This window comes from Providencia alcalifaciens (genome assembly GCF_915403165.1).
GTDB classification, from domain to species: Bacteria; Pseudomonadota; Gammaproteobacteria; order Enterobacterales; family Enterobacteriaceae; genus Providencia; species Providencia alcalifaciens_C.
The window spans coordinates 3,514,328-3,571,998 of record NZ_OU659204.1; the positions used below are offsets into that span (position 1 = coordinate 3,514,328).

37 protein-coding genes, 1 tRNA gene and 2 pseudogenes (1 of these 40 cut by a window edge) are annotated in these 57,671 nt (G+C 44.2%); 17 read left to right on the forward strand and 23 right to left on the reverse strand.

Annotated features, from left to right (window positions below; all coding sequences use genetic code 11):
* The 14 genes and pseudogenes from LDO73_RS15995 to LDO73_RS16060 all read right to left on the reverse strand — a co-directional run.
* Positions 1-10,390 carry the 5' portion of a hemagglutinin repeat-containing protein gene (locus LDO73_RS15995; protein ID WP_224059340.1) on the reverse strand. The gene continues 524 nt to the left of window position 1, outside the view, so the window shows 10,390 of its 10,914 coding nt (coding positions 1-10,390); its start codon is at positions 10,388-10,390; its stop codon lies beyond the left edge, outside the window.
* A 68-nt stretch (positions 10,391-10,458) separates the two neighbouring features.
* Positions 10,459-12,081: a ShlB/FhaC/HecB family hemolysin secretion/activation protein gene (locus tag LDO73_RS16000; protein WP_224059342.1), complete on the reverse strand. Its 1,623-nt coding sequence runs from the start codon at positions 12,079-12,081 to the stop codon at positions 10,459-10,461.
* A gap of 551 nt (positions 12,082-12,632) precedes the next feature.
* Positions 12,633-13,085 (reverse strand): hydrogenase maturation peptidase HycI, encoded by a 453-nt coding sequence (gene hycI, locus LDO73_RS16005; RefSeq protein ID WP_224061206.1) that lies wholly within the window; start codon positions 13,083-13,085, stop codon positions 12,633-12,635.
* A 120-nt stretch (positions 13,086-13,205) separates the two neighbouring features.
* Positions 13,206-13,622: pseudogene (locus LDO73_RS16010) on the reverse strand (formate hydrogenlyase maturation HycH family protein); the annotation flags it as partial.
* Positions 13,615-14,397: an NADH-quinone oxidoreductase subunit B family protein gene (locus LDO73_RS16015; protein WP_224059343.1), complete on the reverse strand. Its 783-nt coding sequence runs from the start codon at positions 14,395-14,397 to the stop codon at positions 13,615-13,617. The pseudogene LDO73_RS16010 and the gene LDO73_RS16015, both read right to left, overlap by 8 nt.
* Complete coding sequence (gene hyfH, locus LDO73_RS16020) at positions 14,394-14,945, reverse strand: hydrogenase 4 subunit H (protein WP_036949180.1); 552 nt, start codon at positions 14,943-14,945, stop codon at positions 14,394-14,396. The genes LDO73_RS16015 and hyfH overlap by 4 nt, the downstream gene beginning before the upstream one ends.
* 12 nt (positions 14,946-14,957) lie before the next feature.
* On the reverse strand, positions 14,958-16,691 hold the full coding sequence (locus LDO73_RS16025) for an NADH-quinone oxidoreductase subunit C (protein WP_282560678.1): 1,734 nt from the start codon (positions 16,689-16,691) through the stop codon (positions 14,958-14,960).
* Position 16,692: 1 nt separating this feature from the next.
* Complete coding sequence (locus tag LDO73_RS16030; RefSeq protein WP_224059345.1) at positions 16,693-18,273, reverse strand: hydrogenase 4 subunit F; 1,581 nt, start codon at positions 18,271-18,273, stop codon at positions 16,693-16,695.
* 4 nt (positions 18,274-18,277) lie between these two features.
* On the reverse strand, positions 18,278-18,928 hold the full coding sequence (gene hyfE, locus LDO73_RS16035; RefSeq protein ID WP_224059347.1) for a hydrogenase 4 membrane subunit: 651 nt from the start codon (positions 18,926-18,928) through the stop codon (positions 18,278-18,280).
* 12 nt (positions 18,929-18,940) lie between these two features.
* Positions 18,941-20,383, reverse strand: coding sequence for a hydrogenase 4 subunit D (locus LDO73_RS16040; protein WP_224059349.1), 1,443 nt, complete (start codon positions 20,381-20,383; stop codon positions 18,941-18,943).
* A gap of 13 nt (positions 20,384-20,396) precedes the next feature.
* Positions 20,397-21,347: a respiratory chain complex I subunit 1 family protein gene (locus LDO73_RS16045; protein ID WP_282560679.1), complete on the reverse strand. Its 951-nt coding sequence runs from the start codon at positions 21,345-21,347 to the stop codon at positions 20,397-20,399.
* Between the two features lie 11 nt (positions 21,348-21,358).
* The gene (gene hyfB, locus LDO73_RS16050) at positions 21,359-23,374 is read right to left on the reverse strand and encodes a hydrogenase 4 subunit B (protein ID WP_224059351.1); all 2,016 of its coding nucleotides are present in this window, start codon (positions 23,372-23,374) and stop codon (positions 21,359-21,361) included.
* The gene (locus LDO73_RS16055) at positions 23,374-23,991 is read right to left on the reverse strand and encodes a 4Fe-4S dicluster domain-containing protein (RefSeq protein WP_224059353.1); all 618 of its coding nucleotides are present in this window, start codon (positions 23,989-23,991) and stop codon (positions 23,374-23,376) included. Before LDO73_RS16055 ends, hyfB begins: the two co-directional genes overlap by 1 nt.
* A 249-nt stretch (positions 23,992-24,240) precedes the next feature.
* Complete coding sequence (locus tag LDO73_RS16060) at positions 24,241-25,272, reverse strand: HNH endonuclease (protein ID WP_224059355.1); 1,032 nt, start codon at positions 25,270-25,272, stop codon at positions 24,241-24,243.
* 83 nt (positions 25,273-25,355) lie between these two features.
* On the opposite strand from LDO73_RS16060, the gene LDO73_RS16065 reads away from it, so the two are divergent.
* The 7 genes from LDO73_RS16065 to fdoI all read left to right on the forward strand — a co-directional run bounded on the left by LDO73_RS16065 (position 25,356) and on the right by fdoI (position 37,341).
* The gene (locus tag LDO73_RS16065) at positions 25,356-25,877 is read left to right on the forward strand and encodes a DUF6998 domain-containing protein (protein ID WP_224059357.1); all 522 of its coding nucleotides are present in this window, start codon (positions 25,356-25,358) and stop codon (positions 25,875-25,877) included.
* A 259-nt stretch (positions 25,878-26,136) separates the two neighbouring features.
* Complete coding sequence (locus tag LDO73_RS16070) at positions 26,137-26,913, forward strand: MBL fold metallo-hydrolase (protein WP_224059359.1); 777 nt, start codon at positions 26,137-26,139, stop codon at positions 26,911-26,913.
* 69 nt (positions 26,914-26,982) lie between these two features.
* Positions 26,983-27,945, forward strand: a complete 963-nt coding sequence (locus tag LDO73_RS16075) for a GlxA family transcriptional regulator (protein WP_224059361.1) — start codon at positions 26,983-26,985, stop codon at positions 27,943-27,945.
* Positions 27,946-28,659: 714 nt separating this feature from the next.
* Positions 28,660-32,130, forward strand: coding sequence for an autotransporter outer membrane beta-barrel domain-containing protein (locus LDO73_RS16080; protein ID WP_224059364.1), 3,471 nt, complete (start codon positions 28,660-28,662; stop codon positions 32,128-32,130).
* Between the two features lie 562 nt (positions 32,131-32,692).
* Positions 32,693-35,740 (forward strand): formate dehydrogenase-N subunit alpha, encoded by a 3,048-nt coding sequence (gene fdnG, locus LDO73_RS16085; RefSeq protein WP_224059366.1) that lies wholly within the window; start codon positions 32,693-32,695, stop codon positions 35,738-35,740.
* A 9-nt stretch (positions 35,741-35,749) separates the two neighbouring features.
* Complete coding sequence (fdxH, locus tag LDO73_RS16090) at positions 35,750-36,688, forward strand: formate dehydrogenase subunit beta (RefSeq protein ID WP_224059368.1); 939 nt, start codon at positions 35,750-35,752, stop codon at positions 36,686-36,688.
* Positions 36,685-37,341 (forward strand): formate dehydrogenase cytochrome b556 subunit, encoded by a 657-nt coding sequence (fdoI, locus tag LDO73_RS16095; protein WP_224059370.1) that lies wholly within the window; start codon positions 36,685-36,687, stop codon positions 37,339-37,341. The genes fdxH and fdoI overlap by 4 nt, the downstream gene beginning before the upstream one ends.
* Before the next feature lie 82 nt (positions 37,342-37,423).
* Here the strand turns inward: fdoI and LDO73_RS16100 are convergent, their stop codons facing one another.
* Together LDO73_RS16100 and LDO73_RS16105 are read right to left on the reverse strand one after the other, a co-directional pair.
* Positions 37,424-38,800 (reverse strand): rhodanese-like domain-containing protein, encoded by a 1,377-nt coding sequence (locus LDO73_RS16100; protein ID WP_224059372.1) that lies wholly within the window; start codon positions 38,798-38,800, stop codon positions 37,424-37,426.
* A gap of 8 nt (positions 38,801-38,808) precedes the next feature.
* Positions 38,809-39,801: a YeeE/YedE family protein gene (locus LDO73_RS16105; protein WP_224059374.1), complete on the reverse strand. Its 993-nt coding sequence runs from the start codon at positions 39,799-39,801 to the stop codon at positions 38,809-38,811.
* 783 nt (positions 39,802-40,584) lie between these two features.
* Between LDO73_RS16105 and LDO73_RS16110 the strand changes: the two genes are divergently transcribed.
* The 4 genes from LDO73_RS16110 (at position 40,585) to LDO73_RS16125 (ending at position 44,143) form a co-directional block, all read left to right on the forward strand.
* Positions 40,585-41,634 (forward strand): methyltransferase, encoded by a 1,050-nt coding sequence (locus LDO73_RS16110; protein ID WP_224059376.1) that lies wholly within the window; start codon positions 40,585-40,587, stop codon positions 41,632-41,634.
* A gap of 527 nt (positions 41,635-42,161) precedes the next feature.
* A complete protein-coding gene (locus tag LDO73_RS16115; protein WP_224059378.1) occupies positions 42,162-42,410 on the forward strand; it encodes a helix-turn-helix domain-containing protein in 249 nt (82 codons plus the stop codon).
* On the forward strand, positions 42,391-42,954 hold the full coding sequence (locus LDO73_RS16120) for a hypothetical protein (RefSeq protein WP_224059380.1): 564 nt from the start codon (positions 42,391-42,393) through the stop codon (positions 42,952-42,954). The genes LDO73_RS16115 and LDO73_RS16120 overlap by 20 nt, the downstream gene beginning before the upstream one ends.
* Before the next feature lie 4 nt (positions 42,955-42,958).
* A complete protein-coding gene (locus LDO73_RS16125; RefSeq protein ID WP_224059382.1) occupies positions 42,959-44,143 on the forward strand; it encodes a DNA cytosine methyltransferase in 1,185 nt (394 codons plus the stop codon).
* 103 nt (positions 44,144-44,246) lie between these two features.
* Here LDO73_RS16125 and LDO73_RS16130 read toward each other — a convergent pair.
* Both LDO73_RS16130 and LDO73_RS16135 read right to left on the reverse strand, forming a co-directional pair.
* A pseudogene (locus LDO73_RS16130) lies at positions 44,247-44,473 on the reverse strand (DUF932 domain-containing protein); the annotation flags it as partial.
* Positions 44,474-44,611: 138 nt separating this feature from the next.
* Positions 44,612-44,696: transfer RNA gene (locus LDO73_RS16135), tRNA-Leu, on the reverse strand.
* A gap of 418 nt (positions 44,697-45,114) precedes the next feature.
* Here LDO73_RS16135 and ampH point away from each other — a divergent pair.
* Positions 45,115-46,341 (forward strand): D-alanyl-D-alanine-carboxypeptidase/endopeptidase AmpH, encoded by a 1,227-nt coding sequence (ampH, locus tag LDO73_RS16140; protein ID WP_224059384.1) that lies wholly within the window; start codon positions 45,115-45,117, stop codon positions 46,339-46,341.
* A 207-nt stretch (positions 46,342-46,548) separates the two neighbouring features.
* On the opposite strand, the gene LDO73_RS16145 is transcribed toward ampH, so the two are convergent.
* Positions 46,549-46,809: a bacteriocin immunity protein gene (locus tag LDO73_RS16145; RefSeq protein WP_224061209.1), complete on the reverse strand. Its 261-nt coding sequence runs from the start codon at positions 46,807-46,809 to the stop codon at positions 46,549-46,551.
* 108 nt (positions 46,810-46,917) lie between these two features.
* Between LDO73_RS16145 and LDO73_RS16150 the strand changes: the two genes are divergently transcribed.
* Complete coding sequence (locus LDO73_RS16150; protein WP_224059386.1) at positions 46,918-47,418, forward strand: hypothetical protein; 501 nt, start codon at positions 46,918-46,920, stop codon at positions 47,416-47,418.
* Between the two features lie 93 nt (positions 47,419-47,511).
* Here LDO73_RS16150 and lptG read toward each other — a convergent pair whose 3' ends face one another.
* Both lptG and lptF read right to left on the reverse strand, forming a co-directional pair.
* Positions 47,512-48,588: an LPS export ABC transporter permease LptG gene (gene lptG / locus LDO73_RS16155; RefSeq protein WP_224059388.1), complete on the reverse strand. Its 1,077-nt coding sequence runs from the start codon at positions 48,586-48,588 to the stop codon at positions 47,512-47,514.
* Entirely contained in the window at positions 48,588-49,685 is a 1,098-nt protein-coding gene (lptF, locus tag LDO73_RS16160) for an LPS export ABC transporter permease LptF (protein ID WP_224059390.1), read from the reverse strand. The genes lptG and lptF overlap by 1 nt, the downstream gene beginning before the upstream one ends.
* Before the next feature lie 276 nt (positions 49,686-49,961).
* On the opposite strand from lptF, the gene pepA reads away from it, so the two are divergent.
* The 4 genes from pepA to LDO73_RS16180 all read left to right on the forward strand — a co-directional run bounded on the left by pepA (position 49,962) and on the right by LDO73_RS16180 (position 56,120).
* The gene (pepA, locus tag LDO73_RS16165) at positions 49,962-51,473 is read left to right on the forward strand and encodes a leucyl aminopeptidase (protein WP_224059392.1); all 1,512 of its coding nucleotides are present in this window, start codon (positions 49,962-49,964) and stop codon (positions 51,471-51,473) included.
* A gap of 620 nt (positions 51,474-52,093) precedes the next feature.
* Positions 52,094-52,543, forward strand: a complete 450-nt coding sequence (locus LDO73_RS16170; RefSeq protein ID WP_224059393.1) for a DNA polymerase III subunit chi — start codon at positions 52,094-52,096, stop codon at positions 52,541-52,543.
* A gap of 38 nt (positions 52,544-52,581) precedes the next feature.
* On the forward strand, positions 52,582-55,452 hold the full coding sequence (locus LDO73_RS16175; protein WP_224061210.1) for a valine--tRNA ligase: 2,871 nt from the start codon (positions 52,582-52,584) through the stop codon (positions 55,450-55,452).
* A gap of 164 nt (positions 55,453-55,616) precedes the next feature.
* Positions 55,617-56,120, forward strand: coding sequence for a GNAT family N-acetyltransferase (locus LDO73_RS16180; RefSeq protein WP_224059395.1), 504 nt, complete (start codon positions 55,617-55,619; stop codon positions 56,118-56,120).
* A 189-nt stretch (positions 56,121-56,309) separates the two neighbouring features.
* On the opposite strand, the gene LDO73_RS16185 is transcribed toward LDO73_RS16180, so the two are convergent.
* Positions 56,310-56,681 (reverse strand): DUF6232 family protein, encoded by a 372-nt coding sequence (locus LDO73_RS16185; protein ID WP_224059396.1) that lies wholly within the window; start codon positions 56,679-56,681, stop codon positions 56,310-56,312.
* Between the two features lie 544 nt (positions 56,682-57,225).
* The gene (gene rraB, locus LDO73_RS16190; RefSeq protein ID WP_224059398.1) at positions 57,226-57,648 is read right to left on the reverse strand and encodes a ribonuclease E inhibitor RraB; all 423 of its coding nucleotides are present in this window, start codon (positions 57,646-57,648) and stop codon (positions 57,226-57,228) included.
* Positions 57,649-57,671 lie beyond the last annotated feature (23 nt).

The window sequence follows — 57,671 nt, forward strand, 5'->3', positions numbered from 1 at the left end:
TCCCTGTAATTACCTTATTCACCATTTCAGGGGTTACTTCACCGCCTTCTTTCTTTATCGCTTGAAGTGCAGCAAATTCTACTAATTGTTCTGTTGAGTATTTAACACCATAACCAGCTCCTGTTACTGCAATACCTGCAGGGGCTGCTTCTGCACCTATTGTTTCAACAATAAAGTTACTGACTTCTACCGTACATAATGCTGGATTGGCCGCACAAGCTCTCATCGCTACCTGAGCCGCTGCAAGTGCTTCTGGAGTAATTGCTGCTATCGCACCACCTGCCGCGCCGCCGACAAGCGCAATAGCAATTGCCTTATTAACTGCTTCACCACGCTGGCAAGCTTCACCGGAGGGGTTATCCACACAAGACATCACATCTTTTGCATGGCTTCGAGCAAATTTGACTTGTTCCTCTTCCGTGCCGCCCATGAGGTTATTCTCAACCGCATTTTTCCCTGCTTGCGATGCCGTCACTGCGCCCGCAACATCACCCGTAGTAAGACCACCGGCTAATCCTGCAGCCAACTGGCTTAATGCGCTGACTTGTTGCTTCTCGCTTTCCGTTAAATCGGACACTTTCTTGCCCGGGAACATCTTATCCATAATGATGCGAGCCGACAACTCTCCGCCACCGGCACCCAAGCCACCCGCCACGGCGGATTGGTTATTCAACTCGGCAACCACCGCACCCAGCACGGCGTGCGCCATCGCATTGGTTGCTTTGTTAACCTCACCAGTCACTGGGTCAGTTGTCAGTTCTTTAATCTTGGTTGCTAAATACGGCGAAGACGCATTACCTAACGCCCCCGCTAAGTTATCACCCGCCAACCCTTGCAACAACCCTGTCACCGCTTGGGCGGCTTTTTGGAAATCGCTGCCCGTGCCATATTGCGCCATCGCGTTGTTGTACGCTTGTTGTTTAATCGCCTCATCCGTCGCAACTTTATTGTCCTTAAGAAGTTGCTGCTTGGCGATGGCTAACGCATCCGGGTCTTTTTGAGCTTTCAGCCCCGCGATTTCCCCTTCCGTGCGGATGATGTCCATCGTCTGATTGCCGATTTCACCAATCAATTGAGACTGTTTTAAGCGGTTTTGCTCTTTCTCTTTGTCGAAGATTGGGTTAATGCTGCCGTCATTAGCGTGCTCGGTATCGCGGTTGAGCTCGTTAACATCCTGTTTTTGTTTGTTCTCATTGCGAACAATGACGGTTCCCTCACTGACCGCCGATTTAGTCGTGCCTTCGGCGTGTCCGCTATTATTGGCATTGGAGAGCAAACCACCCGCAGCATTGGTCAACAACTGCCCCCCAATCGAGCCTCCTGTGCCAATCGAGCCGCCCGTGTGCTCGGCAGTAAAGTCCGCTTTGTTGTCGATATCTTTCCAGCCCAGCGTGCCCGTTTCTAAGCGGTTTTTGTCTTTGTCCGCGGTGGATGCGATAACCGCACCGTCGAGTTGAGTGTGTTTATCGACGGTGATATCAAAACCACCTTTGCCCGCAAAAATCCCCGTCTGTTCTTTGACGCTGTCATAGTTGCTTTTGATTTTGTCTTGGCTAGCGCTGATATTGATGTTTGGTGTACCACCTATCGTGTAACCGCCACCGACGCTGCTCTCTTGCTGTTTCGCATCATAACGGTCGCTGTCTTGCTGGCTCGCCATGTTCAGGTCACGACCCACATTGACCGTCACTTGCTCACCACTGACTTGCGCCCCTTTGAGGGTGGTATCTTGCCCGCTGTTTAACGTGAGCTTATTGCCCGCATCCAGTGTGGTTTCGGTGTGCGTAAGGCCATTCCCTTTTTCATGGCCTTTACCTTGGTTGACGGAGGCTGAGACATTGACCCCGTAGCCGCCTGCACCAACGCCCACACCAACTCCGACACTGCCGCCTTTGCTGCTGTTTTCACTGGTGGTCTGCTCGCTGTTTTGGGCTGACACTAGGTTGATATCTTGTGTTGCAGACAGTGATAAATCTTTACCGGCTTTTAGCTCACTGCCGACGACTGTGATGTTACCGCTGTCTGGATTACCGTCTTTATTTTTACCCGTAGCCGTAATCGACAGGTTTTGGCCTGCGTTTAAGGTACTGCCTTGAGACTGACGGCTGTCTGTATGGGTTTCGCTTTTCGAGGATTGGCTGCCGTAAGACACACTGACACCGACCGTATTCGTCGCCCCTTTTTGGTAGCCTTCATCACCCGGTTTCAGGTTATTGGCAAGGTTATGCGCATTGGCCGCATCCGTTTTAAGCCCATCCAGCTCATAAGCTTGTTGAGCCTGAACACCTGATAATACCGCTTTGGTATTTTGCAGGGCATTTAAACGACCATCACTTTCTTTACGTGCTTGTTGTGCAGTGCTGACTGCGGTATTTAAGGCACTCCCCGCTGCCCCCGATAACGCCACAGTGAAACCACTTTGCTTGGTTTCAAAGGTTTCAGTGCGGGTACGCTCATCATAACCTGGGTCGATTTGTACGCTATCGCCTGTGAGGGTTAAGTCTTTTTGGGCAACAAGGTCAGCCCCACCCACATGCAGTTTGTTGCCTGCGGTGATATTGACATTTCCTTGTGTACTACCAATCGTGCTAACACTTTGGCTTTGGGTGATGCCTTTTTCATCCACTTCATGGCGAGAGGATTGTTTACCGACGGTAAAGCCAATGCCACCGCTACTCATTAAGCCACTTTTTGATTTCTCTTCAAGAAGATAATGCGAGTCAGTTTCAGTGGCAGCGATGATATCCACATTATTGCCTGCGGCTAGAGTGACATCGTTTTCTGCCACCAAGGAAGACCCCTTGACTGTTAGGTCATTACCCGCATTGATGGTAACTTTTTCACCACTGAGCAGGCTGCCTTTTTCGCGGGTGCTCTCATCGTTTTGGACAGTGTGATCGCTGCTGGAACTCAATAAACCTTTGCTGCTACGCTGCTCTTCAACGTATTTTTTGTGCTCTTCCGTCGCAGTATTGAGCGTCACATTTTGTTTCGCACCAAGCGTGATTTCGCCTTTTTCACTGTGAAGGGTACTGCCCGTGACGGTGATGTCTTTATCTCGTGCAGTGATTTCAACACCATTTTGTCCACTAAATGTGCTGCCAACCACCTCATGGGATGAGGTTTCATCGACACGCGATCCTTTGCTGCTGCCGCTACTGGTTTGTTCTTGGTCTAGCGCGTAGGTATCTTTGGTTGCCGCCGTGATGGTCACATCTCGGGCTGAGACGCTAACCTTTCCTGCTTGACTGTCAACTTGAGCGCCTTCAGCCACCAAGTTGTTGCCCGCATGAAGAGAGACGCCCTTGTCGCCACTGAGCGTGCTGAGCACCAAACGGTCTTCTTCGCGATAGTTGCTGACGGAAGAGCCGTTACCTTGTGCATCGAGCTGAGTTTTATTGGTGGTTTTATCCGACAGGATATTGATATCGCCACCGGCGTTGACATCCAGCGTGCCGCCAGCTTGAGCTTGGCTACCTTTGACAGTGATATCTTTTCCAGCATTTAGGCTGAGGTTTCCACCAGCACTCAGTTCACTACTTTGTGCTAATTGCCACTCTCCGCTGACTTGGGCGAGATTCCCCGAATTATTAACGATATTACTACGATCACCCATTGCGCCGGCGATTATGTCAATAGCTCCTTTATGGGTACTTTTGACCGATGTTATCGATAAATTATCTCGGGCATTCAATTTGATGTCATGAGTTGCGTCAAGCTTGGCACCTTGTAATTGAATGTCATTCCCCGTTAACGTGATATCGGTAGCATTCATCGTCGCTTGGCGTAAAGCATCTTGTAAGTTGGTACTTAATGTGATGCTATCCGCTTTAACTTGGATACTATCTGCATTGATATCCCCATTACGGTGAGTGAACTGCTTCGCATCCACACTCAGGGCGTTATCCGCCAACAGGTTCCCCGCATTATCGACGCTATCCGCAGAAAGATGCAGAGTATTACCCGCAATGACTGCGCCTTGCTGAGTTAACCTGATGGTTTGATTGGTGAGGTAAACTTTGGGAACCCAAACTGTTTGGGGGCCTTGTGCCGTGTTGACGGTTTCGCTCACCATCCACACAATATCTTGCTGCAATGCCGCAATTTGAGCAGGCGTTAATGCTACTCCAGGGCGTAAATGAAACTCCTCTGCTACGCGAATACCGTTATCCATTAAATATTGATATTGCGTCATCGCATCACCCTCTTTCACAGAAGGGCGTCCCGTTAATTTCAAAACTTGCTCACGGACTAAACGCTGTTCATAGAAGCCATCACCTAAACGCTTGTGTACGTCTGCAGGAGAGTAGCCGACGCGCTCAAGTAAATAGTCGCTACTGATAAACTTATTTCTGTCAGTGAATCGCGAGTCCGTCACCACTAAAAATGGGCTATCTGGTGTTAAGTTTGGACGGAATAATCCATTATTCGGGATAGAGGTTGCCACATCGCCAATATGCTGTTTTTCCGTTAAGGCCAGCTCTGCTGGTAATAATGGGCGCTCTTGCGGTGATTGACCTTCTGGCGTAGTTAACTCAGAGCCACCATGCGTGGTCAGTCCTGTGTTAAGGTTCTGTTTGTCGACACCGTCAATATCAAATTCCAGTGGGTTGCGTTCCCACTCCGCGCGTTCCGCTTTGGCAGCGTTAATCGCCGCTTCGATGGTGGATATTTGGGCGTCATTAACCGTAGTGTTGGTAATATTGGCGCCAGTAATCGATACATTACCATTACCTGAAATAATGCTATCAAGAGTCGTCAGTGCCGTGGTTTTGTCACTACTATATTCAGGGTACCAATGGCTTTTACTGACATCATAATGGTCAGAGTAGAATTCTTTGCGGTGTTCATTCACGGAATAACCCGTATTTTCTACGAATTCTTTACCTTCTATATCTAAATTACCCGTTGATGTAATAGTGCTCGCATCATTTTTGAGTCGCTCAGTAATATGGATCATCATATTCCCACCCGACAGGATACGTGCACCAATACCTTCCGATATCAGCTTATCTCGAGTGACTGTTCCTGTGACCGAGCGTTCTCGTATCCAGCTATAATCTTCAACCTTAGTCGAGTTAGCGAGATCCATATGTTTGTTCGGATCCCATATTTCGTAATAAGGTTCGTCGTGTTCCCGCCAGACCGCACCATGGTATGGGGTGGGTGGGGTTTTGATACGTCCCGGAACGCCACGCGACTCATAGAAGGTCATGGCATAGCTGCCATCGCTATTGGGTGTAAGCGCTAAATAATTGACCCACAGCGTGGTAACTTGGCCATTTTGCTGTTTTACCTTCATTTGTGCGCGTTTATTTTTAGCATCAATGTCTAAAATGGTGCCATATTTGTTATCCAACGCCGCACTTTCACTTTGAAAGGTCAATTGCTGCGTGGTGGGTGCCATTGCATCAGGGGTTTTGTGTACATCTGTACTAAATGAGCGCCAGTAGAAGTTATAAAGGTGTTTTTTATAATTTTCGACTTCAGCCTCTTTCTGAATATCTAATCCTTCACGTAAGTTATTCAGTTGACGCGCAGTAATAGAAACGGCACCTTCTCCCTCAATAAAACTGGCGTTATTTTCAATCAAGTCATCGCTGGTGAGTGTGAGGGTATCACCACTGTAAATTAGCGCTTGGTCACGGTTGGTGAGTGTTGTTTCCGTATGTAGGTCAATGTGTTTTGCTGCGGCAATGACGGCCTTTTCCCCCTGATTATCAAGCGTTTTGGCTTTAACACGGATGTCATCCCCCATCAAGGTGGCGCTATTATTTAATTCATTGACATTGAACGTCATTTTATCGGCTTCTAACCGATTGAGGTTATCCAGTTTGCCTGTCGTGATATCGAGGTTTTTACTGACCAGTGAGCCTTGGTTGGTAAAGTTCAGGCTCGAAAAAGTAAAATTACCCGGTAATAGCCAGTCAGTAAGATTGGTCAACGCGCCCGTGATATTCAGTGTGACAGATTGATTGCTGGTGAGGGTATCGCCTGCGCGGTGCGTATAGTCTTGTGCTGCGGTCAGCGAAAGCGCTTTCTGACTCTTGATTGTCCCGCCCTGATTATTAATGGACTGGGTTTTAATGGCGAGAGCCGAACCACTTTGCAGGGTACCTTTCTGGTTCAGTAGATCAAGCTGAGTTGATGCGGAAGCCGCGTCCGTATTCAGTGTAATATCGCCATTGGCGACGATATTGCCGGATTGGTTGTCCAAGCGATTAACACCCGAAAACGTCAAATTTTCGTTACTTTGCAGTCGACCTTGGATATTTTCGATATTTTTGACAGTTAACGTGGTTTCTTTACTGCCGTGTACCAGACCATTTTCACGGTTATCTAAGGTATTGAGTAACAGGCTGAGGCTACCTTGGCTGCTTAAAATACCGCTATGTCGATTATCCAATGTCAATGCTATCAATTTCAGCGCTTTGGTGGAGACTAGCTGCCCTTGCTGGTTTTGGATATCTGTAGCATTCAACGTTAAGGTGTCGCCGCTGTGAATTTTTCCTTGCGTGTTATTGAGCTGCGCGATGTTGTAGGTGCCCGCTTGTTGGCTAATAACAGTACCTGCACGGTTATCAAGCTCTGTCGTATTCAGGGCAAGCTCACCAAGGCTGCTGACTGTACCTTGTTTGTTCTTAAATACTTTGGTTTCTAATTTTTGTTTTTGATTGCTAAGAATGGTTCCTGATGTGTTGTCTATCAGTTCTGTGCTTGTGAGATTCAGCGTTTGTTGGCTTTCGATCTTACCAGCGGTATTGTCTAACGCTTTGCTCGTAAGCGTAAGACTCTCGCCACTTTGTAATTTACCGTGATCGTTATTCAATGCATTTTCAATCGATAACAACAGTTGTTTTTGGCTGAAGAGTAAGCCGTTTTGCGAGTTATTCGCACTCGAAGCACTAAGCTGTAGTGTACCGCCAGAGAGTATTTTCCCTTGCTGATTATTGATGGATTGCCCTGTCATAGTCAGGCCTTGGCTGGCACTGATTTTGCCTTGAGTGTTATTGATTTCGTTGGCAACTAATAGTGATGCAGCACCACCAGCTTGTAATATGCCTTGTTGATTATCCAGTGAGTTTGCCGTGAGTTCGATATTTTTCTGGCTTTGAATTTCACCGCTTTGGTTATTCAATGACTGAGTCGTCGCCTGCCATGAATCTAAACTACCCATCCAGCCTTTCTGGTTATGAATATTTTGCGCTTTAAGTGTTTGAGATTGCTGACTAAAAACTCGCCCATCGCGGTTATCAATCAGCTGTGTGACCTGAACATTCAAACGACCAAGAGCATTGATTGCCCCTTGTGCATTATTAACGAGGTTGGCATTGATCACAGCATCACGTTGGCTGGTCAGAATACCAGTTTGATTATTAAAATCGCCAGTAAGGGTGAATGAAAGCGTATCTTGGCTCAGTATTTGTCCCTTTTGTTGGTTGCTCAGTTGTCCGCCAGCTAATGTCAACGTGCCACCACTTTGTAGCAATCCACCATTGTTATTGAATGCGCTCTGCTGGCGACCTTGCCAGTCTAAAGCCTGCCCTGCACTTATTTTTCCTTGAATATTATCAATGTTACCTTGCGTGTTAAGCGCAAGGGTTTTACCAGATTGTAACTGGCCTTCGGTGTTATCAAGATTGTTGGCGGTAATCTCGGCATTTTTCCCTGCCTGAATAACTCCTTTCTGGTTTGCAATATCACGTTGGGTTTCGAGGCTCAGTTGCTGACTGGCTTCGAGTAATCCTGTCTGATTATTGACGCCATCACGGCTAGTGATATCTAAATTTTGGCTAGCAATCACTTTACCCGATTGGTTTTCGAGCTGCTCTGTATCGATGTCGACATATTGACTGCTGATTTCGCCTTTTGCATTGTCAATTTTCGAGGCAGTCATGATATCAAGGGCTTTACCAGACAGAACTTGGCCATCTCGGTTATTCAATGATTGGGCGGTGATAACAGATTGATTACCACTTTGCAGTAAACCTGCTTGGTTGGTGAGCTGTTGGCCGACAGTGGCCGTTAAGGCCTGATTGGCAATCACTTTTCCTTGGCTGTTATCTAAAGTATTTTTTGCTTTGATATCAACAGTGTTTTCACCAACAATTTGGCCTTGCTGGTTTCTCACGTTGTTGGCATTGATAACGGCTTGCTTGCTATAAATGGTACCACCTTGGTTATCAAGATCCGCGGTAGTATTCAGTGTAAGTTGCTCGCCGGACAGTATTTTTCCACTTTGGTTATCAATGCGTTGTGCATCAATCGTAAGTTGGGTATCACTTTGTAGCGTGCCTTGTTGGCTGTTAACCACATCTTGAGCGGTTAAGGTTAATTTATCACCTGCCCCCATAAACCCGTTGGTGTTATTTATCTGCTGTCGAGCGACAATATCTAACGTAGTTTGGCTAATTAATTTACCCAATGCATTATTTAGGCTGTCTGTCGTCACTGTAACTTGCTGGCTATTGACTGTGCCGGATTGGTTGCTGAGCTCTTTACCCGTTTGCAGATTGATAGATTTCCCTGCGACAAGGTTACCCGCGCTATTATCAATCTGCTCTTTGGCATTCAAGGCCAGTTTAGTTTGGCTTTTAATCGTGCCCGATTGGTTATCAATCGTATTCGCTGTTAGGCTTAAATCGCCATTCGCCCCGATTTCGCCTTGCTGATTATTGACAGATTGTTTCACCCGCCAATCTTGTTTCGTATTATTTAACGCTACCAGCCGAGCATTTTGGTTATTCAGTGAGTCAACATTGAGCTTGAGGCGGTTAGCTTCAATCGCACCCTCTTGGTTATTCAGTTGCCCAGTGAGAGCAAATTGGCTCTCATTTTGGCCTGTTTGCACCCACGTGCCTTTCTGATTAAACAGGTTATTAGCGCTAACGTTCCATTGCCCAGCTTTGACTTGGACTTGTTCGGCGTGAATATCGCGTGCACTGTTGAGCTTGATATTATTGGCATCAATCTTGCTTTGAGTGAGAGCGATATCCCCTTGTTTGGCGGTGAGCGCTAAGGTGGACGCTGCAACTTGCGTCTGGCTTAAATCCAGCGATTGACCTGCCGCAGTGATATTTTGTTTGCTTAACAGGGTGCCTCGGGTGTCAATTTTACCGTCGCTGTTTAAGGTGATATTGGCATTATTAATAATGTGACTTTTGTTATCACTGCCCGCGAGTACGTTGCCTTGGCTGCGAATATCACCTTTCGCGTTGATATTGACATCTTTCATAGCAGCCAGCGTGCCTGTATTGCTCACTGAGCTTGTTTGGCTTTCAACGTTTAAGGTGCCGCCACTGTGTAATTTGCCTTGATGATCGATTGTGTCTTTGGCGGTCAGGGAGATATCACCACCTGCTTGAGTGGTGGCTTGTTGTGATGAGCTGCCCCAACTGAGCTTACCGTTGCTGCTAACTGTCAACGTCTTATCCGCTTGGATGTGTCCGCCTTGGTTACGCACACCCACACCTTTTTCGGTGCCCACCATGTGGATATAACCACTGTACATTCCACCCATTTGCCCCATGTCGATGGCAAATTCAGGTTGCGCGGTTTGGCTCTCCATCGGGGTGGCTTTATTTTGCGTATCGACTTTGTTTTTACCCGCGACAACCGCAATTTTTTCGTTTGCCCACACGCCGGAGTTGATTTCAACGGCACGGGCAAGCAAATCCACATATTGAGTATCGTGGCGACTATCGGCATTCAATCCACCGCCTTCAACACGGATAACACCGCGTTCAACTTGGTATCCTGCAAGGCTACCATCTTGATTAAACTGTGGTTTCCCGGTAGTCAGGGTCATTCGACCTGCGTTGATAGTGCCGCAGCCATTACAAATGATCCCCGATGGATTAGCCACTATTACTTGGGCTTTGCCACCTGCTACTTCAAGAAAGCCTTTAATTTGGCTCGGATTATTGCTATTCACTTCATTGAGAATGACGCGAGCAGGGGCTTTGTTTGGGTCAAGGTTCGGGTTGCCTTGGATCATCCCTGCGGTTTGTGTGGAAGTCATCACCGCCGAATTATTGAGAATAGCTCCGCGGTTATCCACATCAAATTGTTTATATTGGTTATGGGAAATACCGGAACCATTCGGCGCTGCAATATTGACCTGCGGGATCCCATTTTGCGTATTGATAACTTCAGGACGTTGGTTCTTAGGTGCATTGTTATCTGCCACAATTCCACTAGCTAGTGCTGAGCTTCCCCATAGTGCCAACCAAAGCAACAGCGAAGTACGGCGTAAAGTGACCCATAGGCGGCCTCCGTTCGACCCTCGAGTTTGACCTGCTTCAGTGCTACAGCTTTTTGCCAGTTCAGACACCACACGTAATTCCCCGTGAGTGCGGCTAAAAATCAGACGATAACAATGCTTATTCATAACGTACTATCCTTCAGAAAACACAACGCAAACACGGAAATAACCGGGTATGTCTAATGGAAACACAGCTACATTTCGAGATTGAGGCTAAATCCTGCCGTGGTTCCCGAAGTATCGAATTTTTTAGGTTTATACAGCGGGATGCCAACGAATAGGTCGTAGCTTAAACGGGATGAAATTGAGCCGCGAAGCCCTAATGCGGTACCTGCAAGTTGGTGTCCAACAAGGTACTTAGTGCTCTGGCCTTCAACACGACCATAATCCACCGCGAGATAGAGCTCTTGCCCTTGAGAGAACGCATTCCACGCCAAATCATTACGCCAAATCAGCCCTTTCTCACCGGAAAGCACTTGCTCACCATCAAAGCCACGAACGGTATAACGCCCACCGATAGACATACGCTCTTGTGGCGTTAAAGCGAACTGTGTCCATTGGCCACGCAAAGAAGTATTCCAACGCCAAGGCTGTTCACCCAACATGAATGGCTGATTGAAACTGATGTCTCCAAGAAAAATTCCCACGCGGGCGCTGCCGCTGTGGGTATCTTCTTCTGGGGCTCTGCGTGCACCATAGGCGCCGGTGCCACGACGCCAGTTGACATTGGCGTCGAGTGTGGCATTGCCTAAGAAGCTGCGCTGATTAACACCCACTTCCCATCCCGCGGTACGACGGCGTTGCTGCTCAATATCAATGTCATTGACTGAGTTACTGGCCGTTTTTCGGTAAGTGCGCAAATTAAGAGTGGTTTTATGGGATTGATCACGAAACAGTAAGCGAGATACCGTGAATTGAGCTGTATCACTCTTACCTGTGTAACGCAGTACTTCGTTGGCATTAGGTATGTTTTGGTGATAATTATACTCGTTGTAGTTGGCTGAAAATCCCCAATTACCAACGGGGATAAAATAGTTCAAGGTATAAGAATCGTTACCAAAAGGGCCCTTATCGAACAGATCTTTGCTGATATTGGCGTAAAACATGTCGTTTTGGGAAAACGGGGCATCAATGGCCAGCGTGGCAGAACCTAAATAGCGTCCGGTACTTTTCGAACCGCTGTCATCAAGGCTTAAACTCAAACGAACAGGGCGTTTTTCTTGCCAGCTGACCACTAAGTCACTGGTACCATCAACCGGGCCGGGTTCAATACGAATATCGGCAGTAACATTAGGGACGCGCTTGAAGTTTTCTAGCCCTTGCTCAATATCTCTAAGGTTAAGAATATCCCCTGAAGACGCGGGGATAGCGTTCCATAAACGCCCGCGCCATGAGGTACCTTCATCAAAATGTATCGCATTAATTCGACCAGGCTGCAGCATTAAGACTAACTCGCCTTGGGTTAAATCTTGTTCTTGTGCCATTACACGAGTGGTCACATAACCTTTTTCCAAAATAGCATTCTGCACTTTGTTTAAAGCCAGCAGGACGCCCTGCCCTCCTAGACAGAGCCCTTTAGCATCATTCACCGCTTTTAATGCCCACTGAAAATCAGCAGCCGAATCACCTTCAAGGCGGATCGTATTGATGGTAAAACACGGCGTTTCATTTTGCGGATAATCTGGTAATGACAGATCGGGCTGGGCAAATTGCGTATCTACGACGGGAGTATTTTGTCGTTGTAATGCTCTTTCTCGCTCTTGCTGGCGCTGTTGTTCGCGAAGATCGATATTTGCCGCCTCTTTTGCTGGATTCAAAAATGACTCAGCCCACAAATTAGGGCTTATAAAAAGCAAACTTAACGCCACCCATTGGCGATATTTATGCTGTTTTATCGTATTGCTGAAATGTTTTTTTAATAGCACAGGATTTAACTCGATTAATAGTACGTAACGGATAAATTGCAATCAATTTGATTAAAAATGCTAATTTCTATTTCCGTAATTTAATCAGTTTTACTTAAGTGGTCAACATAAGAGGAAATTAAGAGATGAAAATAAAAAATTACCAATCAAACAAGTAATTACAAAGAAGCAAACACCAATATAGATTAGATATACATTTTATTAATTTAACTAACGGAGTGTGTAAATATGGATAAAATAAGTATAAAAATAGAAATCACTTATCTTTTATTTCATTTTTTATTACCCATAGATTAATCTTATTTAATTAATAAAATTAAAAAATCAGATTATTAGCTAAGTATGAATAACACCAAAAACAAAAAACCGCGTCGATATCCTTATCGTGCGGTCTATTTATTCCCTTAAATTATATCCTTTAAATAAAGGCTTCCAGTCTATCGTTACTCCCCCTCAAATAACCGGAATCCCCCTAACCCTTCCCATGTTGGTAAGGCTTGATAAACTTGTTCGACGGCGGCAGCCACTTTGTCATTCATTGGCATATAAAAACCGACTAAATCGGGCTGAATGCCTAAGAAAATAATTTCCCCTACATCCTCTTTTAACTGGTCGATAAGAAAATTTAGCGGCAGATTATGAGTGCTCATGATAAACATTTCGGCGATATCATCGGGGTCGATAATTCGAATTTCTCCCGGCGCTAAACCAATATCTGCGGCATCGACAATTAATAAACGCTGAGGTTTTAAGGCGCGTACTTGGTGGGAGACACTTTCAGGGCTGCTTCCACCATTAATTGCCACCCAACCGTCAATCGGGGTTTGCTGCATCAGATCAAATAGCATCGCGCCTGCGCCGTCATCCCCCATCATGCTATTGCCCACCGCCAGCATGAGGTTTTGCACGGGTGATGGGGTTTCTGACGAAGGCTGATTTTCTAACGATTCGATTTCCATCGAAAAAGAAGGTTGAGTTTGTCTGGCAACATCGCTCATCGGCTGCCTTTTCGCTATCTGTCTTTTCACGATCAAATAAATTGCCGGCTCGCGCTCAATTTCGCCGAGCAATCGAATCAGTGTGGCGCTCCATGCCTGATAGGGCGAGTCACTGTCTTTAGCGAAGCCATCTAATGCTAACGCCAGCATATTGGTGTGAGTGGAATCAATATTAATCTCGCCGAAGGTGATCAAACCCTGTAATTTGCGACGCGCCTCCCCTTCAGGAAGCGCATTCACCCAAGATTGGTAGCCATCTAGTGGGCACTCCAATTCGGTTTTCAGGCAATCAATCATGCCAACATGGTGACCAATCGCTAGCGAGTAATACATGACTTGCTGCGCGTCTTCAGGCACGTCATCGTCACTGTCGACAAACTTCTGGCGCAGTGACCAGAAAATCACTTTACCCGTTTCAGTCGCTGATTCACTCATTGATGCCCCCTTGTTGCAGCACGGTCACGAGGCGATTCACAATTTCACGCAGGCGCGGGTCTTGCTCTTCGTCCATCCATGTTTGCATTGTGGCTTTCACTTGGCTTGGGGTCGCGCCATCGAGCAGCGTCAGGAAGCGGTCACTAATTTCTCGACCTTGGTAATAACCTGCTTGGCGGCGCGCTTCGCGTTCGATCATCACGCGGGTTGCTAACGGAATCGAAGGTAACAAAAGTTCCACTTTTTCGCCGTCGGCTTCACGGTGATCTTGCCCAACTAATTTTTGTTGCAGTAAGCCTAATGCCACCGCGAAACCATAAATCGTGGCAGCAGGGGTTGGCGGGCAACCGGGGATCCACACATCGATCGGCACGATGTGTTCGCTGCCCCCCCAAACACAGTACAGATCGTGGAAGATCCCCCCGCCACAACCACAAGCCCCATAAGAGATGCAGATTTTGGGATCCGGCGCAGATTCATACGCACGCAGTGCAGGCATGCGCATCGCACGGGTGACCGCCCCTGTGAACAGTAAAATATCCGCATGGCGCGGAGACGCCACCACTTTGATCCCGAAACGTTCCGCATCAAAAACAGGGGTGATAGCCGAGAAAATTTCAATTTCACATCCGTTGCAGCCGCCACAGTCGACACGGTATACGTAAGCTGAACGCTTGATATCTTTCAGCAGCGTGCTTTTCAGTTTTGCGACCTGCTCATCGAGCACAATCGGCTGGCTAACGTGATGGTTTACGGGGATATTTGGCAGACTCATGATTTATCTCCCTGAATATGCAAACGGAAATTCTGACGATCATTATTCAATAAGTTATTTTTTTGCTTACAGGATGGACAGGTTTCATACATTGGGCGCAGGGCTTCAATGCCGCCTTCCTCAATCCCCGATGCCACCATCAACGCCATGGCATACTCCACGGATTTTTTCGGAGCGAATGCCTCACCACATTGGCGACAATGTTGCAGGCGGAACGTCCCTTTCATGTACAAATCCGCTTTGTTCATCACCGCGGTTTCAAACTCTTCCGTTAAGTGAATGGCGCGAGTCGGACAAACTTCTTCGCAGCGCGCGCAATAAATACAGCGCCCTAAAAACAGCTGCCAGCGGCGTTCGCCACTTTCTAAATCAGTTTCCATGGTTAACGCATTGGCTGGGCAAGCGGAAATACAAGCGCCACACGCGATACATTGCTGCGGGTCGTATTCCGGTTTACCGCGAAAGCCGTGAGCCACTTCCAGCGGTTTGAACGGGTATTTCACCGTTGCGGTACCCGCATTGCGAAGGGTTTTAAAAAGTTTAAACATGGTGTCCCTCCGTTATTTCATAATCGATTGTTTGCGCTCGATGCTGTATTGCTCAAGCTCTTTGTACGCCACGGTTTTCGCTTTGCGTTTTTTCACATCCACCAGCGTCACGCGGTCAGTACAGGAGTAGCAAGGATCGAGGCTACCGATAATCAATGGCGCATCAGAAACGGTGTTGCCTTGCAGCATATAACGCAGCACTGGCCAGTTGGCGTAAGTGGCTGCGCGGCAGCGCCAGCGGTACAGTTTTTGGTTATCGCCGAGCATGCTCCAGTGAACATCTTCACCTCGCGGCGCTTCGGTATAGCCCAGAGCAAATTTATGAGGCTGATAGGTAAAGCCTTCGGTCAGAATTGGGCCTTCCGGCATATTGTCGAGGGCATATTCAATCATCGACAGGGAGTCCAATGTCTCTTTAATGCGTACCATCACACGGGAATAGACATCGCAACCATCTAACGTAAATAAGGTTTTTGGTAAATTGCCATAGTCGGCAAATGGATGGTCGAAACGTACATCGCGCTTGAAGCCGCTGGCACGGATCATCGGCCCAACTGGGCTATAGTCACGGGCAACTTGTGGATCGAGGCGACCGACACCGACGGTACGCTGCTCCATATTGGGTGTGCTCAGCAGCATATCCACCAGCTGGGTCACATCTTGGCGCATCTCTTTAACCAGCTGAATAGTTTTGACGCGCTGCTCTTTTAAGAAGTCACGACGAACCCCACCAATTAAGTTGGTACCATAAGTTTTACGCGCCCCAGTGAGTAACTCTGCCATGGTCATGGATTTTTCACGCACGCGGAAAAACTGCATGAAACCGGTATCAAATCCGGTGAAGTGGCTGGCTAAACCAATATTAAGCAAGTGGCTATGCAAGCGCTCAACTTCTAACAGCACGCTGCGAATGGTATGCGCACGCGGTGGCACATAAATGCCGAGGGCATTTTCAACGGAAGAGGTGTACGCCACGCTGTGCGTAAAGCCACAAATGCCGCAGACCCGGTCAGATAAAAAAGTGACTTCGTTATAACCCATGCGAGTTTCAGCCAGTTTTTCCATACCACGGTGAACATAGAACATTCGGTAATCCGCATCGACAATTCGCTCGCCATCAACGAATAAACGGAAGTGTCCCGGTTCATCGGAAGTGATATGCAGAGGGCCAATTGGCACGATGCGACTCTGGGTTTTGCTGTCGTTGATAAACTCGTAGGTTTCAGTATCAGTGGTTGGCGCTGGACGCTGACGGTAATCCATGGTGTCTTTGCGCAGCGGATACAGGTCTTCAGGCCAATCATCTGGCAGCACTAAACGGCGTTCATCCGGTAAGCCCACTGGGCGTAGACCGTACATATCGCGGATTTCACGCTCACCCCATACTGCCGCAGGCACCCGTGGCGTAACGGATGGGAACTCTTGAGTAATTGGACTGACATAGGCTTTCACCGTCACCCAACATTTTTCCCCCTCCTCCATCGACAGCGCGTAATAAACCGCAAACTGCCCATTCAGAGGACGCTCATCGTTGCCCCACAGCACCGGTAACCAACCGCCACAACCATAATAAAGAAACTCCACCACTTCTGGCAGCATCTCGGTTTTTACGGTGATGGTGACTTGGTTGGCGGTTTGCCACTCCTCTTCCAGCATGGCATGAGGAAATTTTTCGCGCACTTTTGCCAGATAGCCTGCACCTTTGCGAACGCCTTGAAGGGTATCTGCATAATTCTGATAGCTCACGTTATTTCTCCTGCAATGAAGGTTCGGAGGTGCTTGCACCCCACGGCCATTGATAATTTAAGGTGGTAATTTGGTGGTCGACTGTCGCGCTGTCTTTGAGCACGATCGTCGCGGCATTTTCCAGTAAGCGGCTGACAGGCTGAGGAATATAAGTTCCCATCACCAGCATTAGCACAATCAAAATTGCCATCGGTAATGTGGTTAAAATGCCCAGCTCACCACGCGCTACGCATTCTGGTTGTTCGCCAAATAAGGTTTTGGAGATCATGCGGATCAACCCGCCCAGCACCACTGTAATCAGGATCAACACAAGCAAAGTTAACCAGAAATGGTTAGCGACTAGCCCCGCCACCACAATCATAAATTCACTTAAAAATACGTTGAATGGAGGCATACCGCCCAGTGCCAATGCGCCACCCGCAAACACCACCGCGGTAAATGGCATGGTGCGCAGTAACCCTTTAACTACCGTAATATCGCGAGTGCCATATTTCAGTAACACGTTACCGGAACCGCAGAACAGCAAAGTTTTACCCAAACTGTGGTTCAAGGTGTGCAGCAGTGCAGCCAGCACGCCTAGAGGCCCGCCGATGCCTAACGCTACCGCGATCAGCCCCATGTTTTCCACACTGGAGTACGCCAGCAAACGTTTCATATCTTTTTGTACCAAGATAAAGAACGCTGCCACCGCGACGGACATTAATCCGAATACCAGCAGTAAGGTTTGGGTAAATTCGCCACCAATTGATGAGGTCACAATGATGTAGTAACGGATAATAATCAGCAGTGCGCAGTTGAGCAGCACCGCAGACAGTAACGCTGACGTTGGGCTTGGAGCCTCACTGTGTGCATCCGGTAGCCATGCGTGCATTGGGAACAGACCCGTTTTGGTACCAAAACCGATTAACACAAATACAAAGGCAAGGTGCATCAAGGTTGGATCAAGGAGGTCGGTATATTTCAGGACTTCCGTCCAGAAGATAGCCATTTCAGGATCCGGCATGACGTTCACTGCATTGGCATACACTAAAATGGTACCAAACAGACCGAATGCCACACCCACGCTACAGATAATGATGTATTTCCACGCGGCTTCCAGTGAAGAACGTTGACCGTAAATGCCCACTAAGAATGCGGAGCTTAAGGTGGTCGCTTCTACCGCTGCCCACATTAAAATCAGGTTATTACTGGTGATCACCAACAGCATAGTGAACAGGAATAAATGGAAGAAACCGTAATAATTACATAAGGTTCCGACACTAATTTCCCCTTCATGCACTTCATGGTTCATATAACCGATGGAGTACAAACCCGTCAGGAAGCCCACAATCCCTAAGATAGCGAGGAATAGCCCTGCGAGGCTATCGAGGTGGATCCAGCGGCCCGCCATCAGCAAGTCACCGACTTGGTCAATCGTACTCACCATCCAGAGCGATAAAACCAGTAATGCGGTGATCCCAATGGCATGGATCACCGTGACGGGGATTTTTGCGCCGTTACCCAATATGCGGCAGGCGAACGCCAGCAGCGAAATCACCAGCGGGGTTGCCATCAATAAGGTTAATAACATTGTTTGACTCATCTCATCACCCCTTCAGCGCGGTCAGTTGATCCACGTTCAGTGTGTTGAGCGTGCAATAAATTTTACGAGCCAATACCGCCATAATGATCACCGCAAAAATGGCGTCGGTGGCGATACCAATTTCCACCAGCTCAGGGGCTTTATACGCCAGTAACGCGAGAGTCAGATGGGAGCCGTTTTCCATTAAGCAGTAACCAAAGGCTTGCTTGAGAATATTTCGCTGAGTCACGATGCACAGCAACCCCAACATAAAGTGCCCAAGCGAAACCGCTAAAGCGGGTTTTAACTCCGCTGCCAGCGGCAATTTAATCGGCTCGACCACAAACCAGCACAGCACCACAATTACCGCTGCCGCTAACATCAACCAAGCTGGGCTAATCACCCCACCGTTCGCGGTTGGATCGGACAATTTTCGGAAGGCGTAGCCCATAATCAACGGAACCAAAACCACTTTGGTGGCAAATGCTGTACCTGCCCACATCGCCAATTCAGGGGCCTTGAGGGTGTAGGAAAGCGTGCCAAAAATCGCCACTAACACCAGCGACTGCAACGCATAGAACCAACAAGAGACCACCGGCTTTTTCGCGCCGATCACCAGCAGCGACGTGATCATCATCAGCCCTGCTAAATTATTTACAATCATTGAACCAGTCATACTTTCTCTCCCTTAACCGAGCCAGATGACGGCAATAACACTAGAACAGAAGGACATCACGATCAGTAAGCCGATAACCCACTGCATTGCCCATGGAACTGCGCTGCCGTTTGCCACTTCTTCGCTAGGTTCACCCGGAACCACTTTACCGAACCAGTACAGTAACCATGCAAAGCTCGCAACAGACTCAATCAGCACCAACACCATAATTGGCGTTAATACCCAGAACTGTTCAGACAGTGCAAAACCTGCTGCAAAGATAGGGAATTTACTGAAGAAACCATTGAATGGAGGAACACCCGCGATGGCCAATGCCGCCACACAGAAGCCGACGCCCAGTAATGGATAGCGTTTTGCCAAACCGCGTAAGCGCGGCAGCATACGTGTACCGCAGCTATAACTCAGCGCACCCGCCACTAAGAAGAACAGGCTTTTCGCAAATGCGTGGTTGAAGATATACGCGATGCCGCCATCAAAGGCTTCTTTGGAACCGAAAACGGATAAGGATAAAGCGAGGAAGATATACGCCAACTGCGTGATGGTTGACCATGCAAGCAGACGTTTCATATCTTTCTGCGGTAGGTACATCATAAAGCCATACACCAGCGTGATGACCGCCATCACCACACCCACCCAACCAATGATTTCTGGCACATGGGTAGAAGACATCAAGCCACGGGCAAAGATATACACACCCACTTTAACCATTGAGGCGGCGTGTAAGTAAGCACTAACTGGGGTTGGGGCTTCCATCGCATCGGGTAGCCAGGCTTGCAGTGGTAGCTGCGCTGATTTACCCCATGCCGCAAACAGAATACCGCCGAACACGATCAGACTTTGAGATTCACTCAAACGGTCAATGGCGCTCAGAGCAAAGGTTCCGGTGCTGATAAACAGGGTTGCCGCCGCCATGTATAAACCGAGTGAGCCAACATGGGTAATCAGCAAGGCTTTCATCGCTGAACGCTGGGATTTTTCAGTTTGGTAGTAACCAATTAGCGCCCAAGAACATCCACCCGTAATCTCGAAGAACACTAACTGCCCTAAGATAGTGGAAGAGAGCACAACCCCGGCCATCGCACCGATAAAGATCAGCAAGAAAGCGTAATAGCGACGAGTAGGTCCATGAGCGTGCTCACGGTTTCCTTCAGTGAGATACCCTGTTGAGTAGAGGCATATCAAGAAGCCGAGGAACACCACCGCAAACGCAATCAGCGTGCTCACGCCATCCACGGTAAAACCGAATAGCGCCACATCACCCGTCTGGATTAACTCCAGTGTAGTGGCAACCTTGCCACCCTCTAAATAGAGCCAGCCCAGTGCCGCTGTTCCCAAAGAAGCCAGCAATGCCACTAAGGTACTTAGCCATGGCGCTAAACGGGTCGGTAGCACACTGACCAGCAACGCCCCGATGAACGGGATTATCAAGGTTGCTAGTGCAATATTTTCTAACATGCTTCGTCGCTCCTTATAGACCGGTGAGGTAGAAGACGAATCCGAGTGCCGCAACACCGAATCCTAACCAAGTCACATGGTGCGTTAATAAGAAACGACCACGAGCCAGACTGTTTTCGACCAGCGACGCCAGCACGAAAATCACCAGTAATTTCACTAGCAGTAATCCCATCGCTAACAGCACACTGCCAACGGTAAAGACACTGGCATTACCAAATGGGAAGAAAATCGACAGGAATAGAACAGCAACAATCACCTGTTTCAGCCCAATGCCCCATTTCACCAACGCCAGACCAGAACCCGAGTATTCGGTTAGTGGGCCTTCTTGCAGCTCTTGCTCCGCTTCCGCCACGTCGAATGGGATTTTGCCCATCTCAATAAATGTCGCGAAGCCGCAGGCTAGCAGTGCTAATAAAGTGGCAGTTGGTGATACCCAGCCTTCACTCATCGTCGCGCTGATGGTGCCAATATTGGTGGAGCCAGCAATCAGTGCCACGACCAGCAAACCGAGGAATAACGTCGGTTCCACCAGTACACCAAGCGTCAGTTCACGGCTCGCACCGATACCCGCAAATGGGCTGCCAGTATCAAGACCGGAAAGTGAGAAGAAAAAGCGGAATAACGCGAAGATATACAGCACGATAATGATGTCTGCCGCACCACTAAACAGCGACGTGTTAGTGACCACTGGCAACGCCATCGCGAGCAGTAACATACTGCCCAGCAGTACATACGGCATGATGCGAAAGATAATGCCAGAATCACGCGGCGCGACGGATTGACGCGTCAGCAGCTTGGTAATATCGCGATAATCCTGCCAAATACCCGGGCCTTGGCGAGAGTGCATTTTGGCGCGAATTTGACGGGAGATCCCAGTGAACAGCGGCGTCAGCAGCAGTAAGACGACGGCTTGAACGACGGCGAAGATCCCTGTCATCAATGTGGGTGTTTCTTGAATCGACATGGTTTCTCTCCTTACGCCGCAATCACAACAAGCAGTACAATCAAGGCCGCGACCACATACAGGCAGTAGAGCCTGAAGTCCCCGCCTTGCAGGCATTGCATGCGTTTTGCTATTCGGTTAATCATGCGAACCAATGGGTAGATAATTTTCTCATCCCAGAACGGTTCCACTTTCCCTGCTCCCACTTTTGTCACTTCTAAGGTTTGCGCTAAACGCGCTGAAGGGTCGAGCTGAGTACGCAGGCGATACAGTGGCGCAAACATAGAACGCAGCGGCTGAGTAAAGCCACCCGCTGACACAGACATCTCTTTTTCCCACGCATAACCACACGCCCATGCGTCCCCTTTACGGCGCGCTTCGAGCTGCTTGCCTTTAAATACCATGTAGATAATTAACGGAATGATTGGCAATGCTAGCAGCAGGATCAAGGTCATGGCTGGAGAGATCATCGCTTGAGATGCGCTGTTTGGTACCAGCATCGCCCCTTGTGCCACAGTGATATCGGTGGCGTGTGTCAGAGACATCGCCACGTTGGCTAAGACCGGAGCGATATAGGTCGCGCCTACCCCTAAAATGACGCAGATAGCCGCTAAAATCAGCATTGCTGCGGTCATTGTCCATGGCACTTCACGAGCATGAGTGGCTTGTTCGCTGCGAGCACCGCCGCAGAAGCTAACGCCGTAGACTTTCACAAAACACATCGCCGCCAACGCCCCCGTGATGGCTAACATCACAATAGCGATTGGACCGCTGATACGCATAATAAAAGTGCCTTCATGGCTCATTGAGAACAGGGATTGATAGGTGTACCACTCACTGACAAAGCCGTTGAGTGGTGGCAGCGCTGAAATCGCCATACAGCCGATTAAAAACGCGGTGGCGGTGAGTGGCATTAATTTTGCCAAGCCGCCCATTTTTTCCATATCGCGGGTATGCACACGGTAGATAACCGCGCCAGCTCCAAGGAACAATAAGCCTTTGAACACCGCATGATTAAGTAAGTGGTAAATCGCACCGAGCAGGCCAATGGTTGCCAGCACAGGCATATTGTTTGCCATGCCGACCATCGCCACACCGACCCCCATCAGGATAATCCCGATATTTTCGACAGTGTGCCATGCCAGTAAGCGTTTAATGTCGTGCTCAGCCAACGCGTACATAACCCCAAGAACTGAGGAAACCGCACCGAATGCCAGCACCACAATGCCCCACCAACCTTGAGTGGCACCGAGTAAATCGATACCCACTTTGATGATCCCAAAGATACCAATTTTCACCATCACGCCGGACATTAATGCCGATGCATGAGACGGTGCTGCGGGGTGAGCTTGCGGTAACCAGCTGTGAAGTGGGAGCATCCCTGCCTTGGCTCCAAAGCCAAAAAATCCCAATAAAAAGACCACCGATGCCATCGCTGGTGAGAGTGATAGCTGGCGGAAGGAGTCGAAATCCAAACTGCCACTTTCACGCCACATTAAGAAGAAGGCAATCATGATTAAAATCGAGCCGGCGTGAGCAATAAAGAAGTACAGCAGACCTGCACGGATGGATTTTTCATCTTGGTCGGCAATCACTAAGAACCAAGATGCCAGCGACATCATTTCAAACAGGATGATGAAGTAGAAGGCGTTATCCATCACCACCAAGGCGACCATGGAGGCGATAAACAGGTTTAGGAAGAAGCCCATGCTCCACGCGCCGCGACCACAATATTCCTGAACATAGTTTAAGGAATATAAAGCGCTGACGGTCACCAGCAGCGAAATCACCATCACCATAAAGGCTGCAAGGCTATCGAACCTAACGACAAAGTTGGCAAACGGGAATGGGCCTTGCGACAGGTAAGTAAGCACTTCCCCGCTCATTAACACAGGAATAGAGCTACATAAGCCCAGTACGCCACCTATCATGGCAGCAATTCCCGCGACATAAATGGCGAGCTTTTCTTGGCGTTTAAAGAGCAACGAAACAAAGCCACCCACCGCGTAGAAAATCACCGACCATAAAAGTAACTGAAGAGGTGTCATTATGGGTTCTCCCGATCAGCAACAAAAATGTCGAACTCTGGCGGCATGGCATCGACAGATGCACTGCGGCGTTTGGCACTTTCGTTTTCGAGTTGACGTTCTTCCACCAGATGGAGGGCATCGGTTGGGCAGACTTTAATGCAAGCTGGCCCTTCGTCACTGAAATCACACAGGTCACACTTCACGGCGACATTGCGAATTCCCGCGTTCCACGCAAGGAAAGGGTTCATGGTTGGAAGGCTATCAGGCACATCTAACAGCATCTCTTTTGGGACATATTGTTCAAAGAAATCAGGCATATCGACAGGTTTACTGCCTGATGGTGTGATTGCCCCAAACGGGCAAACCAAACCACACAGTTTGCAACCAATGCACAGGCTTTCATTCAGCACAATCATGTCATTTTCGTGTGTGATGGCATTGACCGGACACACACGCGCACACGGGGCATCGTCACATTGACGACAGAGCATCGGTGCGGTTAGCTCGCCAACTTTGACCACCTTTAGTCGCGGATGTGTTTGTAATCCTTGGGCTTTATGCGTTTCTGAGCACGCCGCCATGCAAGTGTTACATCCGATACACAGTTGTGGGTCTGCAATTACAAAGCGATTCATTCGCTTTCCCCTCCAATAAAATCAGTCGGATCTTAAGTTTGTTGCAGACACCTAAGCATTTTTTGTGCCAGAAATAATATTGTTGTTTATCAGTTGGTTGGGGTTTTGTGAGGTGGAGGTTCGACAGTAATGACGAAAGGGGGGAAATAAAAGAAAAAATAAAATTTAAAGTGATGACTAAAGCTTAAAAGTTCAAAAAAGGGGTCTTTGAAAAATATTCAAGACTCCCTTTTATGTAACAATTACGGCTTAAATACGGGGGCTTGTTCTTCCGAAGAAATCTCTATGTAACGCGAGATCTGTAACGGAAGGCATATCGGATTTATTTTTTGGAAGTAAAAGAGATTTTCCATGATATTCAGCATATTCACTGTCCAAAAGAGAATCAGCTAATTGCACTGTATAATCATCATTAATCCAAAGTAAACCTTTATCAAATAACGTATGAATATCTGCTTTTAATAATAGTCCATGACTCGCATGACAATGCCAATGGCCTTGATAAGGACGTATGTGTGCGGCCTCAAGTAACTCGATAATTTTGCTACCAGTGACAGCACATTTACTCGAATATGCCGTTAATAATTTTACTCTAAACGCTTGCTGACCTTCACGAATTACAACATGCTGTAATGCTCGCGAGCGGCAATCGCCTTGATCATTTATACTCACATCTGACGTATCAAGCTCATCTCTCATTTTTTCGAGTAATGAACTTATATTACTTTTAAATTCCACCAATACTGGCTTTTTATCTTCCAAATCCCAGATGCCATGTACTTCAGGTTGGTAAAGTTGAAATGTTTTCTCTATTTGAAATAAAGCATCGTTTGGGTGTCCACTGTTACTACGCGTCAATTTCCGACTTTCACAATGTCTAGCTCGATATTGATGATTGACGGTTAGCTGCTGCAATAATTGCCCAACTTCAGCATGTTTCATTGGTTGATTACTATCATCTAGCCAATTTCGGATTTCAATTTCCGTTGGTGCTCCTAACAAGCTGACAACGTATATCATTTGGTTTCGATGCCCATTTGAATATTCCGAAGGAATATAGTTATCGAAATGACCATTTTTCAGATCGTGATGTCTCATCCAATTCTTCCAGTGGCGTGAAAGGCTGTTTGTGTTCATTATACTTTGTGCAGGCTTATTTATTGCCGCAATCAACTCTCGCCTAGCTGGCGCTCTACCTAATTGATTATATAACTCAAAACAACTGTCCCACACCGCCCTTATCCGAGGACCTTTGGGATAGCCATCTTTACTTAAAATCATATATTTCCCCCATTAATAATCTGAATATTATATATTCTTGCTTTGTGTAGAATTAATGAATAACAGTAAAATGGAAAATTAAAATGAACAATAATGAGTTAATAAAAAAACTTCTACCGACGCTAGATAATACTCAATTACTTTCAATACATGCAGACATTTTGCTTGAATTATGCTCAAGAAACATTTTACGTACCAAAAATAACCCAGTAGGTGACTATGCTGAATGGTTAGTTTCTCAAGCATTCGGAATGAAACTACTAAATAATTCCTATCCTGGTGTTGATGCAATAGATGTTGATGGCCAAAAAGTTCAAATTAAAGCTCGAAGAATCACGCCAGATAGCCCTTCTAAACAATTAAGTGCTTTGCGAAATTATGATGCAATTGAATTTGATTACCTCATTGCGGTCATATTTGATACGCACTATAACGTCATAGAAGCATATAAAATTCCTCATATCGTCATTGGGGATTATGCTAAATTTAGCAAGCATACGAATGCCCATCTCATCACGTTAAAGGGGGATATTCTTTTAGATGAGAGAGTTCTTGATATTAAAGAGAAAATAATATTAATCACCAAGAGCTTACATAGCCAATAGCCTTTATCAAACTGAAACTTTTCCACTTTTGGCTATTAATTAAAACAAAATAAAACTGCATTAAAAAATTCAGTTTCTTTTAAAAATTGAATGATATAACCAACTTTCATCGCCAAATTAATCATTGTATACATGCTTCAAATAACCTGACCCAATCTCATCGCTAATTGTCCTAATAGTTGCGGTGATTTTGCCCAAAAACATCATAATCGCCTTATTGAGCCATGAGCTTATCAACCCACTTAATAAGGCGGTTTTTATGAAAATTACCCAAATTCGCAATGCCACACAAATCATCGACTATGCAGGCAAAAGATTTCTTATCGACCCCATGTTAGGGGAAAAAGGAAGCTACCCCGGATTTGAAGGCACAGCCAACGCGCACATTCGTATTCCTATGGCTGACCTACCTTGCGACATTAATAGCCTATTGGATGTCGATGCGATTATTGTCACGCACACCCATTTAGATCATTGGGATGAGGCCGCGGTAAAAGCTATTCCTAAAGATAAACTCATCTTTGTTCAGAATGAGCACGATAAACAGCTATTATCTTCCCAAGGATTCACTAATCTCTGCATTTTGTCTGAATCCACTGAGTTTGAGGGCATTCATTTAATTAAAACCCAATGCCAACATGGCTCTGACCTTGCTTATGAAAATCCTATTTTAAGTGAACGATTGGGAGATGCTTCCGGCGTGATATTTAAACACCCTTCGGAACAAGTGCTGTATTTAATGGGGGATTCCATTTGGTTTTCCGCTATTGAACATAACTTGGCTGCTCATGCGCCTGATGTTGTGATCATGAATACTGGTTGGGCGCATATCTTGGGATACGGCTCGATTATTTTTGGACAAGAAGATATGCTGAAAGTACGGCAGATAAGACCAAATGCAAAGATTATTGGTACCCATATGGAAGCCATTAATCACTGCTTAGTCACTCGGCAACAGTTGCTCGATTATGCCGCTGTAAACGGTTTGGCTGGAGTGGTTTTTGCCCCGAAAGACGGTGAAACTGTCTCTATTTAGAATCGCGATTACCGCTGTTTTCATGTCATTTACTGCTTTTTACCACTTACTGCCATAAAGGAACGATCAATGAAAACAACCACCGTTGCAATTGTGGTCACTGAAGGGTTCAGCACCTTCCATTTATCGGTTCCTTTGATTTTCTTTGGCAATATGATGACGGATAACCCGCTGTTTTCACGAAAAATATGTGCTGAAACAACGGGGTTAGTCTGGTCTAAAGAGGGAACAGCCGTCAATGCAGAATACAGCTTCGAAGCCCTAAAAACCGCAGATATTGTGGTGATCCCATTTTGGGAGAAGATCCATGAGCGCCCTAGTGAGCCCTTACTTACTGCAATTAATGAGGCAAAACAAAATGGCTCCTTATTGGTAGGTTTATGCCTTGGAGCCTTTGTGCTCGCCTATGCTGGTGTACTCGATGATCATAAAGCCGCCACCCATTGGAGATTTGAACAGCAATTTCAGCAGCTATTTCCGAAGGTCAAATTAGATGTCAATGTGCTGTATACCGAAGATGAGGGCGTAATAACGTCCGCAGGAACTGCCGCTGCATTAGACTGCTGTTTGCATATTGTCCGACAACGTTTTGGTGCCAAGATAGCGAATGAAATGGCGCGCAGAATGGTGACACCGCCTCATCGAGATGGCGGTCAAACACAATATATTGAACAGATTATTCCCCGAAATACCAGTGACCATCGCATTAATCAACTTCTCGATTATCTGCTAAATCACCTACAACTCCCCCACTCTATTGATGAGCTCGCCAGTAAAATGTCCATGAGCCGCCGCACCCTTACTCGTCATTTTCAAAAAGCGACAGGAATTAGCATCGGTGAATGGTTAACCATTGCACGCTTGAATCGCAGCCAAGAACTTCTAGAAAGTTCAGCATTCTCTATTGAACGCGTAGCTGAATTAGCGGGTTTTCAATCTTCCGTGACATTTAGGCAATTATTTAAGGATAAGTTTGGAGTTAGCCCTATGCAATGGCGAAAAGTATTTGGGAGCGATGAAAATATTTCATAAATCATAAAAGAATTTAATTTTCATATAAAAACCATAATCAAGAAACTATTTTTCAATAACATTATTAATATTTAACCCCATCAAAAAACCCAACTCAAAAAAGAAAAAATATATTTTTATTATTGTTAAAAAATAAAACTGGTAATACCAGCGTGGATAAAAACAAATTACTTAATTAAAAAATCACGCAGGTAAAATAAATCTTAATTAAGAATTATCTTAATTGAAATCAATGAGAAAGAATTATTCTCACTATTAACATTAGGATTAAAAAACCGTTTTAATTTTACTTTCAAAATTAAAAACCATTTATTTGTTCAATTTAGATAAAAGGATCATGAGTTCTAATCCTTGAATAAAATACTTGGAAAATAATAACTAGCTTGATTATAGTTCTCGAAATTATAGTTCTAATACAAAAGCGGTATTCCTTATACCTATTATAGTTATTGGAATTATAAATTAGACACACAGATCCAAGCGATAACATTGTCATTAACTTTTCCACTTAATTAGTCAAATTTAGATAACTTTATTAAAGGCTAAAAAAAAATTCACTAATAAAATCAATGCTCATTAATTTAATAATAAGAGCTTAAAAATAATTTAAATAATCCCGTAACTGCATCAGTAGCCTAACAGCTCGCTGGGCATCATTACACTGCTAATAACTTGATTTAATTTATAAAAATTAAACGTCAAGGATGGTTTCACATGAAAAATAAAAAACGTTATTACCCCGCCAATTATCTTCTTTTACTTATAATGGCCTCAACAGGTCATGCTGCCACCATTGCAAATGGCGAAGTCAAAGAGTTAGATGATAAAAATGAAATTTTAGATCTTGATAATTTATATATAAGAAATGGGAAAGTTCTTATTAAATCTGGGACATTAGAAACTAATAACACTGTGATCACTGATTTTTTCGGGGAATCAGGAAGTGTGACTGTTTCAGGTAGCGATTCTATCTGGAATAACAAAAATGCCTTGAATCTTGGTGTTATCAGCCTTCATACCCGATACACAAAAACCCCCTCGAAGTCAGGTATTGATATTCTTAATGGCGCTCAAGTTTATACCGATAAATTTTCTATGGGCAATTATCGGGGCACCAATCTAGACGAGGAAGCGCAATATACCTTAAATGTCGATGGCAAAGGTTCCATCTTAAAGGTTAATCAAGATTTAACCGCCTCGTCATTTAACAGTAATCGATTCCCGATCGGCATTGTCACAATCAATATTGATAATGACGGTGTTATTGAAGCTGAAAATGTCGTCATGCATGATATGGGCATAAACTATGACGAAGCATCCCTCAAAACGGTTTTAAATATCAAAAATAATGGATTGTTAAACGTTAAAGAAGACGTTTACTTTGCTAAAAACTTTGGGAATGCCGATCCAGATACCCCCAGTGAACTGAATATTTTGTCTGGCGGTAAAATTAAAGCTAAAAACTTCCATGCTGGCTTACATAAAGTGTGGAGTGATAATTCCCCTGTCTCCTTATTAATCTCAGGCAAAGATTCATCAATTGATGTGTCTGAAAATTTTACCACTGGAGGAAATTTACGAAGCTTATTAACTGTCAAAGATGGCGCTGAAATAAACGCTAAAAATATCATATTAGGAACGGGAGATTCCGCAACGGTTGACCCTTACGATATCAACACGCCACATCCAACCGTAATCGTGACTGGCGAGCAATCAAAAATCACCGCTCAAAATCACCTTATTCTAGGGGATAATGTTAACCATGAAATCACCATTGCAGACGGTGGCTTGGTCTCTGCCGAAGAGATAACTCTCGGTAAAACAAAGCTTCTCCCAAGTATTCTAGGAAGAAGTACCCTTAACCTGCTGGCTGGCGGGAACGTCACCACCCACAAAATCAACTTAAACAAAGACAGTAATTACTTTAATGCCGTTATTTATCATGGTGATGGTGGTCTAGCGGGTGAATTAAATACCGAGAGTATCGAAGGCTTTACTGGCAAAAATAGCTACCAGTTTAATGACGATAAACTTCCTATGCAGGCGGGATTAGTGTTCAATTATCAAAATGATAATGATTTCTCACCGAACCTGATTAATACCATCAATGTGGTAAAAAACAATACCAACACTATTACGTTTGCAGGGAATAACAGCGAGCATAGCGGCGTTGTAGTTATCAATGGTGGCGCGTTAAAAGCGGGTAATCAAAACGCATTTGGGAGCCGTGTTGATGTTAAAAACTTCAGCCAGTTTGACCTCAATGGATTTGGCCAAACAATTTCATCACTGGATAACCGTGGAATCGTTAAGCTTTCAAGGGACGACCAAACACAAACACATTTAAATGTTCTTAATGATTATAAGTCTGATAATGGCTCTCTCTATTTCAATACTGAACTGGGTGGAGATGATTCAAAAACAGATAAATTAATCATTAATGGCGATAGTACCGGCAATACCACAGTTTATGTGAATAATATCCATGGGAAAGGCGCACAAACGGAAACGGGTATTGAGCTGATTACCGTTGCAGATCGTTCCCTTGGGGAGTTTAAGCAAAGCGGACGTATTGTTGCGGGCGCTTATGACTACACGCTGCTGCGTGGTGGCTATGTTCCAGGTACCAACTATAAAAACTGGTATTTGACCAGTTTGTACGTGGAGCCACCAGTTGATCCTGTTGACCCGGTGAAACCTGTCGACCCTGTTGACCCCGTAAAACCTGTCGACCCCGTTGACCCGGTAAAACCTGTCGACCCTGTTGACCCGGTGAAACCTGTCGACCCCGTTGACCCCGTAAAACCTGTCGACCCTGTTGACCCCGTAAAACCTGTCGACCCTGTTGACCCGGTAAAACCTGTCGACCCCGTTGACCCGGTGAAACCTGTCGACCCTGTTGACCCGGTAAAACCTGTCGACCCTGTTGACCCCGTAAAACCTGTCGACCCCGTTGACCCGGTGAAACCTGTCGACCCTGTTGACCCGGTGAAACCTGTCGACCCTGTTGACCCCGTAAAACCTGTCGACCCTGTTGACCCAGTGAAACCTGTCGACCCTGTTGACCCCGTGAAACCTGTCGACCCTGTTGACCCCGTGAAACCTGTCGACCCTGTTGACCCCGTGAAACCTGTCGACCCTGTTGACCCCGTGAAACCTGTCGACCCTGTTGACCCGGTGAAACCTGTCGATCCTGTTAAACCGCCACCTCGGCCAGAAGTAGGGACTTACATCAGTAATATGCAAGCGGCCAATACTCTGTTTGATCTGCGGCTGCATGACCGTTTGGGCGAGACTCAGTACACCGATGCCTTAACGGGCGAAACCAAAGTAACCTCGATGTGGCTACGTAATGTGGGTGGCTTTAATCGTTCCCAAGTGGCGCAAGGGTCACTCAATACACGGGATAACCGTTACGTTGTCCAATTGGGTGGCGATGTTGCCGATTGGTCGACCGATGGGCTTAATCGTTACCATGTGGGTGTGATGGCAGGATACGCTCACCAGAACAGCAAAACCAAAAATCACCGCAATGGCTATGATTCCAAAGGTAATACAAGTGGTTACAGCGTAGGGCTTTACGGTACTTGGTATGCGAATGAAGCTGATAAGTCTGGGTTGTATGTCGATACTTGGGCGCAGTATAACTGGTTTGATCATGAAGTTAATGGTCATCAGCTTGCCACCGAAAAATATAAATCCCGAGGCATGACGGCTTCTGTAGAATCCGGTTATACCTTCAGAATGGGGGAGTACACCACCAATGAAATGGTCAACACTTTCTATCTACAACCTAAAGCGCAAGTGACGTGGCAAGGCGTGAAAGCGAATGATCATACCGAAGTCAATGGCACCCTCGTCAGTAGCAGCGGAGAGAACAATATTCGTACGCGTCTGGGGCTACGGGCTTACCTACATGGCCACAATGCGATTGATGAAGGTAAAGGTCGCAACTTTGAGCCTTTTGTCGAAACCAACTGGATTTATAACAGCAAACAGTATGGCGTGAAGATGAATGGCGAGCAGTTTAATGTTGCCGGCACCCGTAATATTGGGGAAGTGAAAATCGGTATTGAAGGCCAGATTAATTCAAACTTGAACTTGTGGGGGAACGTTTCCCAGCAGCTCGGCGATTCCGGTTACAGTGATACTCAAGCGGTGCTTGGTATTAAGTATATGTATTAGTTTAGTCTCGTATTTTTAATCTCGTATTTGGGATCAATAAAAAAGCGGCTTGTATCTATATGGTGCAAGTCGCTTTGTTTTATGAGCGCTGCGCTGCGTTCCATTCCCAATCGGGTATTTGAACTCATTTAATTCTGCCAAGTCGACAAGAGGGTCAACAATATTTAATCTTACTTCCGCCTTTTTCATTTGGCTGATATTCAGAAGAGTTGCTTAACAGTAATGACGAAGGAAAGGCGTAAAAAATTAAATAACTAACTTATCCTTGTTTTTAAGAATATAAGTAGAAAATAAAACGGTATTTCACGATCACTTTTTGATTATCATTAGTTAAATAACATGTTGTTTTTTATGTGTAGATATGACCATATCATTAATATGGATTTATTTTTTTTAACCTTTATAATTCTGCCCCATCATTTTATGTTGTAGTTCATTACATTGAGTTCTTATGATGCTCAGGTCTGTCTTGAATGATTGAAAAATGAAAACCCACTCTGGATAGGCTGTTTTTTTAGCGGCCTAGCCTTGGTATTTCTAATCAATTTACAAGGAGACGCTGATGCAAGTCAGTCGACGGTCTTTTTTTAAAATTTGTGCGGGTGGTATGGCTGGAACCTCTGCTGCACTACTCGGTTTTGCCCCTAATGTATCCCTTGCAAGCACTCGCCAATATAAACTACTGCGCTCGATAGAAACCCGAAACAACTGCACTTACTGCTCCGTGGGTTGTGGCATCTTGATGTACAGCCTAGGTGATGGTGCAAAAAATGTCGATAAATCCATTTACCATATCGAAGGTGACCCCGACCATCCGGTTAGCCGAGGCTCTTTATGCCCTAAAGGTGCAGGCCTTATCGACTATATTCATAGTGAAAACCGATTAAAATACCCCGAATATCGCAAAGCAGGATCCGATAAATGGGAACGAATTTCATGGGATGAAGCGATAGATAAAATTGCGCGATTAATGAAAAAAGATCGTGATGATAACTTCGTGACTCACAATGAAAAAGGCCAAGAAGTTAACCGCTGGCTAACAACCGGTATGTTGTGTTCATCCGCGGCGAGTAATGAAACCGGTATTCTCGATAATAAATTTTCGCGTTCACTCGGCATGTTAGCCATCGACTGCCAAGCCAGACTTTGTCATGCACCGACCGTTTCGGCACTGGCCCCTACTTTTGGTCGTGGGGCCATGACCAATAACTGGGTTGATATTAAAAATGCCAATGTGGTTTTGATCATGGGTGGTAACCCTGCGGAAGCACATCCGGTTGGTTTTAAATGGGTTATCGAAGCCAAAATTAAAAATAATGCCAAAGTCATTGTGGTTGACCCACGTTTTAACCGTAGTGCCTCAGTCGCAGATTTGTACTCCCCCATCCGTGCAGGCTCTGATACCGCATTCTTATTAGGGGTTACTCGCTATCTCATTGAAAATGATAAAATCCAACATGAATATGTGAAAGCCTATACCAATGCACCTTTAATCGTTCGTGAAGATTATCACTTTAACGATGGTCTCTTTAGTGGCTTTGATAAAGATAACCAACAATATGATCGCAGTTCTTGGCACTATGAAACGGATCAAAATGGTCATGCGCTAAAAGATGAATCTCTTCAGCATCCACGCTGTGTCTGGAATTTATTGAAACAGCACGTTGGTCGCTATACGCCAGAAATGGTGACAACGTTATGTGGCACGCCAATTGAAGATTTTATTTATATTTGTGAGCAACTTGCATCAACCTCAGTAAAAAATCGAACCGCCACGATTTTGTATGCACTCGGATGGACGCACCATACTGGCGGCGCTCAAACTATCCGCACCGCAGGTATGATCCAACTGTTACTGGGTAATGTGGGTATGCCAGGTGGCGGTGTCAATGCGTTGCGAGGACACTCAAATATTCAAGGTTACAGTGATTTAGGATTGTTATCTTTAAATCTTCCGGGCTATATGCCTTTACCGAATGAAAAACAAACCTCGCTACAAACCTATTTGTCACAAATTACCCCAAGTGCAATTGTGCCCGACCAAGTCAATTACTGGAAAAGAACACCCGACTTTTTTATTAGCTTAATGAAGAGTTTTTGGGGGGATAATGCGACGGCCAGTAATGAGTGGGGCTACCATTGGCTACCGAAATGGGATAAAAGCTACGATATTATGGCTCAAACCCAAATGATGATTGATGGGAAAATGAATGGCTATATTGTTCAAGGTTTTAACCCATTAGCGGCTTTCCCGGATAAAAATAAAAGCAGCGCAGCACTCGCCAAGCTCAAATATTTAGTCATCATCGACCCACTGGTTACTGAATCTTCTAACTTCTGGCAAAACCATGGAGAAATGAATGATGTCACGACCGCAGATATCCAAACTGAAGTATTCCGCCTCCCTTCATCTTGCTTTGCTGAAGAAAACGGTTCGATAGCGAACTCAGGTCGTTGGTTACAATGGCACTGGGCGGGCGCTCGTCCACCTGCTCAAGCTTGGCACGACGGTAAAATTCTCGGGCATTTGTTAATGCGCTTACGCCAACTTTATCGTGAAGAAGGTGGCGTTTGTCCTGAGCCTTTGATGAATCTCTCTTGGAACTATATTGACCCTTATGATCCTCAACCCGAAGAGGTCGCCAGAGAAGCGAATGGCCAAGCAATGCAAGATATCTTTGATGATGCTGGCAAATTATTATTGAAGAAAGGCCAACAGATTGATGGTTTTCATCAACTGAAATCTGACGGCTCTACTGCCAGCTTTTGCTGGGTTTATTCCGGTTGCTGGACAGAGAAAGGCAACCAAATGGCCAATCGGGATAACGCTGACCCATCAGGGTTAGGTTGTACGCCGGGTTGGGCGTTTGCTTGGCCCCAAAATCGCCGAGTGCTCTACAATCGCGCATCCGTTGATCCAAGTGGTAAACCGTGGGATGAAAACCGGCAGCTGATTCAATGGGATGGAACGAAGTGGGGAGGATTTGATGTTCCCGATTTTAGTAACGCACCACCAAACAGTGGTGTCGGTCCATTTATTATGCAACCTGAAGGTGTTGGCCGCCTATTTGCCGTGGATAAAATGGCGGATGGCCCATTCCCCGAATTTTATGAACCCTTTGAGTCACCCGTAGAACATAATTTATTGCACTCCGCGGTTTCTCGTAACCCAGTGGCTCGGCTGTATAGCTATGATGCCGACCATTTAGGTAACGCCCAAGATTTCCCGTATGTGGCAACAACCTACTCCATCACCGAGCTATTTCGTCACTGGACAAAACATTCTTTGATCAATGCCATCGCGCAGCCAGACCAGTTTATTGAGATTGGTGAACAGCTAGCCTTACAAAAGGGTATTCAACAAGGTGACGAAGTTCGAGTCAGTGCCAAACGCGGTTTTATTAAAGCCAAAGCGGTCGTCACCAAGCGCATTCGACCACTCACGATTAATGGGAAAGTCGTCGATACCATTGGTATTCCTTGTCACTGGGGCTTTGAGGGTGCAACACAGAAAGGTTTCCTCGCTAACACATTGACGCCATCGGTTGGTGATGCGAATGCATTCACCCCTGAATATAAAGCGTTTTTAGTCAATGTTGAAAAAGCCTAAGGAGAAATTATGTCAATGCAATCTCAAAATATTATCCGTCGATCTGCGACCAACTCCTTAACACCTGCACCTCAAGTTCGTAATTATCAGGAAGAAGTCGCAAAACTCATTGATGTTACGATCTGTATTGGTTGTAAAGCTTGCCAAGTTGCGTGTTCGGAGTGGAACGATATTCGGGACAAAGTCGGTACGAATATCGGTGTTTATGATAATCCTACTGATTTAACAGCAAAATCATGGACTGTTATGCGTTTTTCTGAAGTCGAAGAAAACGGTAAATTAGAATGGTTAATCCGTAAAGATGGCTGCATGCACTGCGCCGATCCCGGTTGTTTGAAGGCCTGCCCAGCAGAAGGGGCAATTGTGCAATATGCAAATGGGATTGTTGATTTCCAATCTGAACATTGCATTGGCTGTGGCTATTGTATTGCAGGTTGCCCATTTGATGTACCTCGTATCAATCAGGATGATAACCGCGCCTATAAGTGCACATTATGCGTTGATCGTGTCGATGTTGGTCAAGAACCCGCATGTGTCAAAACCTGCCCAACGGGCGCTATCCATTTTGGTAGCAAGCAGGATATGAAAAACCTCGCACAAGAACGTGTTTCAGAATTGAATACCCGTGGCTATCAACATGCAGGGCTTTATGACCCACAGGGGGTTGGTGGAACTCATGTCATGTATGTTCTTCATCATGCAGATAAGCCAAGTTTGTATCATGGATTACCTGAAAACCCTGAAATCAGTGAAACGGTTAAATTCTGGAAAGGAATTTGGAAACCGCTTGCCGCTGTGGGTTTTGCAGCGACGTTTGCGGGGGCGATTTTCCATTACTTTGGTATTGGACCAAACCACACAACCAAAGAAGACGAAGAAGAAGCGCGTAAAGAGATGGAAGCCTCTTCTAAAACGGAGCAATCCGAGCACAAAGAGGAGCAACCATGATGAAAAAGAACAGTGATGAAATCTTACGCCATAGCCCGTCAGAACGTATTAATCACTGGCTAGTGGCCATTGCCTTTGTGTTTACGGCATTCAGTGGGTTGGGATTCTTTTTCCCATCATTAAACTGGTTTATGAACATTTTAGGTACCCCACAATTATCGCGCCTGTTACACCCCTTTGTTGGATGCCTTATGGCGTTTATGTTTATCTTCATGTTTTTCAGATATTTGAAATATAACTTTGTGGATAAACAAGATCTTATTTGGGCAAAGAATATTCATAAAGTACTGCGTAATGAAGAAGCTGGAGATATCGGTCATTATAATCTTGGCCAAAAAGGTATTTATTGGGCGCTGAGTCTCTGTCTCATTATCTTAACCGTCAGTGGCATTATTATCTGGCGACCTTATTTTGCCGATTATTTTTCTATTGACGTGATCCGAGTTGCGCTACTGGCTCATTCAATATCAGCGATAGTTTTGATCATTACCGTTGTCGTTCATGCTTATGCGGCTTTTTGGGTCAAAGGCTCAATTCGTAGCATGGTGGAAGGTTGGGTAACGCGGGGATGGGCAAGAAAACATCACCCACGCTGGTATCGTGAAGTGTTAGAACAAGAGAAATCAAAAGAAGATAATAACCCGTCACACTAGGTTAATCTGAAGTCATATCATGGTAGTCATTCATTGCTCTACCATGATATTTCCCTACTTTAGCGTGTAATCAGAGACCTGATTAGCTCTTGCAAGATTGCCCCGGCCTTTTCACGATTTCGCCAAAGTCATTCAATGCACTTGGTTTGGTGATTTTACTCTGCGCATTATTTAGCACAGGTAATTCAGGATCCATTTGCCACGCATTCCAGCCACCATCATATATCTGGCTATTTTCCCATCCGGCCATTTGAGTCATAAACCATGAAACACTGGCTCTCCACCCAGTACCACAATAAAAAGCAACGTGATCTGATGGCTCAATTCCTTGCGTTTTCCAAAGGGCAAATATCTCTTCTGGGTTACGTAACGTGCCGTCAGGATCATAATAGTCAGACATATCATTCGCGTTTTTACCGCCGAACCCCCAGATAGCCCCAGCAGGCTCGCCCTTACGTGGAATATAATCATACCCCGTAATTTTCCCCGTATATTCATCCCAAGTACGATTACTAATTAGCTTTAATCCCGCTTGTTGTGCTTGTATCGCTTCCGCTGGCATAGCGATATTGACCTGCGGGTTTGCCGGAATGGATGTACCGAAATCCGTAATTGGTACAGGTATATTCATCACAGTTTCTGTTGGCAATTCCGCATCAACCCAGACATTTAAACCACCATTAAGAAACCGAACATCTTCCACTCCCGCCCATTTTAATGCCCACAACACCCGTAATGCTGCCATCTGGTTTTCAGAATAAACCACCACTGGCGTATCCTTATGGATACCATTTTTCAATAAGTTATGTTCAATCACATTCGGTTCAGATAGATTCCATACCGGCCCATTTTCAATCCAGTCAGTATTAAAATGATAGGCACCTTTAATATGAGTAGAATACGATTTGGACTGCTGCGCATCTCCCCAGGAGACTTCAAAAATGACAGATTTTTGGTCACTGGTATAGCTTTCTGGTTTTTCGCCATTCAGCGCCGCATTGACCCAGCTTGGCGAAACACTCATCCAATAATTGGGATATTTATCCATCGGATAATCTGCATTGGCATATTTAATGAACTCTTTAAATGCGAGCACCTTATAACCTTTAGCTGCAAATTCCGCAGTAACGCGTTCTAAATCATCCAAATTGCTATCATAGAAAACCAGTGTTTTTTCTTTGGTAATGCCTTTTTCTTCCACGAAGTGAGTAAACTTATTTTCATCAATAAAGTCCAGCCAGCCCGTCGTAAATTGCATAGCACCTTGTATATGACCACCGCGTGCAGCATCTTTATCTTTAAAACCAAAAAATAGGCTATCCGGTCGGGTATCGATAATAAGATAATCTGGATTATTTAGATTCTTCGATAATTCATCAATACTGATATCTTTGACTACGGTCTGATCACAGCCCGACAACCAAACCGATAATAATAAAATGGCGAATTTTGCCTTCATTTTTTTTCCTATATTCTGCACTGTGTCGGTCTGATGAAATAACTTGTGAGCCAGACGCCTGCCATCACCATAAATGTTGAGATCCATCCCTGCCAAGAAAAATAGGCGGTTGCCACCAGTGAGTTAGTGACGGTGCATCCCCCCGCCAGTGTTGCCCCTATCCCCATCACGACCCCACCCATTAGGCGTTTCACTACTGTTTTTCCATCAGGAGGTAATGTTAGTGCAAACTCACCTCGGAGTTTGGCGCTGATCATGGAGCCAGCCAAAATACCAATCACAAATAAGGTTCCCCAATTAAGGTAACGCTGCTGACCGGTGACGAGATATTGAACCACATTCGCAGAAGGCACAGAGATACCAAAACCAAAGTTACGTCCATTTTCCGCACTCAAATACCAAGCAATAATCCCGAGAATTCCAATAAGTACCGCCGTTAAGTTAAGGGGCAATTGCTTATATTTCCCTAATGGTGGTGGCGAATAACGAGGATGACGATGCTGATAAATCAGTAAGCCAATCGTGACGATAATTAATACCGCAACCAGATACCAAGGAGAGATGCTCAATGTTTTATCGATGGTATCAATCTGTGCTGGGTGGGCTAATAATGGGTCAATCCAATGTTTTAAGCTCCCTTTCCAAGCGGATGCCATCGTGACAATAAACGCAAATAATGCGAGCCATGTGCTTGTTAACCCTTCACCAGAACGGAACCAAGCCCCGCTACCACAGCAGCCTGCTAATACCATCCCGACACCAAATAAAAAGCCACCGATAATTGTGGCAGTCACAGGCAACGTGCCTTCTGGAATAGTTATCAATCCCATTGATTGTAGAGCAAAAAATCCAATCGCCTGAATAGAGATAGCTATCAGTAGCGCCGTAAGAAAACGCGTGTTTTTCTGATAAACAATATTCCTGAAGCCGGAAACAAAACAAAATTGTCCTGATTGGAGTAGCGCACCAAAAAGCAGACCAACAAATAAGCCGCTAATCATGAGCGGGCTCCTGTAGTAACGTAATAAACTGCATAGATATTTCTCAATAGTTATTCTAAAGAAGTCAGAAGAATCAATAACGAGCTTGGGAGGGTCGTTTTAGCGCGATATTTTAATACTTCACAGATTTTCCTATGATAGCGCTTAATGAATATGGTTGAAGCTTATTAACTTGTTTTGCATCAATTTTAGAGAAAAAAAAGTACAAATCGGTGATATTTCAATCCGTTTTCTTTCAATCAAGAGACTAAGTACTACAACCTTCACTTATAAAATATTACTCACCTTAATTTTCACCTACCGTCTCTTTCGGGGTGTAGTTTCAACTGAGTTGCTCAAAATAACGAATCAATCATTCTTCCTATTTAAATCACTAAGTTAATTTAAACTAAATAATATAATTTTTGAAATATAAACATTTACCATCTTGACTTTATATAAAAAACAACCAAAACTAATAATTAGCAAATTAAATTATAGAAATTAATAATCAATTGTAATTATCTCATTGTGTTTTTATTACAACAGTTATCAATCTAGTTTTAAACTCATTCAATTTAATTAAATGAAACCATTTTCATCATAAAGATAATTTGAAATAAACATTAAAATCAATGAGTAAAAATAAATTATGCATTTATTAAAAAGGAGGGATTATAAATAAAATTAATTTTATCTGCATAAGTTTCAGGATAGTCATCACACTATATTTAATATAAGAAATTTCATTTAGTTATTTTTAACTGTGTTTTTAAATACTTAGTTATTAATAGGAAGAATTACATGTTAAATAATGATACTTATATATCTAAAAATGAAAATGCCGCCTCCTATTTATTAGAACAAGCAATGGGATTCACATTCCAAGCATCACTACGAGTTGCAGCCCTCTTGGGTATTGCTGATAAACTAAAAAATGGTGCGAAAACAATTGATGAGCTAGCAAAAGAAACAAATGTGAATCCTAAGCAACTCTTCAGAGTTATGCGAATGTTGGCCGCTAAAGATATCTTTGCACAAACTAGTGATGGTAAATTTGAGTTAACCCCTGCCGCTGAATTCCTTCGTACCGATCAATTCCATTCATTACATGATGCCGTGCTAATGCTAACAGATAAAACATTTTGGGCTCCATTAGGAGATCTAATTCATAGCTTACGCAGTGATACCCCTTTTAACGATATGTTTGGGGAATCTTTTTATGAATATTGGGCTGACAACAAAAATTATAAAGACAATTACAGTTTTCATACAGGCATGTCTTCTATGTCCACAGTTGAAAACTATTTTTTAACACAAAAGTATGATTTTCCAGATAATTCAACCGTTGTCGATATTGCAGGTGGAATGGGCGGGCTATTGTTAACCGTTCTACAAAGTAACAAGACTTTACATGGCATATTATTCGATCAACCTGAGATCTTAAAAAAACATAGACTTGATGATTTAGGGGATCCTGAAAGATGGAAAACCCAAGCGGGTAGCTTTTTCGAATCATGCCCAACAGCAGATTTTTATTTATTGAAATACATCACTATGGATTGGCCTACCGCTCAGGCACAACAAATATTACAAACCTGCCGTAATGCAATGTATGACAATTCTAAGCTACTTATTTTAGAGCCTATTATCCCAACAGGTAACCACTGGCATGGTGGTAATTTAATTGACCTATTACTCTTAGCCAGTTTTGATGGCGGGCAGACCCGCAGTAAAGAGGAATTAGAAATATTACTTGATAGTGCCGATTTAAAGCTTAATCGCATTATTGATACTGGCTGTTATGTTTCTATTGCCGAGGCGATCCCTAAACCAAAACCAGATAATCTGTAAAATAATGCAATAATATGATTGCTTATTTATTTTTTAATTGACAAGTATAAGCCCAGCAAAGGCTATATATGACTTAATTGGCAAGGAAAACCATGATGGAAAATAGTAATATTTGCATGTAAAAATACCTACAGTACTATCGGATATTTAACATTAACTGGATTTTATTTAGTTGAGAAAATAGAAAACTGAAACATAAATTAGACGCTTTTAGCGTCTGATTTATGTTAGAAGGCTGGACTCGCTTTTCATAGATAACACATTGTTTTTATTTGTTATTAATTTAATTATAATTTTTTGTATACTTAAATGTATACTCATTAGATTAAAAGTTTAAATATCGTTACTTAAAAATAAGCATAAATACAAATTTAATCTTAAAATTAAAAATCCACCTTATTCATCAGTTTTCATTCTTCAGATATGTTCAAACCGTAATATTAGCATAGATTTTTCAATGTGACTTATAGTCTATAGACTCATAGTCATCAAAGGCTTGATTATGTTCCTTTCAAAGAGGGGCATATATGAGTAATGAACAAATCCTCAATGCTTTTGGGAAAAATGTATACAATTTAAGACGTAAATTGAACCTCAGCCAAGAGCAACTTGCAGAATTAGCTCAGCTAGATCGTACATACATTAGCTCAGTCGAACGAGGAAAGAGAAATGTTAGCTTACTGAATATATATAAACTGGCAGTAGCTTTAGACGTTTTGCCGGAAACCCTTCTTTCAAATTTTGAAGAGGTTAACGATGCACAACTCGATAGATAATGCTTTTGATTTCTATAAAAGACATATTTATGATGAAGAAAAAATCAACCTTTTAAGAGAGTATGGATTTAAAGTTCCAGGTCATGTTCCTTCTGTACTGTGGGAATTATTTGGAGCAATTCTTACTGGCCGACGAGGAAATGGAGTAACAGGAGCAGATCTTGAGGGCTGGGAAGTTAAATCATCAACTCAATCAAGTTCTTATGAATATCAATACCACTTAAATACAGGGGAAGGAAAACTTAGAGAAGATTGCTGTGTTAACCACCTATTTTGCTCCTACTCAATTGACTATCAAAACGTAATAGTCAAAGCAATCCCTGGTTCTCAATTAAAAGATAGATTTTTTCTTGTTTGGCTTCCCCAATACAGAGTTAACTACAATAGAAACGTAGAGAGTTCAGTGAGACGCCAACGCTTTAGAAAAGCTATCCCATATGGTTATGTTCAAAGTAACGGACAAACTATTTTAGAAATAAGATCTGGTGATATATACAGTAGAAATGATAATATACTAGCAAGCTTCAATTCTTTAATTGGTTAATATAATGAAATTTGCTGAGTTTTTTGCGGGTGTTGGCCTTGTACGAGAAGGATTAGAAAATACAGGCTGGGAATGTGCTTGGGCTAATGATATATCTGTTGATAAAATGGATACATATGTAACTAACTACGGCAAAGAACATTTCTACCTAGAAGATATATGGAAAATCGCTAGTAATGATAGTTCTGTTATACCAAATGAAGTTTTTCTTTATACTGCTTCATTTCCATGTACAGATCTCTCTCAAGCAGGCTCCAGAGCAGGCCTAGCCGGAAACGAATCTGGGACTTTAAAGGCGCTCCTAAAAATACTCCAATATAAAAAATTAACAAATGACCTGCCTAAAGTCGTAATGCTAGAAAATGTTTCTGGCTTTTTAACATCCCATCAAGGAAATGATGTTATAGAAACAGTTCAAATTTTATCAAAATTAGGATTTGTGATTGATATTATTGAATTAGATGCTATATTTTTTACTCCACAGAGTAGACCTCGTGTTTTTTTGTTTGCAGTGGATGAATCAATTGCTCATCATTTTATGCAAATAAAAAACACACAAAATCCTTTTGATCCTTGGTGGTCAATATTTGATGATAATCCTAAACTACGTTCAACTAAATTAAAAAAAATAATAGCTTCTAATGAGGAGCTAAATTGGGGTCTATTTGATATCCCACTACCAAAACCAAGAAGAACAACTATCAACGATATTATTGATTGTAATATCCCTGATGATTCTTCTTTATGGTGGACTAGCGAGCGAAAAAATCATTTATTATCTCAAATGAGTCCTAACCATAAAGAAAAATTACAGGTTATGATTCGTCAAAATAGCTACTCATATGGAACAGTTTTCAGAAGGATGAGAGCGGGTAAATCAATGGCTGAGTTACGAGTTGATGGAAATGCTGGATGTCTACGTACTCCTCGAGGAGGTTCAAGCAAGCAAATTCTAATTCGCGCTGGCTATGAACAATGGAATGTTAGGCTATTAACGCCTAGAGAATATGCTCGTCTTCAAGGAGTTAGAGATAGTTTTATTTTACCTAGTAATGCAAATAAAGGATATTTTGCTATGGGTGATGCTGTTTGTGTACCGGTAATAGAGTATATTTCAAACCATATCCTTTCTCCAATTAGAGATTTTTTCTATAAAAAAGAAAAGAACGATACTAAAAATACCGAATAATTTTTTATAACACACTAACTTATTTTACTAAAATACTATTATTACATCAAATTAGGTATCAGCACATTATTTTATGCAAAAACGATGTGCTACCTTTTTAAACTCATTCTCTGCCAGAAAAATATTCATGCATCTTTTCTGTCATCACCCACAATGCCTAATATTCCCATCAATACCATTCACCGAACGAGTGCGAGTGCGCTTACCTTTAGCATTCCTACCCGATAATCCATCTTTGATTAAATTCTCCTGCAAACGTTGATATACCGTCCACAGATCATTTTTCTTATCCTCCCAACGACGCGGTTGTAATACTTGCTCTTCAGTAATAAATAAACTTATTTAAGAATTCCAATGAATTGATGAATTGATAGCTTAATTATGTGAAATGAACTTTATAAAGTGAAGAAAAAACCAACAACTCAGGAATTTCAGACATAAAAAAAGACGCTCTAAGCGTCTGATTTTTGGTGCCGAAGGCCGGACTCGAACCGGCACACCCGAAGGCGGTTGATTTTGAATCAACTGCGTCTACCAATTCCGCCACTCCGGCACGAAGTGATGTGTTTCTTGGAAAACGCTGCCATTATACTTGCCTGATGCCGACTGGCAACATTTATCTTGAACAATCAGATTGTTCGATTAAAAAAAAAGCACCTGAAAAAATCTTTCCATAAAAAAACAATATCCCCTGTTATGTTCAGCAACATTTGAATATCTATGCTAATTTTCCTAAGACTATTTTCATTGTCTTAACCCTTGGGTGACTGGCGACAAAGCGTAATTTTTGTTAGTTTATCCGCACTCTTATGTAAAATTATAAAGGCATATTTTATGGGCTTTGTTGGATGGATCGCCACTGGTGTGGTTATTGGCATCTTAATTGGTGTCGTCATGAAAATTTTCTCAAAGAAAAAATAAATATTGGCTGAAAAGCCTTTTATAAACAATCATATCGGCTGGCTTCAAACATGAAGAAAACGTTTCTTAAAATTTTGTCGGTATCCGCGCTGTCTGCGGCATTGATGGCCTGTTCCTCAACGACAGAAAAAACCTCGCAAAGCTCACCAAGTGGCATGCTTGCTGGTAACTCAGAGTGGCAAATATTCGAAGGCGATAGAAGAACTTACGAGCGTGTCACCAAAATCGTCGATATGTATGCGAATCGAATTTATAACGAAAGCGATGCCCGAGGCATGGCCATTATCGTTATTGATAACAACCAAACTCTCGCTCGCTATTATGGTGAAACTGCGCCGGGTAATGGTCAAAAACCGGGTCCTAACTCACTGATCCGCATCGCTTCTGTTAGCAAATTAATGACCAGCGAAATCTTAATTAAGCTAGAGCAAGATAAAAAATTAGCGATCACCGACCCGCTACAGCAATACAGCTACAACGGCGTTACTGTTCCGAATAACAACAGCGGGCAACCGATCCGACTGTATCATTTAGCGAGCCATACCAGTGGCTTACCTCGCGAACAGCCGGGTGGAAAATGGGGTCGCCCTGTCTTTATCTGGCCAACCCAAGAGAACCGTTGGACGTGGCTGAAAACCGGTAAACTCGATTTTACACCGGGCACTGAAGCGGCTTATTCCAACCTCGCCTATGATTTACTTGCCGATGCGATGGTTAAAGCAACTGGGCAGTCATACCCGCAATTGTTCAGCAAATACGTGACATCTCCGGCGAAAATGACCGATACCACCTATACCCCAAGCAAAGGTCAGTGCGCCCGATTAATGGAAGGCACCAAGCCAAGCCCTTGCCATAATACCCTTGCGGCAGCAGGAAGCGGTGGTGTGTATTCCACACCCGCAGATATGCAAAAGTGGATGCAGCAATTTTTATCCACGGATAATAACCTACGTAAAGCGACTGCAGCCCGCGAGCAAGGCATTTTCTTCCCGCGTGAAAAGCTGTTAGATGCCAAAGGGATGGACGTAGCAGGTTATGCTGATGGACTGGGTCTTGGCTGGGTTTATATGAAGCCTAAAAACGGTATTCCGGGGATCTACCAGAAAACTGGCGGCGGCGGCGGATTTAATACCTATATGGCGATGATCCCACAGCAAAATATTGCGGTATTCGTGGTGATGACCCGTAAGGATGGTAGTAAGTTCAGTAAGTTGACCACCGGTGTGAATGATATGGTTACTTCGTTATCATCTAACCATGCGTATGGGAAAAATTGAAAGGGTACCGCCGACGCGATTAATGCACTGGCGAGTTATACCCCTACCCTAAAACGCGGATTTGTGCGCTTGGTGACGCTGTATATCACTCTTTCCGCTTAGATCGCTCAATAAATAACTCTGCGTATTTTTTCATAAAAGCATCAATGATTAACCTTCAAATCATTGATGCTTTTTTACGCTAAATAATTCTATACACAATAATACTTAACTATTTTTAAATCCTGGTTTTCCATTTTTAGCTCGCCATTCTTTGACTGATTTTAAAATACCTTCTGGTGAGTCATCATCCCCACTATTTGGGTTGTAGATTAATCCATTACCCTGTGGGTGCTCCGATATTTTAACAAAATGTCTAACCCATAATTTATGCTCATTCTCATTCTCGGTTTGAACATAATAAATCGCTTGTAAGAATTTAAGGAATTCAGCTTCAGTGTAATCACTAAAATTGTTTTTTAGTTCCATTTTTATATTCATCGCTCTTTCTGATAGGTGGCTGCTTTTTATGCAATATTTTAGTATGACCTTTCGCTACTCTTAGCCTTACTACTCATTATTGGTAAAGGAACTAAGATGAAAATTATCCCGCTTTCCGCTCATAACATATTACGCCCCAGCGCCGTAAAATCAGGAACGAACACGGTTTCTGAATTAGTAAAGCAACTCAGAAATGTATTTAATCATCAAAAAGCCTTTCCACAACCTAAAAAACCAGACTATGTCGAAATCGATCTTTCAAGACTGGTTAATGAAAAAGCGGATGATCCGAACATTGAAGCAACCGCCGAGTATAAAAAACTATTTGCAGATACCATGAACGAAGCAACGCAATCATTCATTCAAGCAACTTGGAAAAATGCTTACAGGATTGAAAAATCATACAGTGCAAATGGCGGTGCGTTCTCTTATGCACAACAGATTGCCAACAAAAGTGGAAAAAACGTGATTGGCATTATCGGTGAATATACTTCTCAGACGAAACAAAAAAAGGTCCAGCAAGTATTATTTAAGCCTCAAGGAAAAATTCAATCGATGCTGAGTAATTTCGGTAATTTTATCTTTAGCAAAAAATGAGTGTGTTCTTGACATGGATAGTTGCCGTCAACAATAAAAAAGGCTGTAAAATCATTCGATTCTACAGCCTTTTTTCAATTTAAAGGGAATGGACTATTTTCGTTTAACTAACAAGAAAATACTCACACCCAAGAACAAGACACTCGGCAGCGCTGCCGCAAGCACTGGCGGAATGGAATAGACCAAACTCCAGTTACCAAAGCCTTGGTTTAAGATGTAGAACAAGAAACCGCCGACAATCCCTGAAATCACACGCACGCCCATTGGTACCGTACGCAGAGGCCCGAAGATAAAGGAAACGGCCATCAACATCATCACTGCCGCAGAAAGTGGCGCTAAGATTTTTTGCCACATACTCAGCTGATAAACCGAAGCCACTTGCCCGCTCTCTTTCAAATAAGTGATGTACTGATATAGCCCGCGAATTGAAAGCGAATCCGCATTCAGGGAAACAATTCCTAATTTCTCTGGGGTTAAATTGGTTTTCCAATCATAAGTTAAACGCTGTGAACCCGTAATTTTTTGCTGGCTACCCAAGATAGATTCTTGAACTTGGGATAACACCCACAGCTTTTTATCCGCATCATAAGTTCCGCGTGCAGCAAACATCACAGACTGTAATTTGCGATGGTCATCGAAGCGATAAATAGAAACATCTTGGATGGTGCTCGCATCTTTAATGCGCTGGATATAGATAAAATCATGAGCATCTTTCGCCCACATCCCTGAATCCGTCACCACCAAAGAGGTACCAACAATTTTTTCTGCACGGTAGTTACGTGCCCACTGTTCTCCCGCAGGCGCAACCCACTCTCCCATGATCATCGTAACGATAACTAATGGAATCGCTGTTTTCATCACGGACATCGCAATTTGCAAACGGGTAAAACCCGACGCCTGCATCACCACCAATTCACTGCGGGAAGCTAATGCGCCTAATCCCAACAATGCGCCCAATAATGCCGCCATTGGGAAGAAAACATCGATATCTTTGGGAACGGTTAATAAGGTAAAAACCCCTGCGCTCATCGCCGTGTAATCACCGTCACCCACTTTGCGAAGCTGCTCGACAAATTTGATGATCCCTGAAAGGGAAACCAACAAAAACAGCGTCATCAAAATTGAATTGAGGATGGTTCGACCGATATACCTATCTAAAACACCAAACATCAGGCAACCCCTCTGGTCAACTTAGCACGCATTTTGCGCATTGGCACGGTATCCCATAAGTTCAGTATCACTGCTAATAGCAAGTAACCAAAGTTAACCGCCCACATTGCATATTTAGGGTCGACATCCCCCTTGTCTGCGCTATTACGTAACGTACTTTGTAATAAGAAGAAAATCAGGTATAGCAGCATCGCTGGGATCATACTGAGTACGCGCCCTTGACGAGGGTTCACTTCACTCAGCGGTACCACCATCAGCGCCATCACGACCACAGAAAATACAATGGTTAAACGCCAGTGGAATTCAGCATTGACCTCAGGATTACTTTCATTCCACAGCTGCATCATGGTTTTTTGTTCCACTTTATCCGTACTGACATCCGTGGCTTTATGGTCAACAACAGCTTGGTAATTCACGAAGTCAGTGATGCGGAAATCTCTCAGCATTGCCGTGCCTTCGTAGCGAGTACCCTGGTCTAGCACCACCATCTGGCGACCATATTCGTCTTCTTTCATATAACCGCTATCCGCAACCACAACGGAAGGACGCTGCTCGTTGGCAGTACGCAACTGAGCTAAGAAAACATTTTTAAAATCATTGCCTTTGACTTCGCCGATGTACAACACAAAGTTGTTATCTTTGGTGGTTTTAAATTGCCCTTCCACCATCGCCGCTAAACCGGGGTTGGCTTTTGCATCCGCCAAAACTTGCTCTTGATATTGAGATGACCAAGGCAACATCCAAGTAATATTGGCAACCGCGACCAAGGCGGTTAATGCGGCAAGTACCAGTGCCGCTTTCACAAGCACACTTTTACCCAGACCGCAGGCATGCATCACAGTAATTTCGCTTTCTGTGTACAATTTGCTGTAAGTCATCAATAGCCCAAGAAATAGGCTTAAAGGTAAGATAAGTTGCGCCATCTCCGGCACACCTAATCCTAATAATGGAAGAACTAAATTCGAAGGAATATTCCCCTGAACAGCGGCACCTAAGATGTCGATGGACTTTTGACTAAAAAAGATAAGCAGCAGGACAAAAAGTATCGCCAGCTGGCTTTTCAGGGTTTCCCGAACCAAATATCGAATAATGATCACGCTTATTACGCCTGTGAAAACTTGTCTTTTGGGATGAAAATGGCTAAGTTCGTTCTATGACAGCCATTTACTAAAATATACTCTGGTTTATTGTTTGGCTAGAATGATATAAAAGCATTATCTATACTAAGTACTATATCGGAATATGCTTAATATAAGCGAAACTAGGTATTTGCTCAATTTAACACAAAGAGTTCATTCTCTATAAGCCAGATCATGCGAAAGGCTAATTTTAACTGGAGCATCGACCTTTGTCTTTAAGATTCAGGAGAACGCATGGAGTTTAGTGTAAAAAGTGGTAGCCCGGAAAAACAACGTAGTGCTTGTATCGTTGTCGGAGTCTTTGAACCACGCCGTCTGTCCCCTATCGCTGAACAGCTGGACAAAATTAGTGACGGATATATCAGCGCCCTGCTGCGCCGCGGTGAGCTTGAAGGTAAAGTAGGTCAATCCTTGCTGCTGCATCATGTGCCTAACGTTCTATCTGAGCGTATTTTACTGATCGGTTGCGGTAAAGAACGTGAACTCGATGAGCGTCAATTTAAACAAATCATTCAGAAAACCATCAGTACTCTGAATGAAACTGGCTCAATGGAAGCCGTTTGTTTCTTGACTGAGTTACATGTAAAAGGTCGCAATAACTACTGGAAAGTTCGCCAAGCAGTTGAAACAGCGAAAGAATCCTTGTATGTCTTCGACCAGCTGAAAAGCAACAAAACTGAACACCGCCGTCCACTGCGTAAACTGGTCTTCAATGTACCAACGCGCCGTGAACTGACCAGCGGTGAACGTGCTATCGCCCACGGTTTAGCTATCGCCTCTGGCGTTAAAGCAGCTAAAGATTTGGGTAACATGCCACCAAATATCTGTAATGCTGGCTATTTAGCGTCACAAGCTCGTCAACTGGCAGACATTTCTGACAGCAAGCTGACCACTCGCGTGATCGGCGAAGAGCAAATGAAAGAGCTGGGCATGAACGCGTACTTAGCGGTGGGTCAAGGTTCCCAAAACGAATCTCTGATGTCCATCATGGAGTACAAAGGCAACCCAGATCCAGAGTGCAAGCCAATTGTACTGGTCGGTAAAGGTTTAACCTTCGACTCAGGCGGTATTTCCATCAAGCCAGCTGATGGCATGGATGAAATGAAATACGACATGTGCGGTGCCGCGACCGTTTACGGCGTCATGCGCTTTATCACTGAGCTGCAACTGCCAATTAACGTTGTCGGTGTACTGGCTGGCTGTGAAAACATGCCGGGTGGACACGCATATCGTCCTGGTGATGTCCTAACCACCATGTCAGGTCAAACTGTTGAAGTACTGAATACTGATGCGGAAGGTCGTTTAGTCCTGTGTGATACCCTGACTTACGTTGAACGTTTCGATCCAGAACTGGTTATCGATATCGCCACATTAACAGGTGCATGTGTGATTGCTTTAGGTAGCCACTACACTGGTTTAATGTCCAACCACAACCCACTGGCTCACGAGCTGTTAAATGCTTCAGAGCAAGCTGGCGACCGTGCTTGGCGCTTACCGTTAGCTGACGAATACTATGAGCAAATCAGCTCTAACTTTGCTGATTTAGCGAACACAGGTGGTCGTCCGGGCGGTGCAATTACCGCAGGCTGCTTCTTAGCACGCTTTACGGGTAAATATAACTGGGCGCACTTGGATATCGCAGGTACTGCATGGCGTTCAGGCAAAGCTAAAGGAGCAACCGGTCGTCCGGTTTCTATGTTAGCTCAGTTCTTACTGAACCGCGCTGGTTTAAATGGTGACGAGTAATTTCGATTACAATTAAAAATCGCCATTGATTAAGTTGTTATTATAATATCCCGATGAGCAGGTTCTGCGATTCGGGATATTGTTTTTAAGCAACAAGCAGTTAGGTATCACTCACCACACCATTTTGAGGCTGTGGTAAAAACGAGTATAATTCAGCGCAGATTTAATCTTGTTTTAGGTCAGCGAAAGAACACAACCAACACTCCTGCAAATTGATGGGTAGCAACTCGCGCTATACCCTAGATAATTCAGTTTGTAGGTTAGGCGGCAAGTGATTGAGACCTTGGGAGCATACATAAGTATGTGACCGAGGCGAGAGAGCATAGCCAACACCCCTACAAATTGAAGTATGACAATTTACGGTTATACCCTAAATAATTCAGTTTGTAGGTAGGCGGCAAGTGATTGAGACCTTGGGAGCATACATAAGTATGTGACCGAGGCGAGAGAGCGTAGCCAACACCCCTACAAATTGAAGTATGACAATTTACGGTTATACCCTAAATAATTCAGTTTGTAGGTAGGCGGCAAGTGATTGAGACCTTGGGAGCATACATAAGTATGTGACCGAGGCGAGAGAGCGTAGCCAACACCCCTACAAATTGAAGTATGACGGGTATATGAAAAAAGGTACGTTTTACCAACTACAACAGCCCTCCCCACAAGCGGAATACGAAGCCCACGAATGGCTCGCTTGTGAACTTGCTGCACACGCGTGGCGCAACGGAAAACGTATTCTGATTGCCTGCGAGGATCAGTTGCAAGCTGAAAAAATGGATGAGGCACTTTGGCAACGAGATCCTCAGCAGTTTGTACCCCACAATTTGGCGGGGGAAGGTCCTCGTTATGGTTCGCCAATCGAAATTTGCTGGCCAAATAAACGTGGCAATACACCTCGCGATATCCTGATTAATTTACAAAGCCAATTCGCAGATTTTGCAACGGCTTTCCATGAAGTGATAGACTTCGTACCTATCGATGAAACTTTAAAACAGTTGGCGCGTGACCGGTATAAAATTTACCGGAGCGTCGGCTTCAATTTGACCATGGCGACGCCGCCAACTTACTGAACACAAAGATAAAAATGGAAAAGAAACCAGACAACGCAATGATCGAGCCATCCCTCGACAAAACTTATAACCCAGCGGAAATCGAACAGTCCCTGTATACCCACTGGGAAAAAAGCGGTTACTTCCACCCGAACGGTGATACCTCAAAAGACAGTTTCTGCGTCGTGATCCCACCGCCGAACGTTACGGGTAGCCTGCACATGGGTCACGCCTTCCAACAAACCATTATGGATACCATGATCCGTTACCAGCGTATGCAAGGGAAAAACACCCTATGGCAGACGGGTACTGACCACGCGGGTATCGCAACTCAAATGGTAGTTGAGCGTAAAATTGCGGCTGAAGAAGGTAAAAACCGCCATGACTACGGTCGTGATGCGTTCATCGACAAAATCTGGGAATGGAAAGCAGAATCTGGCGGCACTATCTCTCAACAAATGCGCCGTTTAGGTGACTCCGTTGACTGGGATCGCGAGCGCTTCACCATGGACGAAGGCTTATCTAAAGCGGTTAAAGAAGCTTTCGTTCGTATGTACAAAGAAAATTTAATCTATCGCGGTAAGCGTCTGGTTAACTGGGATCCGAAACTGCACACCGCAATTTCTGATCTGGAAGTTGAAAACCGCGAAGTCAAAGGTTCTATGTGGCACCTGCGTTATCCGCTGGCTGACGGCGCGAAAACCGCTGAAGGGAAAGACTATTTAGTGGTTGCGACCACGCGTCCAGAAACCATGCTGGGTGATACCGGTGTGGCAGTTAACCCTGAAGATCCACGTTATAAAGATTTAATTGGCAAAGAAATTATTCTGCCAATCGTCAATCGCCGTATTCCAATCGTGGGTGATGAACACGCCGATATGGAAAAAGGCACTGGCTGCGTGAAAATCACCCCAGCCCATGACTTCAACGACTACGAAGTGGGTAAACGTCACCAACTGACCATGATCAACATGATGGACTTGGATGGTAACGTTCGTAACGAAGCGGAAGTGTTCGACACTAACGGCAACCCGTGCACCGATTACAGCAGCGAAATTCCAGAAGCCTACCGTGGCATGGAGCGTTTCGCAGCACGTAAAGCTCTCGTCGCTGAATTTGAACAATTAGGTTTACTGGTCGAAGTCAAACCTCACGATTTAACCGTACCTTACGGCGACCGTGGTGGTGTGGTTATCGAGCCAATGCTGACAGACCAATGGTACGTGCGTACCGCGCCTTTAGCGAAAGACGCTATCAAAGCCGTTGAAGATGGCCGTATCCAATTCGTTCCACGCCAATACGAAAACATGTATTTCTCTTGGATGCGTGATATCCAAGACTGGTGTATTTCTCGTCAATTATGGTGGGGTCACCGCATCCCAGCTTGGTATGACGACAAAGGCAATGTTTACGTGGGTCGTGATGAAGACGAAGTTCGCCGCGAAAACAACTTAGGTGCCGATGTGGCACTGCGTCAAGATGACGACGTATTAGATACGTGGTTCTCTTCTGGCCTGTGGACATTCTCAACCTTAGGCTGGCCAGAAAATACCGATGCCCTGAAAACTTTCCATCCAACGGATGTATTAGTCAGCGGATTCGATATTATTTTCTTCTGGATTGCCCGCATGATCATGATGACCATGCATTTCATCAAAGATGAAAATGGCGAGCCACAAGTTCCGTTTAAAACCGTGTATATGACAGGTCTGATCCGCGATGAAGAAGGTCAGAAAATGTCTAAATCCAAAGGGAACGTTATCGACCCACTGGATATGATCGACGGTATTTCATTGGAAGCATTACTGGAAAAACGTACCGGCAACATGATGCAGCCACAACTGGCTGAGAAAATTGCTAAACGTACTCGTAAAGAGTATCCAGACGGTATCGAAGCACACGGTACTGATGCCCTGCGCTTTACCTTAGCGGCACTGGCATCAACAGGTCGCGATATCAACTGGGATATGAAACGTCTGTCCGGTTACCGTAACTTCTGTAATAAATTATGGAATGCGAGCCGCTTCGTTCTGATGAACACCGAAGGTCAAGATTGCGGTCAAAACGGCGGCGAAATGAGTTTCTCATTGGCTGATCGCTGGATCATGGCGCAGTTCAACCAAACTGTGAAAGCGTACCGTGAAGCGTTAGATACTCACCGTTACGATATCGCGGCAGGTATTCTGTATGATTTCACATGGAATGAATTCTGTGACTGGTATTTAGAGCTGTCTAAACCTGCGGTTCATAAAGGTAATGAAGCCCAAGTTCGTGCGGCACGCTTCACCCTGATTGAAGTGCTGGAAGGCTTACTGCGTCTCGCTCACCCAATCATTCCATTTATCACCGAAACCATCTGGCAGCGCGTGAAAGTGGTGAAAGGCATCGATGCTGACACCATCATGCTGCAAGCGTTCCCAGAGTTCGATGCGGCGAAAGTGGATGAACTGGCACTGAGCGATTTAGAGTGGATCAAAGAGACCATCGTTGCTGTACGTAATATTCGTGCAGAAATGAACATCGCTCCGGGTAAACCACTGGATGTGATGCTGCGTAGCACCTCTGCGGATGTGGCTCGTCGTGTAACTGAGAACGAAAATTTCCTTCGTTCAATGGCGCGTTTAGCAAGTATTCGCGTGCTGGTTGAAGGCGAAGAAGCGCCAGTTTCTGTGACTAAATTAGTGGCAGGCGCTGAAGTGCTGATCCCAATGGCAGGTCTGGTTGATAAAGACGCTGAACTTGCTCGTTTAGATAAAGAGCTGGAAAAAGTGGTAAAAGAAATTGATACCATCGAAAGCAAGCTGGCAAACGAAGGTTTTGTAAGCCGTGCTCCAGCTGCCGTGGTTGAGAAAGAGCGTGCGCGTTTAGCGGAAAATATCGAAGCGAAAGCGAAGATTGAAGCGCAAAAAGTGACTATCGCCTCTTTATAGTTATTGAGTTTTAAATCTCTAGCCCTGACTCGTCGCCGATGAGTTAGGGCTTTTTTGTTTTTAGGCGTTGAAAAGCGTTGTCACATGCTCAATATCATAAATATTGCACCAGTAAATAATGCAATTAAAAATATAAATAATACAAATAAAAAAGAGATGTTCTTATGACAACAAACACAACTTCAACCGTACAAGTTCGCTTAATTCAACCTCAAGATAACCCAGAGATCGCGGCGGTTATTCGTGAAGTTTCCGCTGAACATGGGCTAACCGCCGATAAAGGTTTTGCAGTCGCGGATCCTATTTTAGACACGCTGTATGAAGTGTATAGCAAACCACGCAGCGCATACTGGGTGGTAGAAATGGACGGTAAAGTGGTTGGCGGCGGCGGTATTTCACAAGTCGCCGGTGGTGATGAGCATACCGCTGAATTACAAAAAATGTATCTCTCATCTGTACTGCGCGGAAAAGGTTTAGCCAAGCAAATCGTTTCAATGTCTTTAGAATTTGCTAAGCAGCAAGGCTATACCCGCTGTTACTTAGAAACCACCAAAGAGTTACAAGCCGCCATTAAACTGTATGAAAAACTGGGCTTCGATTTTATCGACGAGCCATTAGGCAATACTGGTCATAGTGACTGTGAAATTCGCATGCTAAAAGCGCTGTAATGTTCATTTATTATATGAAGAAAGAGTTAGAAGGCTGATATAAAAACAAAAAAGCACTGACGATATTTTCATTCAGTGCTTTTTTTATTTTTCAATTCAGCTAACCAGTCATTAAACTAAATAAAAAATCTGAGAACAAAATTATTTTTATCAATAATGCAGATTGCCTTAGTGAAAAACTCGCTTTCATCATCCTCGATGAATAATTGCATTATTTAATGCATTAATAACATCATCAATATATTTTCGATCCTTACTTGATAATGCTTGAGACTCACCAGATGCACTGTTTAAAAAAACGATATATTCTGGCTTAATCGCTCTAAACCACAATACACCTAAAATAATTAAAATAGCGCCAACCAAGAAGCTGGTTGCAGTTCCATTTATTAGAGCAATTGCACCAATAATGCACATAATGATAGGTGCTACTTTAGAAGGGTTCGTTTCTCCACGTTTAACTGAAGTCACTCCATTCATGGCATATGTTGTTGATCCCACAATAAACCTTGAATTAGTAATGCTAACATTACCATTACTATAAAAATCTTTTTCTTCCATTTCATCCATCCATATAAAAATTAATAATCATTTTTTTGCATTCGGATTATATTCGATAATACATAAAAACATAAGCGATATTAATATTTAAATTTAATCCGCTTGTCAATACAGGCTGAAATTACCCTTATGCATTGAAAAAATTGAATACAACCATAAAAAACAATAAATATAATTTATTGTTTCCATTCACAATCAAAAATATAAAATTTTTATTCTATATATGATGAAGACAAGATTAATAACCTTCTCATCCTTAAAATACGAATACGCTTTTCGTCAAATAGCCCTAAAAATGAGATTAAAACTGACAATCATGCAATAAGAGTGCCCACTCAACAAAGCCAATTTGCTATACAATGATAACGGATTTTTAAAAATTACTTTTAACAACCAATACAATAATCGACGTTATATATTCTGAATGCCAACATCAATAATATGGCTGATATAAAAACAAAAAAGCACTGACGATATTCTCAATCAGTGCTTTCTTATCTTTCAATACGGCGGTATAACCGCTTATTGAAATTTGAAGAATTAATTAGTGAACGCGTTTTTCGGACTCATCATCCCTTTCGTCGTCACCCTCTTCATCATCATATTCTGCGTCTGGATCTTCAAAATAGGTGCCCCAACCATCGTAGTTCACACCCATTTTTTCTGCTAATTTCATTAGCTGATCCACTTGTGCGTCAATCAGTTCTGCATTTAATGCGCTTTCACTGATCACATCGCAGCACAGTAGGGTTTCACCCGTTTCGACTTCCAGCTCTTCCGCATCAGTGACTTCATAACCCAGTTTGAATGCTTCAACAGCCGCTTTTTCTAACAATTCAAAATTGTCCGCAGAGAAGTGATGCTCAATCGCGTACAGCGCATCAGGATCACTTCCATCTTCCAGTAACTCTTCAATGATCAGGCGAGTTTCTTCGTACTGCGCATCAAATTCAGCTTTATCTACCATTTCCACACCCCTTGTTCCGTGGT

Coding starts and splice junctions, on each gene's coding strand:
- ampH (WP_224059384.1), top strand. CDS start 45,115: ATGAAGAAAACGTTTCTTAAAATTTTGTCGGTATCCGCGCTGTCTGCG.
- rraB (WP_224059398.1), bottom strand. CDS start 57,648: ATGGTAGATAAAGCTGAATTTGATGCGCAGTACGAAGAAACTCGCCTG.
- LDO73_RS16045 (WP_282560679.1), bottom strand. CDS start 21,347: ATGTCGATTCAAGAAACACCCACATTGATGACAGGGATCTTCGCCGTC.
- fdxH (WP_224059368.1), top strand. CDS start 35,750: ATGTCAATGCAATCTCAAAATATTATCCGTCGATCTGCGACCAACTCC.
- LDO73_RS16015 (WP_224059343.1), bottom strand. CDS start 14,397: ATGAGTCTGCCAAATATCCCCGTAAACCATCACGTTAGCCAGCCGATT.
- LDO73_RS16120 (WP_224059380.1), top strand. CDS start 42,391: ATGCACAACTCGATAGATAATGCTTTTGATTTCTATAAAAGACATATT.
- LDO73_RS16185 (WP_224059396.1), bottom strand. CDS start 56,681: ATGGAAGAAAAAGATTTTTATAGTAATGGTAATGTTAGCATTACTAAT.
- LDO73_RS16040 (WP_224059349.1), bottom strand. CDS start 20,383: ATGTTAGAAAATATTGCACTAGCAACCTTGATAATCCCGTTCATCGGG.
- LDO73_RS16100 (WP_224059372.1), bottom strand. CDS start 38,800: ATGAAGGCAAAATTCGCCATTTTATTATTATCGGTTTGGTTGTCGGGC.
- LDO73_RS16110 (WP_224059376.1), top strand. CDS start 40,585: ATGTTAAATAATGATACTTATATATCTAAAAATGAAAATGCCGCCTCC.
- LDO73_RS16070 (WP_224059359.1), top strand. CDS start 26,137: ATGAAAATTACCCAAATTCGCAATGCCACACAAATCATCGACTATGCA.
- fdnG (WP_224059366.1), top strand. CDS start 32,693: ATGCAAGTCAGTCGACGGTCTTTTTTTAAAATTTGTGCGGGTGGTATG.
- LDO73_RS16180 (WP_224059395.1), top strand. CDS start 55,617: ATGACAACAAACACAACTTCAACCGTACAAGTTCGCTTAATTCAACCT.
- LDO73_RS16115 (WP_224059378.1), top strand. CDS start 42,162: ATGAGTAATGAACAAATCCTCAATGCTTTTGGGAAAAATGTATACAAT.
- LDO73_RS16075 (WP_224059361.1), top strand. CDS start 26,983: ATGAAAACAACCACCGTTGCAATTGTGGTCACTGAAGGGTTCAGCACC.
- fdoI (WP_224059370.1), top strand. CDS start 36,685: ATGATGAAAAAGAACAGTGATGAAATCTTACGCCATAGCCCGTCAGAA.
- LDO73_RS16065 (WP_224059357.1), top strand. CDS start 25,356: ATGAACAATAATGAGTTAATAAAAAAACTTCTACCGACGCTAGATAAT.
- hyfE (WP_224059347.1), bottom strand. CDS start 18,928: ATGACTGGTTCAATGATTGTAAATAATTTAGCAGGGCTGATGATGATC.
- LDO73_RS16150 (WP_224059386.1), top strand. CDS start 46,918: ATGAAAATTATCCCGCTTTCCGCTCATAACATATTACGCCCCAGCGCC.
- LDO73_RS16030 (WP_224059345.1), bottom strand. CDS start 18,273: ATGAGTCAAACAATGTTATTAACCTTATTGATGGCAACCCCGCTGGTG.
- LDO73_RS16105 (WP_224059374.1), bottom strand. CDS start 39,801: ATGATTAGCGGCTTATTTGTTGGTCTGCTTTTTGGTGCGCTACTCCAA.
- LDO73_RS16170 (WP_224059393.1), top strand. CDS start 52,094: ATGAAAAAAGGTACGTTTTACCAACTACAACAGCCCTCCCCACAAGCG.
- lptG (WP_224059388.1), bottom strand. CDS start 48,588: ATGTTTGGTGTTTTAGATAGGTATATCGGTCGAACCATCCTCAATTCA.
- LDO73_RS16080 (WP_224059364.1), top strand. CDS start 28,660: ATGAAAAATAAAAAACGTTATTACCCCGCCAATTATCTTCTTTTACTT.
- LDO73_RS16125 (WP_224059382.1), top strand. CDS start 42,959: ATGAAATTTGCTGAGTTTTTTGCGGGTGTTGGCCTTGTACGAGAAGGA.
- pepA (WP_224059392.1), top strand. CDS start 49,962: ATGGAGTTTAGTGTAAAAAGTGGTAGCCCGGAAAAACAACGTAGTGCT.
- LDO73_RS16060 (WP_224059355.1), bottom strand. CDS start 25,272: ATGATTTTAAGTAAAGATGGCTATCCCAAAGGTCCTCGGATAAGGGCG.
- LDO73_RS16175 (WP_224061210.1), top strand. CDS start 52,582: ATGATCGAGCCATCCCTCGACAAAACTTATAACCCAGCGGAAATCGAA.
- LDO73_RS16145 (WP_224061209.1), bottom strand. CDS start 46,809: ATGGAACTAAAAAACAATTTTAGTGATTACACTGAAGCTGAATTCCTT.
- hyfB (WP_224059351.1), bottom strand. CDS start 23,374: ATGACACCTCTTCAGTTACTTTTATGGTCGGTGATTTTCTACGCGGTG.
- hycI (WP_224061206.1), bottom strand. CDS start 13,085: ATGCTGGCGGTGGGCAATAGCATGATGGGGGATGACGGCGCAGGCGCG.
- hyfH (WP_036949180.1), bottom strand. CDS start 14,945: ATGTTTAAACTTTTTAAAACCCTTCGCAATGCGGGTACCGCAACGGTG.
- LDO73_RS16055 (WP_224059353.1), bottom strand. CDS start 23,991: ATGAATCGCTTTGTAATTGCAGACCCACAACTGTGTATCGGATGTAAC.